Origin of the sequence: Lawsonibacter faecis (assembly GCF_014287675.1) — a bacterium.
Taxonomy (GTDB): domain Bacteria; phylum Bacillota; class Clostridia; order Oscillospirales; family Oscillospiraceae; genus Pseudoflavonifractor; species Pseudoflavonifractor faecis.
In genome coordinates, this window is the sequence record NZ_JACOPQ010000016.1 from 57672 (window position 1) to 105035 (window position 47364).

General features: G+C 63.5%; 30 protein-coding genes (1 of these 30 cut by a window edge). 11 read left to right on the plus strand and 19 right to left on the minus strand.

Features of this window, described 5'->3' with window-relative positions; all coding sequences use genetic code 11:
- Positions 1-241, plus strand: partial view of a helix-turn-helix domain-containing protein gene (locus H8S62_RS15990; protein ID WP_186920256.1) — the final stretch only. The gene continues 734 nt to the left of window position 1, outside the view; the window shows 241 of its 975 coding nt (coding positions 735-975); the start codon falls outside the window, past its left edge; its stop codon occupies positions 239-241.
- Between the two features lie 44 nt (positions 242-285).
- On the opposite strand, the gene H8S62_RS15995 is transcribed toward H8S62_RS15990, so the two are convergent.
- From H8S62_RS15995 to H8S62_RS16075, 17 genes are all read right to left on the minus strand, one after another.
- On the minus strand, positions 286-1920 hold the full coding sequence (locus H8S62_RS15995; RefSeq protein ID WP_186920257.1) for an AMP-binding protein: 1635 nt from the start codon (positions 1918-1920) through the stop codon (positions 286-288).
- 16 nt (positions 1921-1936) lie between these two features.
- A complete protein-coding gene (locus tag H8S62_RS16000; RefSeq protein WP_186920258.1) occupies positions 1937-2350 on the minus strand; it encodes an acyl-CoA thioesterase in 414 nt (137 codons plus the stop codon).
- Entirely contained in the window at positions 2340-3155 is an 816-nt protein-coding gene (locus H8S62_RS16005; protein ID WP_155146828.1) for an acetyl-CoA carboxylase carboxyltransferase subunit alpha, read from the minus strand. The genes H8S62_RS16000 and H8S62_RS16005 overlap by 11 nt, the downstream gene beginning before the upstream one ends.
- The gene (locus tag H8S62_RS16010; RefSeq protein WP_186920259.1) at positions 3152-4012 is read right to left on the minus strand and encodes an acetyl-CoA carboxylase carboxyltransferase subunit beta; all 861 of its coding nucleotides are present in this window, start codon (positions 4010-4012) and stop codon (positions 3152-3154) included. Before H8S62_RS16010 ends, H8S62_RS16005 begins: the two co-directional genes overlap by 4 nt.
- A gap of 11 nt (positions 4013-4023) precedes the next feature.
- Positions 4024-5331 (minus strand): acetyl-CoA carboxylase biotin carboxylase subunit, encoded by a 1308-nt coding sequence (locus H8S62_RS16015; RefSeq protein ID WP_186920260.1) that lies wholly within the window; start codon positions 5329-5331, stop codon positions 4024-4026.
- Between the two features lie 3 nt (positions 5332-5334).
- Entirely contained in the window at positions 5335-5751 is a 417-nt protein-coding gene (locus H8S62_RS16020) for a 3-hydroxyacyl-ACP dehydratase FabZ family protein (protein WP_155146832.1), read from the minus strand.
- Between the two features lie 604 nt (positions 5752-6355).
- Positions 6356-6787: an acetyl-CoA carboxylase biotin carboxyl carrier protein gene (gene accB / locus H8S62_RS16025; protein ID WP_186920261.1), complete on the minus strand. Its 432-nt coding sequence runs from the start codon at positions 6785-6787 to the stop codon at positions 6356-6358.
- Between the two features lie 2 nt (positions 6788-6789).
- Complete coding sequence (fabF, locus tag H8S62_RS16030; RefSeq protein WP_155146837.1) at positions 6790-8025, minus strand: beta-ketoacyl-ACP synthase II; 1236 nt, start codon at positions 8023-8025, stop codon at positions 6790-6792.
- Between the two features lie 145 nt (positions 8026-8170).
- On the minus strand, positions 8171-8908 hold the full coding sequence (gene fabG, locus H8S62_RS16035) for a 3-oxoacyl-[acyl-carrier-protein] reductase (protein ID WP_186920262.1): 738 nt from the start codon (positions 8906-8908) through the stop codon (positions 8171-8173).
- Positions 8905-9819 carry an ACP S-malonyltransferase gene (locus H8S62_RS16040; RefSeq protein WP_186920263.1) on the minus strand — a complete coding sequence of 305 codons (915 nt, stop codon included), beginning with the start codon at positions 9817-9819 and terminating at the stop codon, positions 8905-8907. The genes fabG and H8S62_RS16040 overlap by 4 nt, the downstream gene beginning before the upstream one ends.
- The gene (locus tag H8S62_RS16045) at positions 9807-10754 is read right to left on the minus strand and encodes a nitronate monooxygenase (protein WP_186920264.1); all 948 of its coding nucleotides are present in this window, start codon (positions 10752-10754) and stop codon (positions 9807-9809) included. The genes H8S62_RS16040 and H8S62_RS16045 overlap by 13 nt, the downstream gene beginning before the upstream one ends.
- The gene (locus H8S62_RS16050; RefSeq protein ID WP_155146845.1) at positions 10754-10978 is read right to left on the minus strand and encodes an acyl carrier protein; all 225 of its coding nucleotides are present in this window, start codon (positions 10976-10978) and stop codon (positions 10754-10756) included. The genes H8S62_RS16045 and H8S62_RS16050 overlap by 1 nt, the downstream gene beginning before the upstream one ends.
- 106 nt (positions 10979-11084) lie before the next feature.
- Positions 11085-11957, minus strand: a complete 873-nt coding sequence (locus tag H8S62_RS16055; RefSeq protein WP_186920265.1) for a DegV family protein — start codon at positions 11955-11957, stop codon at positions 11085-11087.
- A 136-nt stretch (positions 11958-12093) separates the two neighbouring features.
- Entirely contained in the window at positions 12094-12675 is a 582-nt protein-coding gene (locus H8S62_RS16060; protein ID WP_186920266.1) for a TetR/AcrR family transcriptional regulator, read from the minus strand.
- A gap of 138 nt (positions 12676-12813) precedes the next feature.
- Positions 12814-15906, minus strand: coding sequence for a glycoside hydrolase family 3 C-terminal domain-containing protein (locus H8S62_RS16065; protein ID WP_186920267.1), 3093 nt, complete (start codon positions 15904-15906; stop codon positions 12814-12816).
- A gap of 12 nt (positions 15907-15918) precedes the next feature.
- A complete protein-coding gene (locus H8S62_RS16070) occupies positions 15919-17265 on the minus strand; it encodes an ATP-binding protein (protein WP_186920268.1) in 1347 nt (448 codons plus the stop codon).
- Positions 17265-17975 (minus strand): LytR/AlgR family response regulator transcription factor, encoded by a 711-nt coding sequence (locus tag H8S62_RS16075; protein ID WP_155146857.1) that lies wholly within the window; start codon positions 17973-17975, stop codon positions 17265-17267. The genes H8S62_RS16070 and H8S62_RS16075 overlap by 1 nt, the downstream gene beginning before the upstream one ends.
- Before the next feature lie 258 nt (positions 17976-18233).
- Here H8S62_RS16075 and H8S62_RS16080 point away from each other — a divergent pair, with 258 nt between their 5' ends.
- Positions 18234-20732: a glycoside hydrolase family 3 N-terminal domain-containing protein gene (locus H8S62_RS16080; protein WP_186920269.1), complete on the plus strand. Its 2499-nt coding sequence runs from the start codon at positions 18234-18236 to the stop codon at positions 20730-20732.
- Between the two features lie 76 nt (positions 20733-20808).
- Positions 20809-23670 (plus strand): glycoside hydrolase family 3 C-terminal domain-containing protein, encoded by a 2862-nt coding sequence (locus tag H8S62_RS16085; RefSeq protein ID WP_186920270.1) that lies wholly within the window; start codon positions 20809-20811, stop codon positions 23668-23670.
- Positions 23671-23783: 113 nt separating this feature from the next.
- Here H8S62_RS16085 and H8S62_RS16090 read toward each other — a convergent pair whose 3' ends face one another.
- Positions 23784-24026, minus strand: coding sequence for a hypothetical protein (locus H8S62_RS16090; protein ID WP_186920271.1), 243 nt, complete (start codon positions 24024-24026; stop codon positions 23784-23786).
- A 348-nt stretch (positions 24027-24374) separates the two neighbouring features.
- Here H8S62_RS16090 and H8S62_RS16095 point away from each other — a divergent pair, with 348 nt between their 5' ends.
- Entirely contained in the window at positions 24375-26540 is a 2166-nt protein-coding gene (locus H8S62_RS16095) for a UvrD-helicase domain-containing protein (RefSeq protein WP_173023901.1), read from the plus strand.
- A 106-nt stretch (positions 26541-26646) separates the two neighbouring features.
- Here H8S62_RS16095 and H8S62_RS16100 read toward each other — a convergent pair whose 3' ends face one another.
- Positions 26647-27504, minus strand: a complete 858-nt coding sequence (locus H8S62_RS16100) for an SIS domain-containing protein (protein ID WP_173023900.1) — start codon at positions 27502-27504, stop codon at positions 26647-26649.
- 318 nt (positions 27505-27822) lie between these two features.
- On the opposite strand from H8S62_RS16100, the gene H8S62_RS16105 reads away from it, so the two are divergent.
- The 7 genes from H8S62_RS16105 to H8S62_RS16135 all read left to right on the plus strand — a co-directional run bounded on the left by H8S62_RS16105 (position 27823) and on the right by H8S62_RS16135 (position 47305).
- A complete protein-coding gene (locus tag H8S62_RS16105) occupies positions 27823-29196 on the plus strand; it encodes an FAD-dependent oxidoreductase (RefSeq protein WP_155146865.1) in 1374 nt (457 codons plus the stop codon).
- Between the two features lie 63 nt (positions 29197-29259).
- Positions 29260-30543 carry a citrate transporter gene (locus H8S62_RS16110; protein ID WP_155146867.1) on the plus strand — a complete coding sequence of 428 codons (1284 nt, stop codon included), beginning with the start codon at positions 29260-29262 and terminating at the stop codon, positions 30541-30543.
- Between the two features lie 90 nt (positions 30544-30633).
- Positions 30634-32772 carry a hydantoinase/oxoprolinase family protein gene (locus tag H8S62_RS16115; protein ID WP_155146869.1) on the plus strand — a complete coding sequence of 713 codons (2139 nt, stop codon included), beginning with the start codon at positions 30634-30636 and terminating at the stop codon, positions 32770-32772.
- Between the two features lie 22 nt (positions 32773-32794).
- Positions 32795-33427 (plus strand): hypothetical protein, encoded by a 633-nt coding sequence (locus H8S62_RS16120; protein ID WP_155146871.1) that lies wholly within the window; start codon positions 32795-32797, stop codon positions 33425-33427.
- Between the two features lie 63 nt (positions 33428-33490).
- Positions 33491-45532 carry a sialate O-acetylesterase gene (locus tag H8S62_RS16125; RefSeq protein ID WP_186920272.1) on the plus strand — a complete coding sequence of 4014 codons (12042 nt, stop codon included), beginning with the start codon at positions 33491-33493 and terminating at the stop codon, positions 45530-45532.
- A 124-nt stretch (positions 45533-45656) separates the two neighbouring features.
- A complete protein-coding gene (locus H8S62_RS16130) occupies positions 45657-46340 on the plus strand; it encodes a D-lyxose/D-mannose family sugar isomerase (RefSeq protein ID WP_155146875.1) in 684 nt (227 codons plus the stop codon).
- Positions 46341-46345: 5 nt separating this feature from the next.
- On the plus strand, positions 46346-47305 hold the full coding sequence (locus H8S62_RS16135) for a carbohydrate kinase family protein (protein ID WP_155146877.1): 960 nt from the start codon (positions 46346-46348) through the stop codon (positions 47303-47305).
- The last annotated feature ends 59 nt before the right edge of the window (positions 47306-47364 follow it).

The following is a 47364-nucleotide window of genomic DNA, read 5'->3' on the forward strand; positions in this document are numbered from 1 at the left end:
GCCGCAGATGCTGATGGCCGACATTCCCGAGGCCGAGTACCTCGTCTTTGAACACGGGCCCTTTGATTACGAGCAGGAAAACCGCAGTGTGGAGGAGAAAATTGAAAAGGCGATGGCCGACTTCGATTTTTCGGATACGGGCTGCTGCTTTGATACGTCCACCCCCGGCAGAATCATCTACCTCTACTACGATCCGGAGCGGTACTGTAAATATGTCAGACCCGTGCGGAGGGTCGAATGAAAAGCGGGTCCCCCGGGCCATTCAGCCAGGGGGACCCGCTTTTCTCAGGTTTCGCTCCTCAGCTCCACCTTGCGGATCTTTCCGCTGATGGTCTTGGGCAGCTCCTCCACAAATTCCAGTGTGCGAATCCATTTGTACTGGGCGAGCTGCTCGTTGGTATTATCCCGCAGCTCCCGCTTGAGCTCGGCGGCGGGCTCATAGGTGGGGGCGAGCACCACGAAGGCCTTGATGGCCTGGCCCCGCAGCTCATCGGGGACGCCCACCACGGAGCACTCCAGCACGGCGGGGTGCTCCATGAGCACGTCCTCAATCTCATAGGGGCCCACACGGAAGCCGCCGGTCTTGATGATGTCGTCGATGCGGCCGTTGTACCAGTAGTCGCCGTCCTCGTCCTTCCAGGCGGTGTCCCCGGTGTGGTACACGCCGCCCCGCCAGACGTAGCGGTAGAGGGCGTCGTTATCGCAGTAGCCCATGAAGATGCCGTGCTGTCCCCCATCCTCGGGGGGGACCACCACGATCTCGCCCACCTCGCCGGGCCCGGCGTAGCTGCCGTCGTCCTTCAAAAGCTCCACGTGGTAGAGGGGGGTGGGCCTGCCCATGGCTCCGGGCTTGGGGGTGCTGCCCGCCAGGTTGGCCAGTATCAGGGTGGACTCGGTCTGGCCGAAGCCCTCCATGAGGGGGATGCCGGTCTTGGCCTGGAACTGACGGAAGATTTCGGGTGAGAGGGCCTCGCCCGCCGTGGTGGCGTGGCGGAGGCTGGGCATCTCGGCGATGCCCTTCTTCACGAAGTAGCGGTAGACCGTGGGCGGCGCGCAGAAGGTGGTCACGGCGTACCTGTTGATGACGGCCATGAGCTGCCGGGGGTCGAAATTGTCGAAGTCGAAGACCATCACAGCGCTGCCGCAGAGCCACTGCCCGTAGAGCTTGCCCCAGGAGGCCTTCCCCCAGCCGGTCTCGGCCACGGTGAAGTGGAGTCCACCGTCCTGAACCTGCTGCCAGTATTTGGCGGTGAGGATGTGGGCCAGAGAGTAGGTGTGGTCGTGCATGACCGCCTTGGGGTACCCGGTGGTGCCGGAGGTGAAGTAGAGAATCATGGGCTCGGCGGCCAGGGTCTCCTGACGCTCCAGTGCGTCTGGGGCAGCGGACATCTCGCTCGTCAGGTTGTGGAAGCCCTCCCGGTCGGCCTGGGCCACCCAGAGGTGCTCAAGTCCGGGGCAGCGCGCGCGGACCTCCAGCAGGTTGTCGCACACCGGCCCCTCGGGGGTGCAGACGGCGGCCTTGATGTGGGCCAGGTCCACCCGGTAGGCCAGATCGTCGGCGGTGAGCATATGGGTCACGGGGACCAGCACCGCCCCCAGCTTGTGCAGGGCGATGGAGACGAACCAGTACTCGTAGTGCCGCTTGAGGACCACCATCACCTTGTCGCCCCGGCCGATGCCCTGGGCGCGGAAGACATTGGCCGCCTGGTTGCTGAGACGGCGGATGTCCTCAAAGGTGAAGGTGCGCTCCGGGCCGTCGGGGCTGCACCAGACCACCGCCCGCTTCTCCGGGTCCCGGGCGGCGATGGCGTCCACCACGTCGTAGCCAAAGTTATAGTTCTCGGCGCATTTGACGCGAAAGCCCGTCAGGCTGCCGTCCGGGCCGAAGGTCTCCTCGCAGAATTGCTGATAGAATTGCATTGTGATAACCAGTCCTTTATAGGGTCTCGACTGCCTGCATGACGGACGCGCAGAGCGCCGGGAAGCGTTTTTTCAGGTTGACGGGCACGCCGCCGCTGAGGAAGCAGTGGCGGCTCTCGCCGGTGGCGGAGAGGGCGGCGCCGTCGTACACCTCGTAGCGGAAGGCGAGGCGCACGCCGTTGAACGCGGTGAGGCGCACACGGATCTCCACAATGTCGTCGAAGTAGACCGACTGCCGGTACTCGCAGGAGACCCCGGTGACCGGGATAATAATCCCCTGGTCCTCCAATAGCTTGCAGTCGATGCCCAGCTTGCGCATATAGTCCATCCGGGCCTCCTCCAGCCAGCGGATATAGTTGGAGTGGTGAACGAAGCCCATGCGGTCGGTCTCGTAGTAGAACACCCGGCGGAAGTAGGGCTCAATAGGCATACTCAGAAGCCCCCTCCTGCCGTCCCGGCACGCCGATGGCGCGAAAGCGCCGGTACCGCCGGGCGGTGAGCTCCTCCGGGGGGAGGGCGCGCAGCTCGGAGAGCTGGGCGTAGAGGGCCTCCTCCAGCTCGGGCCAGAGGCGCTTCCAGTCCCCGCCGTACTCGGGAAAGACCCGCTCCACCACGCCCAGGGCATGGGCGTCGTCGGCGGTGAGGCGGAGGCACTCCGCGGCCTCGGCCGCTTTGGCGGAGTCCTTCCAGAGAATGCTGGCGCAGCCCTCGGGGGAGATGACGGAGTAGATGGCGTTTTCCAGCATCCACACCCGGTCGGCCACAGCCAGACCCAGGGCCCCGCCGCTGCCGCCCTCGCCGATGAGGATGGAAATGACGGGGGTTTTGAGGGTCATCATCTCCATCAGGTTCTCGGCGATGGCCTGGCCCTGGCCCCGCTCCTCGGCCCCGATGCCGCAGAACGCGCCGGAGGTGTCCACGAAGCAGATGACCGGGCGGTGAAACTTCTCCGCCTGCTTCATCAGCCGCAGGGCCTTGCGGTAGCCCTCGGGATTGGGCGCGCCGAAGTTGTGGGCCACCCGCTCCCGGGTGGTGGAGCCCTTCTCGATGGCGACCACCGTCACGGGTAAATTCCGGAGGCAGGCGAGGCCCGCCACCACCGCGCCGTCATCGGCGAAGCGGCGGTCTCCGTGGAGCTCCATAAAGTCGGTGAGCAGGTGGCGGATATACTGCACGCCGGTGGGACGGTCCTTGCCGCGGGCCTTCTGGACCCGCTCATAGGCGCTTGCGCTCATACCGCCTCACCTCCTCTGTGCATCCGAAGCAGCCACGAGAGCGTCTCCCGCTGGCGGATTCTGGGCACGATGGCATCCACGAAGCCGTGTTCCAACAGAAATTCGCTGGTCTGGAAGCCGGGGGGCAGCTTCTTGCGGACGGTGGACTCGATGACCCTGGCCCCGGCGAAGCCGATGGTGGCCTCCGGCTCGGCCAGGATCACGTCCCCCTCCATGGCGAAGCTGGCGGTGACGCCGCCTGTGGTGGGGTTGGTGAGGACGGCGGCGTAGAACCCGCCCGCGTCGCTGTGCCGCTTCACGGCCCCGCTGGTCTTGGCCATCTGCATGAGGGAAAGAATGCCCTCCTGCATCCGGGCTCCGCCGGAGACGGTGAAGCCCACCACGCTGAGGCGCTGGTCCGCGGCATACTCGAAGAGGCGGGTGATCTTCTCGCCCACCAGCATCCCCATGCTGCCCATCATGAAATAGGGGTCCATGATGAAGAGGGCGCATTTCTCGCCGCCGATGGCCGCGATGCCGCAGAGGACGGCGTCGCGCTCCCGGCAGGAGGCCTGGGTCTTCTCCAGCTTCTTCCGGTAGCCGGGGAAGTCCAGGGGATCGCTGGGGGAAAACTCTCCGAAGAGCTCGGTGAAGCTGCCGGGGTCGGCGAGAAAATCCAAGCGCTGGCGGGGGTTCATGCGGAAGTGGTATCCGCAGGGGCAGGTGTTGGCGTTCTCCCACAGGACGCTCAGGGGAAGACTCTTGTGGCAGTTGGGGCACTGCTTATTGAGCTCATTCTCCGCCGCGGCGGGAGGGGCGGTGCGGCCGCCCGCCTCCAGCTCGTTCTTGGGCTTGCGGGAAAATTGGATGAACGGCATGGGCCGTCACCTCATTTCTTGAAAAAATCCAGGTTATAGGAGCCGTCCATAAAGGACGGGGCGCTGACGATGTCGATCTGCTGCTCCACGTTGTTGGGCACGCCGTCGATGACCAGCTCGCACAGCGCCGCGTTGAGCTTGCGCAGGGTCTCCTCCCGGGTGGAGGCGAAGACCACCAGCTTGCCCAGCAGGGAGTCGTAGTAGGGCGGGACGGTCATTCCGTTCATGAGGAAGGTGTCGAACCGGACGAAGGGCCCGCCGGGGACGTGGAGGAAGGTCACCTTGCCGGGGGAGAGGGCGTTGATGCGGCACTCGATGGACACGCCCTTGAAAACCACGTCCTCCTGGGTGAAGCCCAGGGGCACCCCCGCCGCCACGCGGATCTGCCACTTCACCAGGTCGATGCCGGTGAGCTGCTCGGTGACAGTGTGCTCCACCTGGAGTCGGACGTTCATCTCCATGAAGTAGAAGCTCCCGGTTCTGGCGTCCAGCAGGAATTCCATTGTTCCGGCGTTCACGTACCCGATGGCCTTGGCCGCCGCGACGGAGATCTCCATGAGCTTTTCGCGGGTTTCCGGGGAAACGGCAGGGGAGGGAGTCTCCTCCACCAGCTTCTGGTTGCGATGCTGGATGGAGCAGTCCCGCTCTCCCAGGAAGACCACGCTGTGGGCCTCGTCGGCCAGGAGCTGGACCTCCACATGGCGGGCGGGGCTGATGAATTTCTCCATGTACACCGCGCCGTCGCCGAAGGCGGCCTCCCCCTCGGCCTGAGCGGCGAAGAAGGCGTTCTCCAGCTCGTCGGGGCGGCTCACCAGCCGGATGCCCCGGCCGCCGCCGCCCGAGCGGGCCTTGATCATCACCGGGTAGCCGATGGCATCGGCCCCCGACCTGGCGGCGTTCAGATCCTCCAGAATGCCTGTGCCGGGGATGACGGGCACGCCGGCGCCGGCCATCAGGTCCTTGATTTTAGCCTTGTCGCCCACCACGTCCATGAGCTCGGGGGGCGGGCCGATGAAGGTCACGCCGCTGCGCTGGCAGAGGCGGGCGAACTCGGCGTTCTCCGAGAGGAAGCCGTATCCGGGGTGGATGGCCTGGGCCCCGGTCACGATGGCCGCGCTGAGGATGCGCGGGGCATTGAGGTAGCTGTCGGCCGCGTCGGCCGCGCCGATGCAGATGCTCTGGTCGGCCAGGGCCACATGGAGGGCGTCGGCGTCGGCGGTGGAGTAGACCGCCACCGTGCTGATGCCCATCTCCTTGCAGGCCCGGATAATCCGCACCGCGATCTCGCCCCGGTTGGCAATCAGGATTTTGGAAAACATCTCCTACCCCTCAATCAGCGCGAAGGAAAATTCGGCCTTGACGGACAGCTTGCCGTCCACATAGCCCTCCCCCTCCGCGAAGTAGAAGGGCTTCTTCACCCTGGTGAGCTTACAGCGGCTCTCAAAGGTATCCCCCGGCTTGACCGGGGACTTGAAGCGCACATTGTTCATGCTGGTAAAATAGGGCGTGGCCCCCTGGGGCAGCTGCTCCCCCAGCAGGACGCAGGTGGCCTGGGCCATCATCTCACAGAGGACGACGCCGGGGACCACGCTGTTGCCGGGAAAGTGGCCCTGGAGGAACCACTCGTCCCCCCGGACATGGTAGCGCCCCACGGCGGTCTCGCCGTCCACCTGGGCCTCCTCCACCAGGAGCATATTGTCCCGGTGGGGCAGGAGCTTCTTGATCTCTTCTTGATTCATACGGACCTCCAATAAATAGAGAGGCTCACCCTGCCTCCCTTATGAAGGGAGGTGCCCCAGTGCGCACACTGGGGCGGAGGGTTCAAGGCTCGCCCCTTGGGGAGAGCTGTCGGCGAAGCCGACTGAGAGGGGGGCGCGCCCTTCGGGGACGGGGGAAACGCCCTCCGGGGGCCTACTTTCCAGCGAGGGAAAGTAGGCAAAGCTCGCCGGGGGCGGCTCACGGACATTTTCAATGTCCTACCCCGCCTCCCCCGGTCCCCCCAAAGGATGCGTCCATGGCGGCGGCACGGTTTTCGATAGGTCGCAAAACTTGGCAGCAGCTACTCGCCGAATCGACCGCAGTGTGTCGTTACTAACGGCGCGTCCCACGCGCCCGCCGAGCGAATGTTACCCGGCAGGACCTTGATAGTAGCTGCGTTTGAATTGGTGCTCAAAAGGCCGCCGTCGGTGCGGTGGGGGTCTGTCCTGGGGGGCTTGTGGTAACCCCTGCGCACGGCCCAATGAGGGCGTCGGGCCCACTTGGCCCCTTACTAAGGGGGCTCCCGCCGGAGGCGGTGGGGGATTCCACCGCGACCGCCGCACCCCGCAATCCGCTTCCCCCGTCTTACGCCCGGCGGAAGCGGAACAGGATGTGGTCGAAGTCCACAACCTGGTTATCGCCCACGCAGACCTCTTCGATAACGCCGTCGCACTCGGCGGTGATCTCGTTCATCAGCTTCATGGCCTCGATGATACAGAGCACGTCGCCCTTCCTCACAGCGTCCCCGGCCTTGACGAAGGGGGGCTCGTTGTCCTTGGGGCTGGAGTAAAAGACGCCTACCATGGGGGAGCGGATTTCCGTCACACTGTCATTTGAAACTGTGGCGGCGCTCTCCGCCTGAGGCGGACGGACGGGGCTGACGGGGGCCATAGCTGGCACCGCGGCGGCGAAGCTGCGCTCCAGGCGCAGGGTCGCGCCGTTCTCGGTGACCTCCAGGCCGGTTAGGTCCAGCTCCCGCATAAGGCCGGCGTATTTACGGATGTCGATGTCTTCCATACTCAATGCACCTTTCGGAACGCCAGGCAGGCGTTGTGCCCGCCGAAGCCCAGGGAGTTGGAGAGGGCCAAGTCCGCCTGGGCGGTCCGGGCGGTGAGGGGGACGCAGTCCAGGTCGCACGCGGGGTCGGGCTCCTTGAGGCCCACGGTGGGGGGGATGAGTCCCTCCTCCAGGGCCTTGATGCAGACGATGGCCTCCGCCGCGCCCGCCGCGCCCAGCATGTGGCCGGTCATGGACTTGGTGGAGCTCACCATGGCCCGCGCCGCCGCGTCGGCGCCCATGGCCTGCTTGATGGCGAGGGTCTCGGCCACGTCGTTGAGGGGGGTGCCGGTGCCGTGGGCGTTGATATAGACGCGCTCGCCGTCTTGCCAGCCCGCCTCGGCCATGGCGTCCGCCATGGCGCGCTTGCCGCCCTCGGCGTCGGGCCGGGGGGCGGTGATGTGGTAGGCGTCGCAGGTGGAGCCGTACCCGCACAGCTCCGCGTAGATGTGCGCGCCACGGGCCTTGGCGTGCTCGTACTCCTCCAGCACCAGCGCGCCCGCACCCTCGCCGATGACGAAGCCGGAGCGGCGGGAGTCGAAGGGCAGGGAGGCCGCGTCCGGGTCCTCGGCGGTGGAGAGGGCCTGCATGTTGATGAAGCCCGCCACGCCGCAGGGGTTCACGCTGGCCTCGGCCCCGCCGGTGATCATGGCGTCGGCGTAGCCGTGGCGGATACACCGCAGGGCCTCGCCGATGGCGTTGGCCCCCGAGGCGCAGGCGGTGACGGCGGGCAGGGCCGCGCCCTTGCAATTAAAGCGAATGGCGATCATGCCCGCGGCCATATTGGCGATGAGCATGGGGATAAAGTAGGGGGACACCCGGCGGGGGCCGCGCTCCATGAGCTTGGTGTGCTCCGCGGTGAAGGTGTCGATGCCGCCGATGCCGGTGCCAAAATAGACGCCCACACGCTCGGGGGCATAAGCGCCCAGGAAGCCGCTCTGCTCCACGGCCTGGCAGGCCGCGCCCATGGCGTACTGGGCGTAGAGGTCGCTGCGCAGGGTCTCGGCCTTCTCCATATAGGCGCGGGGATCGAAGTCCCTGACCTCGGCGGCCAGCTTGGCTTTATAGTCGGCGGTGTCGAACCGGGTGATGGGGCCGATGCCGTGGCGGCCGTGGGTCAGGGCGTCCCAAAAAGAATTGAGGTCGTTGCCCACCGGGCTCACGACGCCCATGCCGGTCACTACTACTCGTCTTGTCATGGTTTGATTCCTTTCTGTTCAGGAACGATAAAAACGGGGCGGAGTGGAGGCCGCAGCCTCACAGAGTTTCCGCCGGACGCGGAAATCAAATGGAAATCCGTGCGCAGAAGGACATGTTCCTTCGGAGCACACCGATGCCCCTGGACTACATGCACATGCCGCCGTCGATGCGGATGACTTCGCCGGTGATGTAGTCGGAGGCGGGAGAGGCCAGGAAGGCGGCCAGCTCGGCAACCTCCTCGGGCTGTCCGGCCCGGCCCAGGGGGATGGCGGAGAGGAGGGGGCTGCCCTCCAGGTCCCGGGTCATCTCGGTCTGAATAAGGCCGGGGGCGATGGCGTTGCAGCAGACGCCGCGGGAGGAGAGCTCCTTTGCCACGGATTTGGTGAGGCCGATGAGCCCCGCCTTGGAGGCGGAGTAGTTGGCCTGGCCGGAGTTACCTGAGAGGCCAACCACGGAGCTGATGTTGATAATCTTGCCCCGGCGCTGGCGCATGAAGATGGGGGTGCAGTGGCGGATGAGGTTGAATGCGCCCTTGAGGTTGGCGTCCAGCACCGCGTCAAACGCCTCCTCACCCATCATGGCGATGAGGCCGTCCCGGGTGATCCCGGCGTTGTTCACCAGAATGTCGATGGTCCCGAAGCCGGCCTTGACCGCACCCACCGTCTCCTTGACGGCGGCGAAGTCGGCCACGTCGCACTGGCAGGCCAGGGCTTTCACGCCCAGGCACTCCAGCTCGCCGCAGACGGCCTGGGCAGCGTCGGTGCGCCCCGCGTAGACGATGGCGACGTTGGCCCCCAGGGAGGCCAGCTTCAGGGCGATGGCCCGGCCAATGCCCCGGGAGCCGCCGGTGACGACGGCGGTCCTGCCGGTCAGTACGCTCATGCGCCCACCTCCTTCAGCGTCTCGGCCAGGGTGTCGGCGTCCTCCACCCGGAGGGTGCGCACGCCGGAGAGGGTCTTGCTGATGAGGCCGGTCAGGGTGCTGCCCGGCCCCAGCTCAATAAAGGTGTCCACGCCGTTTGCCGCCATGTGCTCCACGATGGACTGCCAGCGGACAGGGCTTACAATCTGCTTTTGCAGCAGCGCGGCGAAATCCCCTTCGTAGGGAAGTCCCGTGCAGTCGGAGTAGAGGGGGACCGCCGGGGAGGCAAATTCCACCGCAGTCAAATCGGCGGCGAAGCCCTCGGCGGCGGCGGCCATAAAGGGGGAGTGGAAGCCGCCCTTCACCCGCAGGGGGATGGCCCGGCCGCCCGCGGCCTTGACTGCGGCCTTGAAGGCGTCCATCTCGGCCTTGGCGCCGGAGACGGCGATCTGGCCGGGGCAGTTGTAGTTTACAGGGTAGACCTGCTGATAATTCCCGCAGAGGGCCTCCAGCGCGTCGGGCGCCATGCCCACCACGGCGGCCATGGCGCTCTCAGCGCGTTCGGCGGACTCCTGCATGAGGGCCCCCCGGCGGATGACCAGCCCCAGCCCCGCCTCAAAGGAGACAGCGCCGGACGCGGCCAGGGCCGCCAGCTCCCCCAGGGAAAAGCCCGCCATGGCGTCTGCGCTTATCCCCGCCTCCCGGAGGGCGGCGTAGGCGGCCATCTCCACGGTGTACATACAGGGCTGGGTATTGCGGGTCTCGGCCAGCGCCTCCGCCGTGCCGCTGAAGCACATATCGGCGGTGCCGGGGCGGATGGCGTCCGCCCGGCGGAAAACTTCCGCGGCGGCGGCGCTGCATTCACACAGGGTCCTGCCCATGCCGGGGTACTGTGCGCCCTGGCCCGCGAAGACAAAGGCTACCTGACCCATCTGCCCGCCCCTTTCAGCACGTCCTCCGCCTCGGTAAACATCTCTCGGATGATTTCGGCGGCGGGCTGTTCCCTGCGCACCATGCCGGCAATCTCACCCGCCAGGAAGCAGCCGTTCTGGAGGTCGCCTTCCACCACGGCCAGCCGCAGCGCCCCGGTGCCCATGGCCTCCAGCGCCTCGTCGGAGACGGAGGAGTCGTACTCGGCCTTGAAGTAGGCCCGGGCGAAGCTGGTCTTGAGGCTGCGCACCGGATGGCCCAGCCGCTTGCCGGTGGTCATGGTGGCGATGTCGTTGGCCTTGAGAATCTTCTCCTTATAGGTGGGGTGGATGGAGCACTCGTGGGCGGAGAGGAAGCGGGTCCCCACCTGGACGCCCGCGGCCCCCAGCATGAAAGAGGCCGCGACGCCCCGTCCGTCGGCAATGCCGCCCGCCGCCAGGACGGGCAGATCGGTGGCGTCACACACCTGAGGCACCAGCACCATGGTGGAGAGCTCGCCGATGTGGCCGCCGCTCTCGCCGCCCTCGGCGATGACGGCGCTGGCCCCGGCACGGGTGACCAGCTTGGTCATGGCCACGGAGGGGACCACGGGGATGACCTTGATACCAGCGCCCAGCCACTGTTCCATAAACCTGGAGGGGTTGCCCGCGCCGGTGGTGACTACCGCCACCTTCTCCTCGGTACAGACGGCGGCCACCTCGTCGGCGAAGGGGCTGAGCAGCATGATGTTCACGCCGAAGGGCTTTTTCGTGAGGGCGCGGACGACGGAGATCTGCTCCCGGACGAAGCTGCCGGGGGCGTTGCCCGCGCCGATGATACCCAGGCCGCCCCCCTCGGAGACGGCGGCGGCCAGAGCGCCGTCAGCCACCCAGGCCATGCCGCCCTGGAAGATGGGGTACTCGATCCCCAGCAGGTCGCAAAGAGGCGTCTTGACCATTATTTCTGCACCAGGGGCTCGACGAAGTCCACCAGCTCGCCCACGGTGCTGACCTTCGCCGTCAGCTCAATCTCGCAGTCCAGCTTATCCTCCAGCTTCATCACCAGCTCCACGGTGTCCAGGGAGTCCACGCCCATCTCGGCGAAGGTGGTGTCACGGGTGATCTCGGAAGCGTCGCAGTCGTTGTGCTCGGCCAGCAGCTCGGCAATTGCATCGAAAACCATAGTAAAGTCCTCCAAAATTTAAATTCAGTTTGTTTTATTTACACCGGCAGGGCCGGAGTAAAGCATATCGGGGCGTCCTACAGGACGGGGGCGCGGCGCCTCTGCGTCAGCGCTTCTCCCCCAGGAAGAAGAGCGCCAGGGTCCCGGGGCCGGAGTGAGCACCGATAACCGGTCCCACGGGGTTGACGGTCACGCGGCGGGGCCGCAGCCTTGCCCGGACCATATCGGCCAGCAGGCCGGCATCCCCGGGGCAGTCCCCGTGGCTGATGAAAACGGTCTGGCCGAAGGCGGGTGAGGCGGTGGCCTCCGCCTTGTCCACCAGGGCCCGCATGGCCGCCTTGCGGCCCCGGACCTTCTCGGCTCCCACCAGACAGCCGTACTCGTCCACCCGGAGAATGGGCTCCACGTGGAGCCGGGCCCCCACCGCGCTGTTGTCCGGCGCGGCGCGGCCGCCCCGCTTGAGGTAGCGGGGGTCGTCCACGGTGAACCAGTGGCAGATATGGCGGCTGCGCTCCTCGGCAAAGGCGGTCAGCTCGTCCAGGCTGGCCCCCTCGTCCCGCCGCTCGGCGGCCAGATAGGCCAGAAGCCCCTGCCCCAGAGAGGCGCAGCGGGTGTCCACGCAGCGGATGGCCCGCTCCGGGTACTGCTGGGCCAGCATGGACGCGGCGGCCAGGGAGTTTTGAAACGTGCCGCTGAGGGCGGAGGAGAAGCTCAGAAAAAGAATGTCCGCCCCGGCGGTCAGGATGGGCTCCATATAGGTGCGGAAGGTCTCCACATTGACGGCCGACGTATAGGCCGTCCGCCCCTGGCGGAGCAGTGCGTAGAAGTACTCGGTGCTGATCTCCCGCCCGTCCAGATAGTTGCGGTAGCTCTCGCCGCCCACGCTGAAGGTCAGCGGAATGACCTGGAGCTTCAGCTCCTCCGCCAAGTCAGCGGGCAAATCGCAGGACGAATCGGTCAGAATCACATAGCCGGCCAAGCCGTCACCTCCCAGATAATCAAAAAACCGGTATAGGTTATCACTGATAACCTATACCGGCATATTGTAATCGCGGCCCCCTGTTTTGTCAATCCTTTTCTTTCCAATTGATAACGCAGGGGGCATATTTTGGTCATTATGCCAAATCAAATTCCCGCTCAATGGCGTAGGCCACCAGGGCCATATTCTCGTCGTTATAGTCCAGCTCCCCGTTATCAAACATCAGGGCGGCGCCGTAGATGAGGGAGCGGACCACATAGGTTTTCAGCCGCCTGGTCTGCTCCGACATGCCCGTTGAGCGGCAGTAGTCCTGAATGAGGCCCTGGGTGAGATTGCTGACCTGGCCCCGGGAGCGGCCCCGCCGCAGATCAAATTCATCATCCTTACCCATGATGATGGAGCGGAAGTGGGGGTTCTCCACCAGAAAGCGGACGTACTCCAGGCTGACCTCCGCCAGCTGCCGCCGGGAGCCGGTGGGGTATTTCTTCAGCACCTTTTCCTTGCGCTCTTTCCAGAGGGAGTCGATATAGTCCACAATGGCGGCCAGAAAGGCCGGCTTGTCCTCAAAGTGCTTGTAGGGCGCGGCGCAGGACACGCCGCAGGCGTTGGCCACCCGGCGGACGGAAAAGTTCTGAATGCCGTTTTGATTGATATCGTCAATGCCCGCCAGCAAAAGCTGTTCGCGGATGCCGCGCCCTCCGTGCCGCGTCTCTTCCATTGAAAACCACACCTTTATTCCCTCATACTCAGTCTGAATCTCTTGTAAACGACTGCAAACAACCGCGGGGCGCTTGTTTGGCAGATATGATTATACATGTTTTTTGCGGGCAAGGAAAGGGGCAGTTGTATGGGTGCGCTACCTCCGGTAGCGATGGGGATTTTTGCGCTCGTCCCGGGCCCTGAGGACCAGCCAGGCGGACAGGGCGGCCGTCAGCACGGCCGCTGCGCCGTCGAACACGAGGAGGCCCACCGCCCAGGGTGACAACGCGTACTGGATGATGGAGCCGGGGGCGGCCCCCTGGGTCAGGTTGGAATTGACCGTCACATAGCAGATATTTTTGACGGCCTCCCGCAGAAGACCCTGCCCGGTGGGGGACTCGGCATCTTGTACGGTCGCCCTGGCCCCGTTGGGGGTGGACATGAGGGCGTCGCAGCCGGCGCGGAGCATCATATCGATGCGGCCGGCATTGCTGTTCAGATTCATGTCGGAGATGACCGCCCCCTGGAAGCCCCACTCCTCCCGGAGCACCTGGGTCAGCAGCTCGTAGCTGGCGGACGTCCAGCAGGCGCCCACGGCGCAGTCCGCCGTCATCACGAAGTCACCGGCCCGCATGGTCCTGGTCCGGGAGGTCCCCGCCTCGTCGGCAATATAGCGGATGGTCTTCCGCGCAGTGGTGAGGGCGATCTCGAAGGGCTTTAAATAGACCTCCCGCAGGGCCTGCTCGGTGAGCCACACCGCCGTGTGCGGGTTGCGGTGGCCCTCCGTGTCCATCAGGACCAGGTGCTTCACCGCACAGTAGACCCCCGCGTCCCCCGCGCCGGAGATGATTTGGGCGCCCAGATAGCCGGAGAGGACAGCGTCCTCGCTGAGATACTCGGCGGCCCGTCCGCCGAAGGGGGAGCGGTGCAGGTTGAGGCCGGGGGCATACCAGCCGTTGACCTCCGCCACCAGCGCCTCCTGGCCCACCATATAGCCCAGCTCGTACATGAGCGGCTTACTCCAGGTGGCTGCCATGACGGGGGCGGAGGGGTAGGCGCAGGTGCCGCTGAGCCAGTTGCGGCCAGCCTGGTCGGCCAGGGTGAGGCCCTGGGGGCCGTCCCGCTCCAGGGTCTCGGGCTTGCCGATGGCTTTCACGGCCCCGGTGTGGTAGGCGTCCTCAAAAAGACAGCGGCGCAGCTCCTCGGCGTCGGAGAAGGTGAGCTGGTTGAGCAGCAGGTCCCACATGGGATCGTAGTAGCTCTTGCCCCGCAGATCGGCCAGTACCATGCCGTTCTCCTCCCCAGTGAGGGGCGCTTCCGCCCGGTAGACCAGACTGCCCGGATTGTTGCCCAGGCGGCTGTCTGAGGCGTAGTCGTATTTGGCGGTGTCGTACGCCGCAATCCACTGCACCACTGTGTCCGAGGCGTTCCGGTCCTGGTCGGTGGGGGCGGTGGGCTGGGTCCCCGCCCAGTCCTTGCGGGAGAGGACGGTGACGCTGCTGACCGCCGGGTCGGCCATATAGGCGCTGAGCAGGCTAAACCGGTTGACGGCCGCCTGATAGGCCGCGCCGCTCCTGGCCGGGTAGCTGAGCACGCCGCCGTTCTGATCCAGAGGGGACTGGGCGCTGATCTCCGCCTGACGGGGATGGTCGTTGTCGTACCAGACGGTGGCCGGAGCATGGGCGGTCCGCTGGTCCAGCACGGTGTGGGAGTCGCTGCGCACGGAGAGAATATAGTCCCCCTCCTCCAGAACGTAGCACCCGGCGGTGCCGTCGCCGTTTCTGCGGGTGGAGCAGTAGGAGGCCATCGCCTCCCAGGGGACGGTGATCTCCACGTCCTCGTACTCCCCGGGGGCGATAGGTCCGGTCTTTTCAAACTGGAGGAGCACGACAGTGGGCTTTTCAATGTCGTAGTCCCGGTCAAACTGGGTGTAGGGCGTGGTGCAGTAGAGCTGCACCACGTCCTTTCCCGTATACCGGCGCCCCGTGTTGGTGACCCGCACCGTGACTGCAATCGACCCGCCGCTCTGGGAGAAGGAGAGAATCCGCTGGGAGAAGGAGGTATAGGAGAGCCCGTATCCGAAGGGGTATACGACGCCGTCCGTCCGGTTGTAGTAGTCTTGCAGAAAGCCCAGGTCGTACGCCGTCTCGTAGTACCGGTAGCCCAGGTAGACGCCCTCCTCATACTCGTGGAAGGGGGTGTTGGCGTTCTCCAGCACGTCGTAATTGCCCACCAGGGTGGTGTAGGCGTTGGCGTAGACAAAGCGGTCCGACCCGTCGTCGAAATTGGCGAAGGTAGGGTCACGGGTAAAGTCCGAGGGGTAGCAGTCCGGCAGCCGGCCGGAGGGGACCACCTCGCCCGCCAGGATGTCCCCCAGGCTCTCATAGCCGCCGCTGCCCGCCCCGCCGACCCAGAGGATGGCGTTTACGCCGCCGTCGTCCTCCAGCGCGGCAATCTGCATGGGTGCGGAGCTCTCCAGCACCACCACCACGCCGGCGCAGTGGGCCTTGGCAAAGTCCACCGCCGCCCGCTCCGCCGCCGTGAGGGCCAGCATATGGGGCGTGCCGTCGCTGTACGCGCCGGCGTGGGCGTCGGCGGACTCGCCGGTCCGGCGGCCCACGAAGACCACCCCCACCGTGCCCGCGCAGGCGGATTCCATGCCCCGGTAGAGGGCGCTGTCGAACTCGTAGATGACGCCCTCGCCGCCGTCCAGGGGGACGGCGGCGGTGACGCCGGGATTGCCGGCCGGGTCGGTCCCGGGCTCATACGCCTGGAGCAGCTTCTCCTCCAGAGCGGCGTTGATGCGCCCGAAGGCCCGGTGCAGACCCTCCTGAGCCGTGACCACATAGTCCGCGCCGGGGTCGATGGCGGAGGAGCCGGCGCCGCCGTAGTAGGGGTCCACATACCGCAGGCCGAAGGGGGAGATCTCCGCCGACGGGGAGAGGGGGAGCAGCCCGTCGTTCTTCAGCAGGACAATGCCCTCGTCGCTGACCGTCCTGGAGAGGGCGGCCGCGGCGGCCCTGGACTCTCTGGCGTTGGCATAGAGCCGGGGGTAATAGGTCCTGTCCCACCCGCCGGAGCCCTCCACCACGGTGATGGTCCGCGCTCCCCGGCCGAAATAGTCGTCCAGCGCCGCCGAGTTGGCCCACATCCCCGCCGATACGGTGAGGGTGAGGGCCAGCAGGAGCGCCATGGCGGGCGCCAGTCCCCGCCGCAGCGTTTTGGTGCTGATTTTCAAGCTCTTTTCCATGGGCGCGCCCCCTCAGGAGGTCCTGGGCGACTGCGCGGCCAGCCCCAGGGGGAAGAGAATGTTCAGGTTGAAGACGTGGTCCTTGGCGTCGAAGGAGATGCTGCCGCCGTACTTCTCCACGATCATCACCATGCTCTTCACGCCGAAGCCGTGGTAGTCGGTATCGGCGTTTGTGGTGACGGGCAGGCCGTCCTCCATCTGGACCTCGCCGCTGTAGTAGTTGTGGGAGTTGATGCTCAGAAGCTCCCCCTCGGCCTTAATGGTGATGCCGATGACCCGCATGTCCCGGTCCAGCTTGAGGACGGTCTGGATGGCGTTGTCGAGGAGGTTCCCGAAGAGGGAGTAGACGTCGGTGTCGCTCATAAAGCCCAGCTTTTCCCCGTCCACCATGTAGCTGATAAAAATATCGTTCTTGCCGCAGTAGAGGCTCTTCTCCGCGATAATGATATCCAGGGCCTGGTTGCCCGTCTTGACGATGGAGTCGTAGATGCTGATGGTGCTCTCAATTTCCCGCAGCGTCTCCTGGTCGATGGCCCCCTTCTTGCTGATGGAGTGTATCTGGTGCTTCATGTCGTGACACTTCATGTTGATGAGGTCGATGGTCTCCTTGGTGATGAGGAACTGCTTCTGCTCCTGGTGCCACATCTGGTAGACGATGCCCAGCTCGTTCTCCAGGGTCTTGCGCAGCAGCAGCTCAAACTGCATCACCAGCACCGAGACGCTGCAGATCACGTTGGTGATGGACGCGGCCATGTAGTAGGCCATATCGAGGCTCTCGTACTTGCGGTAGATGACGAAGGCGTTGAGCACAATCTCCACCAGCACCACCAGGACCAGCAGCGCCAGGAGGGAGGGACTCTTAATGGTGAGATCTTCGTTGCGCTTGATTCTGCGGCCCAGCAGGTGGTACATGCACCAGTACACCAGGGCGTAGACCTCCGCCAGAATGAGCATGTTCAGGGGCTTGATGGTGCTGGCCGCGGCGTCGGAGTACATCTGGGCGGCGTTGTCGAAGAGGCCCACGGTGATGACGATGTCGTAGAGCACGCTCGCGAGGTGCTGCACGCTGTACCCCGCCACGGTGCAGAAAATGCAGCTGCGCCAGTTGATGTCGTAGCAGGTTTTGGTGGTCAGGATGGTCAGCACGAAGAAGGTGAAGAACATGAAGGAGCTGTAGAGCGCATTATAGGCCAAAATGGGGAAGAAGAAGACGAACACAAAGCTGAACGCGGTACAGAGCGTGATGCGCACGCCGTAGCGGGGCTTTTTGTTCAGCCGGAAGAGGAACATGGTCTGGGCCGCGATCAGGTTGACCATGAACATGAGCTTGTACAAAAACAGGCTTGATACCTGGAGCATCAGATGCCACCCCCCAGATAGTCGTTGACCGCCTGGACAAAGGCCTTCTTTCTGGGGCGGCTGATCTGCAGCTCGTCTCCGTCCACCACCACGGTGTACCCGCGGATGGCGTAGACGTAGTTCAGGTTGACCAGGTAGCAGCTGTTGCAGCGGACGAACATCTTGCCGCTGAGGACCGACTCCACCTCCTTCAGGTTCCCGTAGGCCTTGATGGTGCCGTCGGTGGTGTGGTAGACCATCCTGTGGCCGGAGATCTCAATGTACTTGATCTGGGAGGACGCGATGCGGTAGAGCCCGTCGGCCATGGAGACCAGGACCTCCGTATCCCTGCGGGTACCCAGCTTGTTCAGCGCCCGCTGGAGCTTGAGGGCGAAGTTGGAGTAGCTCACCGGCTTCACCACGAAGTCGAAGGCGTCCACCTCATAGCCCCGGACGGCAAACTGGGCCATATTGGTCACAAAGATAATGGTGGTGGTCCTGTCCAGCTCCCGCAGGCGGACGGCGGCCTCCATGCCGTTGATCTTCGGCAGGGCGATGTCCATCAGGACCAGGTCATAGACGGGGCGGTACTTCTCCAAAAAAGGCTCCGCGCTCTCAAAATGGGTGATTTTAAAGTCCACGCCCTTCTCCGCGCCGAACCGGGAGAAGTACTCCTTCAGCGTGTCGGCCTCGGCGGGCGTATCCTCTACGATGGCGACCGTTCTAATCATGCTGCTCCACCTCTCCTGTTCCTCTTATCCTTAACACAGCATTATAACGAAAAACGGGCGGCTTGTCACGGCGCGGATGTGCAATTTGTGTATGGAAAACGACAGACTATGTTTTGCTATAGATTCTCCACTTTTTGCGTGGTATGCTACGGGCACAGACAGAGAAACACGCACCGGACGGAACAATTCGGCACGGGATACCGTTCCGCGGGCGGCGGGTTTCCGCGGCAAAGCAAAATTTGGAAGGGAGAATGAGAAATGAAGAAGCAGACAAAGCAGACCCTGGCGGCCCTCCTGGCCGGCGTGATGCTGATGGGGACCATCAGCGGCTGTACGCCCAGCGCCGACAATCCCTCCCCCAGCGGCAGCGGCCAGCCCGGGCCATCCGCCAGCGCGGGCGTCCCGTCCGGCCAGGTGGAGGAGCTGGGCTCCGGCACCGTGAAGTGGTCCGAGGAGAAGACAGCCGACGGCTGGATGAAGGTGACCAACGAGGGGGGCGCCACCCTGGGCTACTCCCCCGACTCCGGTGTGAAGCTTATTCAGGTGGACGGCTACGCCTTCAAGGATTTGAACCGAAACGGCGAGCTGGATGGCTATGAGGACTGGCGGCGTGGAGACGAGGAGCGGGCCGTGGATCTGGCTGGGAGGCTGTCTGCCGAAGAAATTGCCCCCATGCTGACGCAGGGCGGTTGGAGCTCCTTCGGCGGCACCATTGAGGGCAGCGACCTGGAGTACATCCAGGGCGGCGGGCGTGCCGGCACCAGCCGCAGCGCCGCAATGCCGGGCAACACCGCCAACGTGGCTGAGTGGGTGAACGCGCTCCAGGCCCTGTGCGAGGCCACCGGCGATTACGGCGTACCCGCCACCGTCAGCACCGACCCCACTACCATCTCCGGCATCGTGGGTCAGAATGCTCTGGCTGCCACCTTTGACACCGAGCTGGTCCACGAGATGGCTGTCAAGGCCTCCGAGCAGTACCGCGCCGTGGGTGTGACGATGCTCCTGGGACCTCAGATTGACCTGGCCTCCAACGCCATCTGGTTCCGTACCAGCGGTACCTACAGTGAGGACCCCGCCCTGAACCGCGATCTGGCTGCCGCCTACATCGACGGGATGCAGTCCACCTTTGACGAGAGCGGCAACGATCTTGGTTGGGGCGAGGACAGCGTGGTGACCATCGTCAAGCACTTTGTGGCTACCGGCGCTTCTGAGGGCGGTCGTGATGACCACTCCCAGTTGGGCAAGTACATGATATTCCCGGGCGATAACCTGGAAGCGCATATGATTCCCTTCTTTGACGGCGCGTTCAACCTGCCCGGCAAGACCGAAACAGCCACCGGCCTGATGCCCAGCTATGGTATTCTCTACGATGAATACAAAACCTACGGCGAGTTCGTGGGCAACGCCTTTAATGAGTTTACCTTGAATCTGCTCCGTGATAACGGCTTTGACGGCTTTATCGTCACCGACTGGGGAATCACTGGCGATGGCCGCTCCTTTGGTGTGGACGATATGACCGTGGCCGAGCGGTTTGCCGCACTGTACAAAGTGGGGAACGATCAGATCGGCGGCACCACCGATTTGGAGAATGCTGTTGAGGGTGCCAAACTGCTGCTGGAGGATATGGGCGAAGAGGAGGGCATCGCCCACCTGAGGGAGTCCGCACGCCGCTTCTTCACCATCCAAATGCATGTGGGCCTGTTTGACAACCCCTATGTCAGCAAGGAAAAGGCTGTCGCCACCGCGTACACTGACGAGGCCTATGACTTTGGCCGACAGACCCAGGAGGCCTCCATTGTGATGCTGAAGAACTCTGATGACACCATTCACGAATACGATCCCGCCGCTGAGAAAGCAACTGTCTACATCCCTTACGTCTACCAGAAGAGCGGCAGCAAACGCCTGGGCTATACCTTCAGCTGCAAGCCCTCGATGGATCTCGACTTGGCTGCCCAGTATTACAATGTGGTGACCGATACTCTTGGTGATCCCACCGGCACAGACAAGGACGGCAAGGCCGTCCATGTGGCGGAGGACATCATCCGAGCCAGTGCCGCCGACATCGCCGCGTGCGATTACGCCATCGTCAGTATGCGGGCACCCTTTGTCCAGTCAACCTATGATGAGGATAGCGGCCTGTGGCTGCCCGCCTCACTCCAGTATGAGCAGTACACCGCAAACGGCCCATCCGTGAAGCAGGAGACCGTGGCGGGCGACATGGTGAAGCAGGAAATTGACACCGGTGACTACGGCATGGTGACCCAGGACGTGAAGGAGAACCGCTCCTACTATGGCAATACGGCTGCCGTGGCCGATTCGTACAATGATTACGAGACCCTCCAGTACGTGCACAGTACGGTTTCCAACGAGTGCAAGGTCATCGTGGTGATGGACACCCTGATTCCTCTGGTCTGGTCCGAGGTAGAGCCCATGGCCGACGCCATTCTTCTCTGGTTCAATGGCTACGAGGGAGCAGTATTTGACCCCAATTGGTTCCAGCCTGAGGCTTTGATGAATATTATCACCGGCCAGGTGGAGCCCAGTGCCCTGTTGCCCTATCAAATGCCCAAGGACATGGACGATGCTGAGGGCCAGCTGGAGGACGTGCCCCGCGATATGGAGTGCTACACCGACTCCAAGGACAACACCTATGACTTCGGCTTTGGCATGAACTGGTCTGGCGTAATTTCCGACGAGCGTACCGCCAAATATTCCGCACCTGCCCTGACTGAGGTCGAGGCCGATATTCAGTATTAAGACCTGACCCAAAAACAGCAGAGGGCGGGAAATCCGCCCTCTGCTGTTTTTTCAATCGTGAGAAAGGTTGCTGAACATGGAAGAGAAGCATAAGAAATCCAAAATGAGCAACAAAAAATTCCTCTCCATCTGGATACCCGTCCTGGCGGTGGTGCTGATTCTGGCCGTCGGGCTGAACATCGCGAGCAGCATTTTCAGCGGCTATATGGACTTGTTCCTGGGCGGGGGAGAGGCCATCATCACCAGGACCGAGGGAAGCGAGGACTGGGACAGCGAGTATTACCCCCTGGATTATCAGGGCAAAAAGGAGGTCCAGGCCGCCGCCAACGCCCTGGTGGAGGAGCTTGAGGGCGAGGGCGTCGTGCTGCTGAAGAACAACGGCGCGCTCCCCCTGGCCCCTAAGTCCAAAATCACCCTTCTGGGCCGCTCCGCCGCCGACCCCGTCTACGGCGGCTCCGGCTCCGGCGCGGTCAAGCTGGACACGGTGGTCAACCTGAGGTCCGGCCTGGAGAACGCCGGGTTCCAGATCAACGGCGCGGTCTACGACCTCCTGGCCAAATTCGCCCCCACCAAGCCCAAGGGCGTCATCGCCATGGATAAGCCCGCCGACTCCTCCTACTATATCGGCGAGATGCCCGTCTCGGGCTACACCGCCGACGCCCGCTCCTCCTTCGCTTCCTACGGCGACGCGGCCGTCGTGGTCGTGGGCCGGGGCGGCGGCGAGGGCGGCGACCTGACCCGGGACATGAAGGGCTGGGACGACAATTATACCGACGGCCAGCACCAGCTTGAGCTGACGAAGGACGAAAAGGATATGCTCGCCCTGGCCAAGGAGCACTTCGACAAGGTCGTGGTCCTCATCAACGCCTCCTCCGCCATGGAGCTGGGCGTCCTGGAGGAGGACGCGGATATCGACGCCATCCTCTGGGTGGGCTCCCCCGGCCAGACCGGCTTCAACGCCGTGGGCGCGGTCCTCTGTGGGGACGTGAACCCCTCCGGCCGCACCGTGGACATCTATCCCGCCGACTTCACCAGGGACCCCGCCTTCGTCAACTTCGGCGACTACAAGTACTCCAATATCAGCAGGCAGAACGCCTCGGGCGACGGCTGCTTCGTCCAGTACGAGGAGGGCATCTACGTCGGCTACCGCTACTATGAGACCGCCGCCGCCGAGGGCTTCATCGACTACGGCGAGGCCGTGGTCTACCCCTTCGGCTACGGCCTCTCCTACACCGACTTCTCCTGGGAGGTGGCGGGCAGCCGCCTGGGCGGCGTGGACGGCAGCCTGGAGGTAGATGTGACCGTCACCAACACCGGCGCCGCGGCCGGTAAGGACGTGGTTCAGCTCTACTATACCGCGCCCTACACCAAGGGCGGCATCGAGAAGGCGGAGGTGGTCCTGGGCGACTTCGCCAAGACCGCCCTTCTGGAGCCCGGCGCGTCCGAGACGCTCACCCTCGCCATCCCCGTGGAGGACATGGCCTCCTACGACTACCTGGGCGAAAAGGCCTACGTCCTGGAGGCCGGGGACTACATTCTCTCCCTGCGCAGCGACTCCCACACCGTGAAGGCGGGCTGTGAAAACATCACCTACAACGTGGGCAGGACCGTGGTATACGGCGGCGGCGACCATCGCGCCAGCGACAAGGGTCCCGTTACCAACCAGTTTGACGACGTGACCGCGGGCGTCGCCGTGAACCTGTCCCGCGCCGACTTCGCCGGCACCTTCCCCACCGCCCCCACCGGGGAAGACTTTGAGGCCGGCGAGGCCGTCGCCGCGGGCTTCCAGGTCTACAGGGCCGCCGACCATGAGGACCCGGACGCCGTCATGCCCGCCACCGGCGATGAGAACGGCCTGAGCCTCATCGATATGCGCGGCCTTCCCTACGACGACAAGTCCTGGGGCCTGCTGCTGGACCAGCTCACCGTCAAGGACATGGCCAAGCTGATCCTCAACGGTATGTACGCCACCGTGGACCTGCGCTCCGTCGGCAAGCCCGCCACCGTGGACTTCGACGGCCCCGCGGGGATCAGCTCCTACATGACGAGCCTCAGCTCCACCGCTTATCCCTCCGAGGTGGTCATCGCCTCCACCTTTAACACCGGGCTGGTGTACCGCATGGGCGTGATGGTGGGCAACGAGGGCATCGCCAACAAGGTCACCGGCTGGTACGCCCCCGCCATGAACATCCACCGCTCGCCCTTCGGGGGGCGCAACTTCGAGTACTACTCCGAGGACCCCCTTCTCTCCGGCAGGATGGGCGCCGCCTGCGTGTCCGGTGCGTCCAGCAAGGGCATGTACTGCACCATCAAGCACTTCGCCGTCAACGACCAGGAGACCAACCGCATTAACAACGGCGTCGCCGTATGGGTCAACGAGCAGGCCATGCGGGAGATCTACCTCAAGCCCTTTGAGTATACTGTGAAGAACGCGGTCCAGACCATCAGGGTTATCACCGACGACCAGGGCACCGTATCCGAGGTGGATATGCCCGGCTGCACCGCCGTCATGAGCTCCTTCAACCGGATCGGGGCCACCTGGGCCGGAGGCTCCGTACCTTTGATGGACAACGTCCTGCGGGGCGAGTGGGGCTTCCGGGGCCTCGCCATCACCGACTTCGACCTCTACGACTATATGTACCCCGACCAGTCCATCGCCGCCGGCACCGACCTCATTCTCTCCACGGACGCCATGAAGAGCCTGGAGGACACGAAGAGCGCCACCGCCGTCTCCAACATGCGCGAGGCCTGCCACAACATCCTTTACACCGTGGCGCACTCCAACGCCATGAACGGCGTCGCCCCCGGCACCATCATCACCTACACCGACGCCCCCTGGGTCACCTACCGGCTGGTTATCGACGCGGCCGTGGGGGTCCTCTGGGCCGCCGCCCTGGCGTGGGTCGTGGTCCGGGTCAGGAAAAACAGGGCGCAGTAGACGCGCTTTGCACAAAAAGGCGGCATGAATTGCAAAAGACAAAAAAGAGGTCAGCCGGACGTTCAATCGTCCGGCTGACCTCTTTTTTGGGCCAGAAACACAGGAGCTATGTATTACGGCAGCAGTGCGAGAACGGCGCTCTTAAGCCTGTCCGGCGGGAGCTCGCAGATATTGAACATCTCCACCATCTTTGAAACCAGCGGTTCTTCGCAGGAGACATCCCCGAGATGAACCTGTACGCCGTTGGAGTTATGATAGTCGATTCCGTACGCGGTATACAGGATATTATCTTCACTGCGGCACTCTTCCCTTACCAGAGTGTAGAACTGAGCGTTCCCCTTCTCCACAATCGTCATCTTCCTTCAAACAGATTTTTATGTGTCATGACGGATATTTAGTATACACGCTTTGGATGAAAATGGAAACGGCAGACTTTCACAAAATTTTGACGATAGATTTGTATATAATCCCAAATTTGAGATATTATGTATAAATTTTGTGTCGAACTATGTTGAAACGTCGGATTTTTGATGGCGAAGGCAAAGCCGGGGGAGGTCGCCGGGCATCTTATAGAGGGCGGCGTTTTCGTGCACTTGATTTCTCCCTGAAATCAAGTACAATAAAGCCAGAGCGTTTTGCCGCGCGGTGCGCTGAGGGAGGCGCCGGACGTACCTGTGGACGGACGAGAGGAGGGAGGCGGCTAAGTGGAAGAGATACTGCTGAACCTGAACGGGGCCCAGCGGGAGGCCGTCACCTCCACGGAGGGCTTCGTCCGGGTCATCGCCGGCGCCGGGTCGGGCAAAACCCGGGCCCTCTCCCGGCGGTTTGCCTACCTGGTGAATGAGCTGGGCATTCTGCCCGGCAACATCCTGTGCGTCACCTTTACCAACAAGTCCGCCAATGAGATGCGCCAGCGCATCCACAACCTGACCGGCGACAACGACACCGGCTATATCAACACCTTCCACGGCTTCTGCGTGTCCATCCTCCAGGAGGACAGCCATGCGGTGCAGTACCCCAAGAGCTTTCTGGTGCTGGACAACTCAGACGTGGACGCCATGCTGAAAATCATTTATGAGGAGCGGGGATTGACCCTGCGGGACATGACGTTCAGCAAGGCCAGGGACATGATTGAAATCCGCAAGACCCAGAAGAACCCGGACTACTATCTGGACATGATTACCATGTCTCTGGACACGCTGCGCCGGAAGTACGAGGAGGCGGACAACGCCGGCGACATCATCTTCTACGGCTATCTTTACCAGGAGAAGAAATGCTTCGGGCTGGACTACAACGACCTTATCAAATTCTCGCTTTATATCTTTGCGCAGAACGAGGCCATCCGCCTGAAGTGGCAGAAGCGGCTGGAGTACATCATGATCGACGAGTTTCAGGACATCGACGCGCTCCAGTACAGGCTGATGGAGGTGCTGTGCGGCTACCACGGGAATCTGTTTATCGTGGGGGACCCGGATCAGACCATCTATACCTGGCGGGGGGCCGACGTGCGGTATCTGCTGGAGTTTGAGAGGGCGTTTCCGAAGGTGAAGACCATCATGATGATGGAAAACTACCGCTCCACGCCGCAGATTCTCGCGGCGGTCAACTCCCTCATCGGCAAGAACAAAAACCGCATCGATAAGGACCTGCTGCCGACCCTGCCGTCCGGCGCTCCGGTGGTCTGCCACCACGCGGCAACCTCCGAGGCCGAGGCGGCGTGGATGGCCGGGCAGATCCAGGCGCTGAGGGCGGCTGGCGCGGAGTACCGGGACATCACCGTCCTCTACCGCGCGCACTACATTACCCGGGCTGTCGAGGAGGTGTTCCTCCGGGCGGAAATCCCCTATACCATCTACAGCGGCGTGCAGTTTTTCGGCCGCATGGAGATTAAGGACGCCCTCAGCTACCTGCGGATGATCGCCTACAAGGACGACCTCTCCTTTCTGCGTGTGGCAAATGTGCCAAGGCGCAATCTGGGCGAGCGGCGCATGAAGTTTCTGCGGGAGTACGCGGCCGAGAGGCGGTGCTCCCTCTACGAGGCGCTGCGCCGCAGTCTTGAAGACGAGATATTCAAGGGGACGAAGGCGGCGCAGTTTGCCGCGCTGGTGGAGTCCTTCTCCGCCGACTACGCCCAGCGGCCCATCTCAGAAGTGCTCTCCGCCGTTCTCAACGAGAGCGGATATGAGAAGATGCTCCGCACCGAGGGGAGCCAGGAACGGCTGGACAACCTGGCGGAGCTGAAGCAGTCCGTCTACGAGTACGAGACCTCCTGCGGGGAGGAGAGCACCCTGGAGCACTATCTGGCCCATGTGGCCCTCTTCACCAACAGCGACGCGGAGGACGCCCGCGACAAGGTGAAGCTGATGACCGTCCACACCGCCAAGGGCCTGGAATTCCCCTATGTGTTTCTGTGCGCCATGAACGAGGGGATTTTCCCCTCCAGGAAGACGGGCACCCTCCAGGCCATGGAGGAGGAGCGCCGGCTGGCTTTCGTGGCCATGACCAGGGCGGAAAAGGGCCTCTTTCTCTCCGAGGCGGAGGGCCGGAACTTCGACGGCTCGCCCCGCTACCCCTCGCGCTTCCTGCTGGACATCGACCCGGGGCTTCTGGCCTATACCGAAAAGCCCCGGGACGGGCTGATCGCCGAGGCCCGTGACTACATCGCCATGAGCGGACGCTGTCTGGGTGAGGACGCCGCCCGGCCGCTCTTTTCCCCCGGACAGCGGGTAAAGCACAGCATTTTCGGCCTTGGCACGGTGGTGGACGCAGACCGGTCCAAGGGGGCGCATATCGTCCAGTTTGACGACATGCCCACGCCCCGCGCCATCTCCTTCCGGGCGAGGCTGGAGGAGGCGCAGGGAGCACGATAAAAGTCCGGCACGGCATGAGGGACGGCGTGCCGGATTGCGGCAGAAAAAACGGGAGCCCCCCGGGACAGCTTCAAGCTGTCCCGGGGGGCTCCCGTTTTTTCGTCAGTTAAAATTCAAAAAAGTAATTGTCGGCGGTCTGCTGGCTGTTGAGGATTGCGTCGCTGCTCAGCCGCTTGCGCTTGAGAGCCTTGTCGCTCTCCAGCAGCACGCAGTAGAGCACGTCGGTCACATAGAGGAACATGAGGTTATTGGAGATGGAAACCGAGTTCTGTGTGGTGATCTTGTCGCTGATGATGAACTTGTAGTCCACCAGACTGGCCAGCTTGGGGGAGTCGTAGCTGGTGATGGAGAGAACTTCCGCACCCTTGTCCTTACAGGCGGCCAGCGCATGGTAGAGGTCCCGCACCAGAATGGTAGGGGCGATGACGATCACCAGATCCTCCGGCCCCACGTTGCCCGCGCAGACCCGGATGTCGCTGATGTCGGTAAGGGCCTTGACAAACAGGCCCACCATACTCAGCTTGAACTCCAGCTCCCGGGCGACGAACGCCGTATAGGCCAGGCCGAAAATGTAGACGTGCCGGGCTTGGCGGATGGCGGCGGCGGCCTGGACCACGCTGTCCTCGTCCAGCATGGCGGTGGTGTTTACCAGCATATGCCGGTAGTCCCTGCTCACAGTGGCCACAAAGCCCTCCTGGGCGCCGCTGTCGGACTGATCCTTCATGGAATTATAGAAATTTTCCTGTGCCAGAGCAATCTTAAAGCTATTGAAGCCCTTGAAACCAATCTTTTTACAGAAACGGTTGATGCTGGCCTCGGAGGTATTGGTGGTTTTGGCGATTGCGGTGATGGTGCTGGAGACCACCGTTTCCGCGTTGTTGATGACATACTGGGCGATTTCGTTCTCGCTCACCGTCAGGCTCTGCTGCATGGAGATAATTTTAGCGACGACTGCGGAGACCACGGGCGTCCCTCCTTTTCGGGCCGTTAAGCTAGTGTTTAAAATATACCACACAATGGTAGAAAAAGCAATGAAAGCGGCGGGGAATGGCAGATTTTGTGCAATGTCAATAAATCAAAAACTTTCAAATTGTATAAAAATTATTTTCAAATAGGTTGACTGTTTATGAAAATGATGTTATTATTCACAATAGAAAACACCGGAATACAAAAGAAATTTGTGCTGAAATGACAGCGGTAGTGAAAAATATTTTCAGAGATAAAGAATTAAGTGAAAACTAAACCAATTCTTTCGGAAATTTTGAAAGAGGGAGGCGCGGAGATGGGAACTGTGCTCTATGACGAAACCTACGGCGTAATCGTGGCGGGAGGGGGCGTGTCAGGCTGTGCCGCCGCACTGGCCGCCGCAAGGAACGGAGCGTCGGTCCTGGTGGTGGAGCGGGACGGCTATCTGGGCGGCACGCTGACCGGCTGCGGCGTGGGCCCCATGATGACCTTCCACGCGGGGGAGAAGCAGGTCATTCGGGGCATTATGGAGGAGCTGGTACAGGAACTGGTCCGACGGGGGTACTCCACCGGCCATGTGCCCGACACCAAGCAGTACACCAGCACCATCACACCCTTCGACGCGGAGGGTCTCAAGCTGGTCCTGGACGAGAAGCTGCGCTCTGCGGGGGTGAAGGTCCTGTTCCACACCTTCCTCGGCGCGGTGGAAACGGCGGACGGCGAGATCAGGAGCCTGACGCTCTGCAACAAGGACGGGCTGAACAGGGTGTCCGCCAAGGTGTACATAGACGCCACCGGCGACGGTGACGTGGCCGCATGGGCCGGGGCCCCCATGACCAAGGGCCGCCCGGAGGACGGCGCGGCCCAGCCCATGACCATGAAGATGAAATACTGCGGCGTGGACACGGCCAGGCTGAAGGCCTACGTCCTCTCTCACCCGGAGCGGTTTGGGAAGCTGGCACCGCACTTTGCGCTTTTCGAGCGGGACATCCCCTTCGATCTGGAGGGCTTCGACGAGGAGTTCCGGCGCTCGAAGGAGGAGGGAAAGCTCTCCATCCGGCGGGAAAATGTGCTGATGTTCGGCACGGGACGGCCCGGCGAGTACATCCTCAACACCACCCGCATCGTGGGCTGCGACGCCACCGACGCCTGGAGCCTGAGCGACGCGGAGCTGGAGGGCCGCCGACAGTGCGCCGAGCTGGACGCATTCCTGAGAGAACATGTGCCCGGCTTTGAAGCTGCCATGGTGGAGTTCACCGGTCCCACGGTGGGCGTCCGGGGCTCACGGCAGCTCGTGGGGAGGCACGTCCTCACGGCGGAGGACATCCTGACGCGCAGGACCTTCCCCGATACCATCGCCCACTCGGGCTACCCCATCGACATCCACAACCCCAGCGGCGAGGGTACGGCCAGCACCTTCATGAGCGAGCCGGGCACCTACTACTCCATCCCCTACTCCGTCATGGTGTGCGACGCTCTGCGCAACCTCCTGGTGACGGGGCGCTGCGTCTCCGCCACCTTCGAGGCACAGGCCGCCATCCGCACCACTCCCACCGTGGGGGCCCTGGGCCAGGCGGCGGGCACGGCGGCGGCCATGGCCGCCGGAGGGGACGGCGACGTGCGGACGGTGGATATCCCCACCCTGCGCGCTGCCCTCTCACGGCAGGGCGCCTGGCTGGAAGAGGCGTAAATCCGGTCCTTCGGCGGCGCGGCCGCCTGGGAATAGAAGAAAGAAAATGAGGAGGATTCAGTTATGCAAATCGCACAGGCAATCGGCATATTTCTAATCTTCGCAATCTGCGTTGTCCTGATGATGACACGCAAGCTCCCCACCATCCTGGCACTCCCCATCATGGCCATCGGCATCTCTCTGGTGGCCGGCATCCCGTTCATCTCCTCCACCGCGGACTTCACCATCGCAAACGACGTCCTGGAAGCGGGCGCCATGCGGATGAGCACCGCCATCGCGGGACTTATCTTCGGCGGCTGGTTCGGCAAAATCCTGACCAAGGTCGGCGTCACCCGCACCATCATCCGCAAGGCCGCCGAGCTGGCCGGCGACAAGCCCCTGCCCATCGCGCTGGCCTTCCTGGTGGTCTGCTCTCTCATCTTCGCGGCCTCCAACGGCCTGGGCATGGTCATCCTGGTCGGCACCATCATCATTCCCATCATGATCTCCGCCGGTGTGGACCCCATCACCGCCGGCTCCGTGCTCCTCTTCTCCAACGGCATCGGCGTCACCTTCAGCGTGGGCACCCTGGGCGTGTACATCGACACCCTGGGCCTCCCCCTGGAGACCGTCACATCTTACTCCTGGCTGTGCGGCATCCCCCTGATGGTGGTGGCCGTGGCCTGGATTGTGTTCTCCATCAAGCGCGGCTCCAGAGTGCGTAAGGCCTGGGCCATGCCCGCAGCCGAGACCGGCAGCGAGAAGAACGTCCGCGCAATCGCCCTCATCAGCCCCATTATCCCCGTGGTCCTCGTCTTCGCCCTGAAGATGCCCCTGGTGCCCTCCATCCTCATCGGCATCGTGGTCACTCTCATCCTCTCCACCCCGAAGAACGCCGTCCAGGTCGTGACCGGCGCCTTCGTGGAGGGCATTCAGGATACCGCCGGCGCGGCGGCCCTGATGATCGGCATCGGCATGACCCTGAAGGCCGTTATGGCGCCCCAGGTGGCCGAGGTGCTCCAGCCCGTCATCTCCGTCATCATCCCCCAGAACCAGATTATGTTCATCCTGGTCTTCGGCCTGCTGAGCGTGCTGGCCATCTACCGCGGGCCTCTGAACGTCTGGGGCCTGGGCAGCGGCATCGTGGCCCTGCTGGCCGCCTCCGGCATGAACCCCATCGCCGCCATGGTGGCCCTGCGGCTGGATTCCAACGTACAGGCCGTCTGCGACCCCACCAACTCCCACAACGTCTGGGTGAGCGATTTCACCAAGGTGGACGTGAACGAGTACCTGAAGAAGACCATCCTCTGGATTATGGTCTCCACCTTCGTGGGACTCATCGTCGCCAGCTTTATGGTTTCCATCTGATATCGAGCATATCTGCCGGCCCCTTGCCCGGTCCCGCTCCGGGCCGGGCGGGGGCCGTTTTTTAAAACAACCTGGAGGTAAAGTAAGACCATGAGTAAAAAGGTACGGATCGGCATCGACGTTGGAGGAACCTTCACCGATGCAGTTGTCATCGATGCCGACACCTATGAGGTGCTGGCCAAGAAAAAGATTCCCACCACCCACGAGGAGGGCGTGGCCCACGGTGTGGTGCGGATCATCTCCGAACTGATGGAGGAGCAGCACATCGCCCCCGGCGACGTGTCCTTCATCGCCCACGGCACCACCCAGGCCACCAACGCCCTGCTGGAGGGCGACGTGGCCAGCGTGGGCATACTGGGCATGGCCACCGGCATGGACGCCCGGGGCGCGAAGGGCGAGACCGCCGTAGGCGATATTGAGCTGGCCCCCCACAAGTACCTCAAGAGCTACCACACCTTCCTCGACAGCAAGATTCTTAGCGAGGATACCGCGGCCGAGGCCATCCGGAGCCTGCGCAATCAGGGCGCCCAGGTCATTGTGGCCAGCGAGGCGTTCAGCGTGGACGACCCGGCCAACGAGCAGAAGATCATCGCCAAGGCGGAGGAGATGGGGCTCTACTGCACCGGCGGCCATGAGATCAGCCAGCTCTACGGCCTCAAGATGCGCACCCGTACCGCCGTGGTCAACGCCAGCCTCATCCCCAAGATGATGGAGACCGCCAACATGACCGAGCAGGCGGTCCGGGACACCAAGATTGAGTCCGACCTGATGATCATGCGCTGCGACGGCGGGGTCATGAGCATCGAGGAGGTGCGCAAGCGGCCCATCCTTACCATGCTCTCCGGCCTGGCCGCCGGCGTGGCGGGCGCCCTTATGTACGAGAAGGTGTCCGACGGCATCTTCTTCGAGGCGGGCGGCACCAGTGTGGACATCAGCGTCATCAAAAACGGCAAGGTCATGATCAAATACGCCCAGGTGGGCGGCCACAAGACCTATCTCCAGAGCCTGGATGTGCGGACCCTCGGCGTGGCCGGCGGCAGCATGATCCGCGTACGGGACAAAAAAATCGTGGATGTGGGCCCCCGCAGCGCCCACATCGCGGGCAAGGAGTACGAGTGCTTCGCGCCCGACGGAGCCATTGCATCCGCAAAGGTGCAGATGGTGAGTCCCCGGGCCGACGACCCCTGCGAGTATGCCACCGTGCTGGCCCAGGATGGACGGGAGTACTCCCTCACCCTGGCCGGAGCGGCCAACCTGCTGGGCTACGTGCCCGACGGGGACTATGCCCGGGGCCATGACGCCCCCAACCGCGCTGCCTGGGAGGCCCTGGGCGCTTACGCGGGCGTCTCCGCCGAGGAGGCCGCCCGGCAGGTGATGGACCTGGCCATGGGCAAGCTGGCCGTGGTGGTGGAGGACCTCATCGCCGAGTATGAGCTGGACCGCAGTTTCATCTCCCTGGTGGGCGGCGGCGGCAGCGGTGCGGTCATCGTCAACGCCCTGGCGGAAAAGATGAAGGTCCGCTGCCAGATGGCGAAGAACGCCCCCTACATCTCCACCATCGGCGTGGCCCTGGCCATGGTCCGGGAGCAGCTGGAGCGCACCATCGCCAATCCTACCGACGAGGACATCAAACACATCCGTGCCGACATCATCGAGCGGATTGTCCGCTCGGGCGCCAAGGAGGACACGGTGGACGTGTCCATTGAGATCGACGCGCAGAAAAACATCCTCCGGGCCATCGCCACCGGCGCCACCGAGCTGCGCCAGAAGGACCTGGGCGCGGGGGAGCTGAGCCGCGAGGAACTGGGCAAAATCGCCGCCGACTCCCTGGGAGCCAGGGCGGAACAGACTCAGTACGTCTGCGGCACCGGCCGCTGGAACCTTTTCGAGGGCGATATGCAGAAGAAGGCCCTGGGCGGCCTTATCAAGCTCAAACGCAAGGGCGTGGCCGTGGTGGACCGGGAGGGCGTGGTGCGCCTGCGCCGGGAGAAGGCCGCTTATATCACCTTCCCCAAGTGCCGCAGGCAGGACGCGTTCAACCACTTCCTGGACGACCACACCACCTACTCCGACGCCAACGCCACCATCCCAAAGGTATTTGTTTTTTATAAGGAGAAGATGCTGGACCTGACCGGAATGCAGACGGCGGAGCAGCTCTACTCCATCCTGGACGTGGAGACGGAAATGATGGCCCCCGACGAGGAAATCCTGGCGGTGGCCTACCAATAAAGAGAAAAGAGGGACTTCGGCCATGGACGAACGGGTACTGGCGCTGTGCGAGCTCTCCAACGATATGCTCTTCCATAAAATCCCACGGGAACAGCTGCCGTTCTATGTGGACGAGTCCCTGAAGGCCGGGCGGGAGACCGCCCGGACCCTGGCGGGGCGGGACGTACTGGAGCTCTACCGCGAGAGCGGCATCGCCATCCGGGAGGGGGGCTCCGGCAAACGCAGCTACGGGCTGATTCTCCGGGGACAGGCCACCATGGGGAAGGAGGGCTGCTCGGTGGAAATTTACCGGGACTCCATCGAGGCCCTCTCCCTGCACAGCGGCGGGGACGGGGAGGCGGCGCTCACCTACGACGAGGCCCTGCGGGTCCATCTGGCCCACGAGTACTTCCACTTCTGGGAGTATCAAAACGATTGCTCCGTCGTGGAGCGGCTGCCCGCCGTCACAACCCTGTCCGTCCTGGGCCTGCACCGAAAGGCCCGGATCAACCGCTGCGGAGAGGTGGCCGCCCACGCCTTCGCAAAGGAACTGCTGAATCTGCCCGACCTGCCCAATCTGTACGACTACCGCTATCTCATCGACACCGGAGCCATGGAGCGCGCCGCGTTTGACCGGCTCTGCGCGGAGATGGCGGCGCTGCTCCCGGCGGAATGACCCCTGCCCTCCGGCACGGCGAATCGGTCCGGAGAGGAGTAAAAGAAAATAAAGGAGGATACTATGAAAAAAGTTTGTTCCCTGCTTCTGGCATTTGCAATGCTCCTCAGCTTCATCCCCTCCAACGTGCGGGCAACGGGTACGGAGGAGACGGCATGGGACATTCTAGATGCCGACACCGTGGACTATACCCAGGCATTCAAGCTCTCTGAGGCTGGTACCGCGAGCAGCGGGGTGCTGACGCAGATGGAGGGCTATGTCAATATCCTCAAGGGCGACGACAAGCCCAACAACGTCACTTCCGGCGCATACACCTGGCTGGTGCCTAAGGATGGCGTCACCTTCCCCGAGGGGGTGTTCACGGTGGAGGTCTCCGCCCGGGCGGCGGGACCCGTGGACGGCAGGGCCAATGAGATCTCCGCCCGCGTGGACATGGTGCTCTATCCCATCTTTCTTCGCTACGGCGGAGAGGGCGAGGGCTGTATCTCCTCCCAACATGACTACTCTGAGGAGGACTCCTATGTACTGGACACCACCATATGGCATAATTATGGCCTGGTGGTGGACCGCGACAGTGAGACCTACGACGTCTACGTGGACGGAGAGTTAGTTCTGGAGGGCAAGCCCGGCTGGGCCAACAACAAGACTGGCGACCTGCTGCGAATGGGTGTTGACAACAACTCCCGGGGCGACCTGGACATCCAGTCCGTCAGAGTGGGGAGCGGGGACGCCAGCGGGGCGCTGAGCGCCTATGACGGCCCCGCCTACGAGCAGATAAAGCTTCTGGGCGTGGAACTCTCCTCCTATCGGCAAATGGAGGGAGCCGCGGCAACGGTGACCGCCGCCGTGACAGGCAGGAACTGTCCCGACGGGACCGAGGTCACGCTGACTCTGCTGGACAGGGACCATGCGCCTGTAGAGGGCGTGACTGCATACGGTGCACTGACCGGAAACGCGGCAGAGCTCACCCTCGAGATTCCTGATACTCTTGGGCCGGGCGCCTATTACGTGCAGGCCGAGGCGGAGTGCGGCAGCGTCCGCTCCGACGTTTACACGGTGGATGCGGACCGGGAGGACCCGGACTTCCCATCGTTTGCTGCGGTGGGCTATACCATCGAGAGGGCGGATTATCAGTACGACCCCACCGAGGAATTCAACTTCCCCTGTGTGGTGGACACTCGGGACCATCCGGTAGAGAACGCTTTCGGCAGTTACCGCTACTACCTCTTCTATGCGCCCCACAACGCTCCTGCGGGTCTGTGCGTGGCGGGGTCCGACTCTCTGAACGGCTCCTGGACCGAGTATGGTGGCAACCCCGTCATCAGCAACGACTGGAAGCCGAACTACAGCGTGAACCATGTCTCTTCCCCCCACGTTATCTGGAACGATACCGAGGGCCTCTGGTTCATGTATTTCCATGGCGAGAACGCCGTCACCCGTTACGCCACGTCCGACGACCTCATCAATTGGACCTACGGCGGCGTGTGTGTCAAAGCCACCGACTTCTCTCCCGCGGGCACGGACTGCAGCTATGCCCGGGTCTTCGAGTATGAGGTGCCCGGCCTTGGCAATAAGTACATCATGACCACGATGCTCCATGAGACGGTAAACCGCATCTTCTGGGCCTATTCCAACGACGGAAGGACCTGGGAGCCGGTCGAGACTCCTCTAGTGGATCCCACCGGAACGAGCGAGTACAAGGGCAACCTCTCCGGCGCATGGTTCATGCGCTGGGAGGACCGCAACTTTATCATCTGCCATGCCACCTCCGGCAATATGTACGCGTTCGAGGTGGGGGACACCCTCGACGAGTGCGTCCCCTGGGGGGTGTTCTATGAATCTCAGGGCACCCGCGATGTGGACGAACTCAACCCCGCGGCGTACCCGGACTTCGGCCGGGCGGGCGCACCCTGCTTAGTGCAGGACGACAATGGGCGCTGGCATATGTTCTACGAGGGCGGCAAACGCCTCCACGCCAACATCGTCCACGCAGTGGAGGTGCAGGCGGGGGAGGAGGACCAGCTCGCCCGCGCGGGTCTGGAACTGGCGGAGAAGGAAGCCGTCCTCACCGCAGGCGGGACCGCGGCGCCAGTGCTCCACCTGTTTGACAAGAAGAACAGCCAACTCGCCACCGATGCGGAGGGCCTGACTCTGAAGTTTCGTGTCAGCAACCCCGAGGTTATCCGCTTTGAGGACGGGACGATCACCGCCTTGGGGGCGGGAACCGCCACGGCCTGGGTGGAGGCGGAGCTGGACGGCGTTAGCGCCGTCAGCTCCAAGGTAGAGGTGACCGTGGTGGCAGCGGAGTCCGACTGGGATCTGCTCGACGCCTCGATGGGGGATTATACTGCGTCTTATACAGTCAGTAAGAGCGGCAACTCCGCCGGTACCGTCACCCAGGAGGACGGCCATATCCATATTACGAACACGGCGGCGAACTATTGCTATTTGGTCCCCCAGAGCATGTCCGCCCTGTCGGGCAGGGGTGTTATCACTGCCGAGGCCGCCATTCGGCTCCCGGTTGCCGTGGACGGCGTCCGGGCCAATGAGTTCGCGCTCCGCCTCAATTCCGTTAAGACGGGCTTCCCCATCTTTCTCAAGTACGGTACAAAGGAAGACGGCGGCGGCGTGACTTACGACAGCACCTACGGCGACCCCGCCTCCTTCTATGCAGTGGACACCACCCAGTGGCACAATTACGGACTGGTCATCGATCCGTCCAAGATTAAGGTGGAAGGTTCCAAGTCCAAGGTGTACTACGCCATCTACGTGGACGGCGAGAAGGTCCTAGAGACCTACTCCGGCTGGGTAGAGGACAAGAGCGACCTCATCCGGGTAGGCAGCGCCACAGGGTTCACCTGCAGCATGGATGTGGAGTCCATTCGCGTGGGATCCGGCGATCTGGCGGACCAGCTGGGCAAGTATCCCCTGCCGGAGAATGCGGCCCCGGACTTCCCCAAGTTTGCAGCCGTGGGCTATACCATCGATATGACGGACTACCAGTATAATCCCACACAGGAGTTTAATTTCCCTACCATCGTGGACACCAAGGGCCACAAGGTGGATAATGCGCTGACTAAGAAGTATGGGAAAGACTTCCGCTACTATCTCTTCTACGCCCCCCACGATGCACCGGCGGGCAACTGTGTCGCGGCCTCCGACTCCTTGGACGGCCCTTGGGTGGAGTACGAAAAGAACCCTGTGGTTGCCAATGTTTGGCCCAAGGATGATGGCAGCGGGGAAAATTGGTATAAGGTCTCTCACGTCTCCTCCCCCCAAGTGGTGTGGGTGGACGAGCAGGACTGCTATGTAATGTATTACCACGGTGAGAACAGCACCACCCGCTATGCTACCTCCGACGATTTGCTGAACTGGACCTACGGCGGCGTGTGCGTCGAGGCCAAGGATTTCAATACGAGTGACATGACCTATCATCAGGCAAGCTATGCCAAGGTTTTCCCCCATGAGGGACAGGTGCAGGGCGAGTCCTATCAATACATTATGCTGATGATGGTCACGCATAATATCTCATCCGGCAGCTATCACAGCAATATCGGCTGGGCCCACTCCAGCGACGGCATCAACTGGACGGCGGTCAAAACGCCGCTGGTGAACCCAGACCTGGACCCCGATGTCTATGGCACCAACCTTTCCGGTCCCTGGTTCATGGAGCTTGACGGACGCTATTTCGTCATCTGCCACGCATCCTCCGGCGAAATATACGCCTTCGAGGTGGGGAAAAACCTGGACGAGTGCATCGAGTGGGGCGTCTTCTACAGCTCCCAGGGCATTCGCAACGTGGACGACGCCAACCCCGAGTGCTACCCCGACTACGGCCGCGCCGGCGCGGCCAGCTTCATCCGGGACGACGACGGCCGCTGGCATATGTTCTATGAGGCGGGCAAGCGGCTGAACACCAACTCCGTCCACGCCGTAGAGGTGCAGCCCGGCGAGGAGCACGGGCTGGCCCGGATTGGGCTGGAGCTGGAGGAGACGGCTCTCACGGTGGGCGGCGCAGCTTCCCCCGTACTCCGGCTGTTTGATAAGAGCAATGAGAAGATGTCCGCCGAGGGCGTCAACCTGACCTGTCACGTGAGCGACGAGAGCGTCATCCGCTATGCAGACGGCACGATCACCGCACTGAAGGCCGGGACCGCCACCGCCTGGGTGGAGGCGGCGCTGGACGGCGTGACCGTCCTCAGCCCCAAGGTGCGCGTGCAGGTCACCGAGGCGGGGGGCTGGGGCCTGCTGAACGAGACGGCGGAGGACTACACCAAGGGCTTCCGCTCCATCGGTGGAAACACCCCCGCCAGCGGTACCCTGCTCCAGAAGGTCGGCTACGTCAATATCCTCAAGGGCGACGACAAGGGTTACGGCGATGGAAGCTACAACTGGCTGGCCTCCCCCGATAAGCTGGACCTGCCGTCTGGGACCTTTTCCATTGAGGCGTCCATCCGGCTGGCCGGGCCGGTGAGCGGAGAGCGCGCCAACGAATTCTCCGCCAGGACCGGCGGCATGCTCTACCACCTCTACCTCAAATACGGTAAAGAGGACGGCGGCGTGGCCATCAAGACCAACTTCGCCGATCTCTATCAGGTGGACACGACCACCTGGCACAACTACGGACTGGTGGTGGACCCGGCAAGCAAAACCTACACCGTCTATGTGGACGGCAGGGAGGTCATGAAGCATACATCCACCTGGACCCTCTCGGGGGCGGACATCATCCGGCTGGGCGCGGACAGCAAGGGCCGCTGCAATATGGACGTGCAGTCCGTCCGCGCCGGGACGGGCGACCTCCACGAGCTCATGGGTCCCTACACCGGCTCTGTGGGCGAGGGTCCGGAGCTGACGAAGGTGTCCCTCTCCGCCTCCGGCCAGAAGGAGGACGAGGCCAAGACAGTGACTGTGACTGTAGCCGGTGAGAACTTTGACGACAACACCGCCGTGACGGTGAAGCTGGTGGATGTGGACAATAACCCGGTGGAGAACGTGACCGCCGCCGGAACATTCACGGACAACGCCGCATCCATTGCGCTGCCCATCCCCGCCGGCCTGACCGTGGGGACGTACTATGTGACGGCCCAGGCAGGGGAGAGCACCCTCCGCTCGGAGGCCTATAAGGTCACGACCGCTCAGGATGCCCCCGTGTTCCCCACCTTCGCCGCCACGGGCTACACTGTGGACATGGCGGACTACAAGTACAACCCCACCCAGGAGTTCAATTTCCCCACCATCGTGGATACGAAGGCCCACCCCGTGAAGAATGCTCTCGGCGATAACGCCTACCGCTACTATCTCTTCTACGCCCCCCACAACAATCCGGGCGGCAACTGCGTGGCGGTGTCCAACTCCCTGGAGGGCCCCTGGACCGAGTATGGGAACAATCCCGTGGTGAAGAACGAGTGGGAGCCGAACTATAAGGTGGGCCACATCTCCTCCCCCCATGTCATGTGGCACGAGGAGAGCGGGAAGTACATTATGTACTATCACGGCGAGAACCCCACCACCCGTTACGCCCTGTCCGACGACCTCATCAACTGGGAATACGGCGGTGTGTGCGTGACCGCCAACCAGTTCTCCACCACCGGCAGCGGCTTCAGCGAGGCCAGCTACGCCAGGATCTACGAGCATACCGTCCCCGGCCTGGACAACAAGTACATCATGCTGCTGATGATTACCGGCAGCGGCAACAATATGCACCGCAACATCTACTGGGCCCACTCCAAGGACGGCATCGAATGGACGCCGGTCCAGGAGCCCCTGCTCAATCCCGACATCAACCCCGTGTACAAGAGCAATTTCTCCGGCCCGTTCTTCATGCCCTGGGAGGTGGACGGCGAGCTGCGCTACTTCGTCATCTGCCACGCCTCCTCCGGCGAGATGTACGCCTTCGAGGTCGGGGAGAAGCTGGACCAGTGCATCGAGTGGGGCGAGGTCTATAACTCCCAGGGCGTGCGGAATGTGGACGACGCTAACCCCGAGTGCTACCCCGACTACGGCCGCTCCGGCGCGCCCTTCTTCATCCAGGACGACGAGGGCCGCTGGCATATGTTCTATGAGGCGGGCAAGCGGCTGAACACCAACATTGTCCACGCGGTGGAGGTGAAGGACGGCGAGGAGAGCGAGCTGGCCCGGGCGGGCCTGGAGCTGGAGAACACCACGCTCCTGGCGGATGGAACCGCCCGGCCCGTGCTGCACCTCTTTGATAAGAGCAACGGCGTGGTGCCGGCGAATACCGAGGGCCTGAACCTTACCTATCACGTGAGCGATGAGAGCGTCATTCAATACGAAAACGGCGTAATTACCGCCCTGAAAGAGGGGAAAGCCACCGCCTGGGTTGTCGCCAAGCTGGGTGATGTGGAGGTTGCAAGCTCCAAGGCGGCGGTCACCGTGGCGGCCCCATCCAAGGAGGTCATCATCACCAATGCCGACACGCCCAATAAGACGGCCCTGAATCTGGAGCTGCCTGCCGTTTTTAAGGCGGAGGGCGTTCTGGATAAGCCTATCGATAATTACTATCTCTACTTCAGCTATACCGACGAGGCGGGCGGTACGAAGAGCATTGCGCTGGCCACCGCGCCCGCGCCCGAGGGTCCCTGGACGGTATACCAAAACGGCACGCCCGTCATGACCAAGGAGAGCCTGGGCGTATCGGGAACCGTCAACGCCCCCTGGCCCATCTGGGACAAAGAAAACGGCAGGATGCTGATGTACTACAGCATGGGTACCGGCGCCATCGGGGTGGCCGAGTCCACCGACGGCGTCACCTTCACCAATCCGAAAACGGTATTTGAGGCGAAGAACGCCCCCGCGGGCAATCAGGCCTACCAGCAGAGCGTCTATGAGTACACCATTCCCGGTAAGAACAACAAGTATCTCATGCTCTATACCGGCAACGGATTCAAGGAGACGGACGTCACCACCAACGGCAAACAGATCTTCTGCGCATGGTCCGTAGACGGCCTGACGTGGACGCCGGATGACAAGGTGCTGGTTTATCCCGACTCAGGCGACAAGGGGAACATTGCCTCCCCGCGGCTCCTCGTCAAGGACGGTGAGCCCTATGTGGTGTACCACAACTCCAACGGCAACATCGGCTGGTCCAAGCTCAGCGCCGACTTCTCCACCTTTACCCGGGCGGGGAGATACTACAATTCCATTGACAACGGCGAGCCGGACCGGGGCCGCGCGGCCGACGCCGCGTTCCTGGAGGAGGGCGGGGTGCTCTATATGTACTATACTGCCCGCTCCAATAAGGCAAAGAATGCGGCGGACGCATCGGTGCTCGTCTGCCGCAGCATGGGCGACGCGCAGGGCGTTCTCTTCCGGGACGACTTCAACGACGGCAGCGCCGACGGCTGGGAGCCCGTCTCCGGCGAATGGTCCGTTGTGGACGGAGCCTATGTTCAGAGCAAGCTCGATATGAACGGCTATCAGACCTTTGCGGGCGATATGTCCTGGACCGATTATGAGCTGGAGGTCAAGGTGACGCCGCTTGCGGTCCACCAAAAGCTGTCGGTCATGCTGAATGGCCGCGCCACGGATGTCAACAACCGTTACATCGGGTCCTATAACAACGGTACCCTGTCTATCAGCTGCCGTATTAACGGCAAAGACAAGGACGGGAAGGCCTTGGTCAGTGCGCCGTACACAATGGAGGCCGGGAAGACCTATACCATGAAGATGGTCTTCCGGGGCGCTCAGATCGAGCTGTGGATCAACGGCGTGAAGGAGCTGGAAGCCACGGACGACACCTACTCTGCCGGCCGGATCGGCCTTGTGACCTATACCACGACGGCCAAATTCGACGATGTGGTGGTCCGCACCGTCTCCGGCGAGCCCCAGCCCGCAGGCCCCATCGCGGTGAAGGACTTCGGCGATCACCAGATTATCCAGCGCGACGTCGAGACCGGGAGCGCCGTCGTGGCCGTCAGCGGTACGGTGGGCGTGGACGCCGCCAAGGTGGAGGTCTGCGTCACCGAATTTGAGGGCGGCGAGGTCGTGAAGGACTGGACCACAGTGGCGGAAAACGCCGCCGCCGGCGCGGCCTGGTCCGGCAGCATCACCCTGCCTCAGGGCGGCTGGTACAGGCTCAGGGCCCGGGCCCTGGACGGCGAGGGCAAGGTGCTCGGCGAGGCCGAGGGCGCCCACAAGTGGGGCGTCGGCATCAACATCCTGTGCATCGGCCAGTCCAACATGGTCGGCCAGGCGCCTGAGCGGCCCTGCACCGCGGCCGACGACCTGGTGGCCAACTATACCCGCTCGTGCAATTGGACCCACCTGACAGACCCCTATGACGGCGCGGGCGGTTCCCTGGTTCCCTCCATGGGCAACGCCCTGGTGGCGGAGCTGGGCATCCCCGTGGGCTTCATCCCCGCGGCCGACTCCGGCTCCGGGCTTCATGCGCCAAACCCCTACACCAATCCTCCCCACGGCCCCACCCGCTACTGGATGTACTACACCACGCCCGACGACACCGCCACGCTCTACGGCAAGGCCGTCACCCGCGCCAAGGCGGCGGGCGGCGTGGAGCTGGCGGTCTGGAACCAGGGCGAGACCGACGGCGCCATCTCGGTGGCCAAGGAGACCTATGAGAGCGATATGAAGACCCTCCTCAGCCGTCTGCGCAAGGACCTGGACAACCCGGAGCTGCCCATCTTCCTCTGCCAGATCGGCACCCACAATCCGAACATCTCCGATGACGCGGCCTATACCGCCATCCGCAGCGCTCAGCACGACCTGGACGACGGAGAGAACTTCTTCCTGGCCGCCACGGAGATGGAGTTTGCCCGGAAGGACACCGCCCACTACCGGAAGGCCGGCATGGACGAGATCGGCAGGCGGGTGGCCAACAGCGTGCTCTTCTACTACGGCGAGAGCGACTACTACCGCGGCCCCTATATCTCCGGCGCGTCGTATGCCGACGATTCCCGCAAGGTCATCGACGTGAGGATCACCCACCGCGGCGGCACAGACATTACCCCCGCCGCCGGCAATATTCCCGGCTTCTCCGTGCTGGACAATGCCAATGAGGTGGCGGTTGCCTCCGCGGTCCGGCTGAACGCGACCACCGTGCGCCTCACACTGGAGAGCGCCGTGGCCGGCAGCGGCCAGGTGCGCTACCTCTACGGCCTCAATCCGTATCCCGATACCGATGTGTCCGGCAACCCCAAAACGAGCGATCTGCAGAAGGACGCCATTGTGGTCAAGGACAACACCGCCCTGGCCCTTCCGCTGGAGAACACCACCGATCCGGTCCTGGTTGACGGCGACAAGCCGCCGGTGGTCGACCCGCCGGAGGAGGAGCGCTGGGACCTGATGGACCACGCAATGGGCCCCGACTGGAAGGCCGACGGCTGGAGATCTTCCTCCAAGACAGGGTCCTTCAACCAGAATGCGGACTACGTGAACATCCAAAAGCCCAACGGGAGCGGCATCGGCAGTGAAAAGCTCTACCACTGGGCCTGCTCCCCGGCCACGCTGCGCCTGCCCCGGGACGGCTTTACCCTCCAGGTAAGGGCCAGGGCCGCCGGCGAGGTGGACAATGCGGCCAATGAGATCGGCGTGCGCATGGGCCTTAATTCGGAGGATACAAACGGCCAGCTCGCCTCCATCTTCCTGGGCTATGGGAAGGACGGCTTTGTCAGCAGCTCCGCCACCGGCACGGGCCGGTATGTCATGAAGCTGGACACCACGGTCTGGCACGACTACTCCCTCGTGGTCCGGCAGGAGAACGGCGCCTACTTCTTCGACCTCTATGTGGACGACGCTCTTGCCTTTGAGAACGCGCCCCTGGCCACCTATAAGGGCGGCGATCTCATCCGGCTGGGCGCCGACAACGGCGGCCGCTGCAACCTGGATGTGCAGACCGTCCGCCTGGGCTCCGGCGAGGTCCTGCCCGAGGGGGTGTCCCCCGCCCGGGTGACCGGCGTGTCCCTCTCCGCCCAGAGCCAGAAGGAGAACGAGGTCAAATCCGTGACTGTGACCGTCACCGGCCGGGACTTTGCGGACGGCGCGCAGGTGGAGATCACCCTGGTGGACCGGAACGACAACACGGTTGCCGGCGTGAGCGCCGGGGCGGTCTTTACCGACAACACCGCCGCCGCCGCCCTGTCCATCCCTGCGGGCCTCTCCGCCACCACCTACTATGTGAAGGCGCAGGCCAACGGCCGGGTGCGCTACTCCGCCGCCTATACGGTGGAAGCCGACCGCCCCGCCCCCAGCTTCCCCCAGTTTACGCCCGACGGGTACACCATTGAGCTGGAGGATTATAAGTACAATCCCACCCAGGAGTTCAACTTCCCCACCATTGTGGACACCAAGGACCACCCGGTGGAGAACGCCCTGGGAGACTACCGCTACTACCTGTTCTACGCACCCCACGACGCCCCCGCAGGCAACTGCGTGGCGGTCTCCAATTCCCTGGACGGCCCCTGGGTGGAGTATGGCAGCAACCCTGTGGTCTCCAAGGAGTGGGATGAAAACTACAGCGTCTCCCACGTCTCCTCCCCCTTCGTCATGTGGAACGACGTGTACGACTGCTACTTCATGTATTTCCACGGTGAGAACAACATTACCCGCTACGCCACCTCCGACGATCTGCTGAGCTGGACCTACGGCGGCGTGTGCGTCACGGCCAACGATTTCTCCCCCACCGGCGGCGGCCTGAACGAGGCCAGCTACGCCAAGGTCTTCGAGCACGAGGTGCCGGGCCTGGGCAACAAGTACATTATGCTGCTGATGGTCACCGGCACCGCTACGGGCGGACACCGCAATATCTACTGGGCCCACTCGGAGGACGGCAAGACCTGGACGGCTGTCCAGAACGCCCTGCTGGACCCCACCATGGACAGCGAGTACAAGGGCAACTTCTCCGGCCCGTGGTTCATGCCCAGAGAGGTGGACGGGGAGCTGCGGTACTTCGTCATCTGCCACGCCTCCTCCGGCAATATGTACGCCTTTGAGGTGGGCGAGCGCCTGGACGAGTGCATCCCCTGGGGCGTGGTCTACGACTCCGTCGACTCCCCCGACCCGGACGACCCCGACCACGACGGCGCCTGGCCGGACTACGGCCGCGCGGGCGCGCCCAGCTTCATTCAGGACGACGACGGCGGATGGCACATGTTCTACGAGGGCGGCAAGCGCCTCCACGCCAACATTGTCCACGCCACCGCCCCGGCGGACAGCGTGTATGTCCCGCCCGCGTCCTCCGTCACCACCAAGAGCGAGACCCTGCCCGACGGAACGAAGGTCACCACCAGGACCGACCGGGCCACCGGCACCGTCACCGTGACCACTCTCTCGCCCGACGGGACAAAGACCGTGGCCGTCACCAGGAAGAACGGCAGCGGCACCGAGATCCTGACCCGGCCCGACGGCGTGCGTGCCGACAGCAAAATTGACAGGGACGGCGGCGTGACCGCCTCCGTCACCCTGCCGGACGCGGTGGAGCGCACCACCGTTGAGATTCCCGCCGGGAGCGGCAACGTGGTAATCCTGGTGAACGAGGACGGCACCGAGCGGGCGCTCACCCTCTTCACCGTGGAGAACGGCCGGGCCAGAGTCCTTCTGGACGGTTCCGCCCGGCTGCGCGTCGAGGAGCGCAAGGCCGGCTTTACCGACACCGAGGGCGCCGTGGCGGAGGCCGCCGCGGCCCTGGCAGCCCGGGGCGTGTTCCAGGGTACCGGCGCAGATACCTTCTCCCCCGCGCTGAGCGTGGACCGGGCGACCATCGTCACCCTCCTCCACCGCATCGACGGCGGCACTCCGGCTGAGTCCGCTCCGGGCTTTGCGGATGTGCCGGAGAACGCCTGGTATGCCGCGGGCGTGGCCTGGGCAGGCGAGTCCGGCGTGACCCTGGGCGTGGGCGGCGGAAACTTCGCCCCCGGCATGGTCCTCACCTGGCAGCAGGTGTCCGTCATGCTCTACCGGTACGCGGCGCTTACCGGCGCCGCCGAGACCGTGGAGGGCGGCGAGATCGAGGCGGCCCTCGCCTGGTGCGCCGAACACGGCGTCGGCGCAGGCGCCGAGGCGGGCGAGGCCGTCTCCCGAGGGGAACTGGCGCTCACGCTGTATCAGTACATCAAAGCCCTGGTGGGCTGATAACCACAGGGACTGCGGCGGGGCTTTGCCCCGCCGCAGTCTGCCGAAGACGACGGGAACCGGCAGGGGGACTTGCCCCGCCGCCGGTTCCCGTATATACTGATTGGAAAAGGAGTGCATAGACATGAAACGCTCTGAAATCAACGCCATCCTGCGCGACGCGGCGGACTTCTGCCGGCGCATGAACTTCTGCCTGCCGCCCTGGGCCTACTGGACTGCGGAGGACTGGGCCAAGGCGGGCCATGAGTACGACGAGATTCGGGACAATATGCTGGGCTGGGACATCACCGACTACGGCCACGGAAAATTCAGGGAGATCGGCCTGGCCCTCTTCACCATCCGCAACGGCAGCCTGAAAAACCCAAAGTACGCCAAGCCCTACGCGGAGAAGCTCCTCATCTCCCGGGAGGACCAGCTCTCCCCCAACCATTTCCACTGGAGCAAGATGGAGGACATCATCAACCGCGGCGGCGGCAACCTGATGGTCCAGGTGTGGAACGCCACGCCCGGCGAGGAACTGGCCGACACTCCGGTCACCGTCCACCTGGACGGTGTGGAGCAGACCGTCCCCGCCGGGACCGTCCTGCGCCTCACCCCGGGCATGAGCATCACCCTGCCCCAGCGGCAGTACCACGCCTTCTGGGCTGAGCGGGGCCACGGCAGTGTTCTGATCGGCGAGGTTTCCATGGTCAACGACGACAATACGGACAACCGCTTCTACGAGACCCAGGGCCGCTTCCCCACCATCGAGGAGGACGAGCCGCCGCTCTATCTGCTGTGTAACGAATATCCCGCCGCCAAGGAGTGAGCGCCATGGAAAAACGCTTTGATGTGACCGCGCTGGGAGAGGCCCTCATCGACTTTACCGAGTGCGGCCGGTCTCCCGCCGGGGCGCGGCTCTTCGAGCAGAATCCCGGCGGCGCGCCGGCCAATGTGCTCTGCGCCGTATCCCGCCTGGGCGGCCGCGCCGCCTTTATCGGAAAGGTGGGGGAGGACATGCACGGCGGCTTCCTCCGGGACACCCTGGCGGGGGAGGGGGTGGACGTGTCCGGCATGGTTTCGGACGGCGGCGTGTTCACCACCCTGGCCTTTGTGGCCCTGGGGCGGAGCGGGGAGCGGAGCTTCAGCTTTGCCCGCAGGCCGGGGGCGGACACCTGCCTGCGTCCCGACGAGGTGCCGGAGGCCCTCCTGGGGGAGAGCCGGGTGTTCCATGTGGGCTCCCTCTCCCTGACCGACGAGCCCGCCCGCTCCGCCACCCTCCGCGCGGTGGAGGCCGCCCGGCGGCTGGGCGCGGCGGTGTCCTACGACCCCAATTACCGCGCGTCCCTATGGCCGGACGCGGAGAGCGCCCGGGCGCAGATGCGCAGCCTCATCCCCCGCTGCGACGTGATGAAGCTCTCCGACGAGGAGACTGTGCTCCTCACCGGTGAGGGGGACCCGGTAAGGGCGGCGGAGAGCCTGCTCCGCGCCGGTCCCGCCTGTGTGGCGGTGACCCTGGGCGGTGAGGGCGCGTTGGTCGCCACCCGCCAGGGCGTGCGTGCGGTGCCCGCTTTCCCCGTGGAGGCGGTGGATACCACCGGCGCGGGAGACGCCTTCTGGGGCGCATTCCTCTACCGCCTCACCCGGAGCGGGAAACGTCCTGAGGCGCTGAGCCTGGACGAGGCGGCGGACTTCGCCCGCTTCGCCAACGCCGCGGCCTCCCTCTGCGTGGGACGCCGGGGCGGTATCCCCGCCATGCCGGGGCTGAAGGAAGTGGAGCAGGCGGCAAACTGAATGAATGGGGAAGGGGAAAAATCCCAAATAATGACGGATAGTCCTTTGATTGCGTCGTC

What these genes read in the sequence shown, in the direction of transcription:
- H8S62_RS16110 (WP_155146867.1), top strand. Translation starts at nt 29,260, where the DNA reads ATGCAAATCGCACAGGCAATCGGCATATTTCTAATCTTCGCAATCTGC.
- fabF (WP_155146837.1), bottom strand. Translation starts at nt 8,025, where the DNA reads ATGACAAGACGAGTAGTAGTGACCGGCATGGGCGTCGTGAGCCCGGTG.
- H8S62_RS15995 (WP_186920257.1), bottom strand. Translation starts at nt 1,920, where the DNA reads ATGCAATTCTATCAGCAATTCTGCGAGGAGACCTTCGGCCCGGACGGC.
- H8S62_RS16000 (WP_186920258.1), bottom strand. Translation starts at nt 2,350, where the DNA reads ATGCCTATTGAGCCCTACTTCCGCCGGGTGTTCTACTACGAGACCGAC.
- H8S62_RS16085 (WP_186920270.1), top strand. Translation starts at nt 20,809, where the DNA reads ATGGAAGAGAAGCATAAGAAATCCAAAATGAGCAACAAAAAATTCCTC.
- H8S62_RS16135 (WP_155146877.1), top strand. Translation starts at nt 46,346, where the DNA reads ATGGAAAAACGCTTTGATGTGACCGCGCTGGGAGAGGCCCTCATCGAC.
- H8S62_RS16115 (WP_155146869.1), top strand. Translation starts at nt 30,634, where the DNA reads ATGAGTAAAAAGGTACGGATCGGCATCGACGTTGGAGGAACCTTCACC.
- H8S62_RS16050 (WP_155146845.1), bottom strand. Translation starts at nt 10,978, where the DNA reads ATGGTTTTCGATGCAATTGCCGAGCTGCTGGCCGAGCACAACGACTGC.
- H8S62_RS16060 (WP_186920266.1), bottom strand. Translation starts at nt 12,675, where the DNA reads ATGGAAGAGACGCGGCACGGAGGGCGCGGCATCCGCGAACAGCTTTTG.
- H8S62_RS16020 (WP_155146832.1), bottom strand. Translation starts at nt 5,751, where the DNA reads ATGAATCAAGAAGAGATCAAGAAGCTCCTGCCCCACCGGGACAATATG.
- H8S62_RS16070 (WP_186920268.1), bottom strand. Translation starts at nt 17,265, where the DNA reads ATGCTCCAGGTATCAAGCCTGTTTTTGTACAAGCTCATGTTCATGGTC.
- H8S62_RS16120 (WP_155146871.1), top strand. Translation starts at nt 32,795, where the DNA reads ATGGACGAACGGGTACTGGCGCTGTGCGAGCTCTCCAACGATATGCTC.
- H8S62_RS16130 (WP_155146875.1), top strand. Translation starts at nt 45,657, where the DNA reads ATGAAACGCTCTGAAATCAACGCCATCCTGCGCGACGCGGCGGACTTC.
- H8S62_RS16080 (WP_186920269.1), top strand. Translation starts at nt 18,234, where the DNA reads ATGAAGAAGCAGACAAAGCAGACCCTGGCGGCCCTCCTGGCCGGCGTG.
- H8S62_RS16015 (WP_186920260.1), bottom strand. Translation starts at nt 5,331, where the DNA reads ATGTTTTCCAAAATCCTGATTGCCAACCGGGGCGAGATCGCGGTGCGG.
- H8S62_RS16045 (WP_186920264.1), bottom strand. Translation starts at nt 10,754, where the DNA reads ATGGTCAAGACGCCTCTTTGCGACCTGCTGGGGATCGAGTACCCCATC.
- H8S62_RS16005 (WP_155146828.1), bottom strand. Translation starts at nt 3,155, where the DNA reads ATGAGCGCAAGCGCCTATGAGCGGGTCCAGAAGGCCCGCGGCAAGGAC.
- fabG (WP_186920262.1), bottom strand. Translation starts at nt 8,908, where the DNA reads ATGAGCGTACTGACCGGCAGGACCGCCGTCGTCACCGGCGGCTCCCGG.
- H8S62_RS16065 (WP_186920267.1), bottom strand. Translation starts at nt 15,906, where the DNA reads ATGGAAAAGAGCTTGAAAATCAGCACCAAAACGCTGCGGCGGGGACTG.
- H8S62_RS16010 (WP_186920259.1), bottom strand. Translation starts at nt 4,012, where the DNA reads ATGCCGTTCATCCAATTTTCCCGCAAGCCCAAGAACGAGCTGGAGGCG.
- H8S62_RS16125 (WP_186920272.1), top strand. Translation starts at nt 33,491, where the DNA reads ATGAAAAAAGTTTGTTCCCTGCTTCTGGCATTTGCAATGCTCCTCAGC.
- H8S62_RS16040 (WP_186920263.1), bottom strand. Translation starts at nt 9,819, where the DNA reads ATGGGTCAGGTAGCCTTTGTCTTCGCGGGCCAGGGCGCACAGTACCCC.
- H8S62_RS16105 (WP_155146865.1), top strand. Translation starts at nt 27,823, where the DNA reads ATGGGAACTGTGCTCTATGACGAAACCTACGGCGTAATCGTGGCGGGA.
- H8S62_RS16090 (WP_186920271.1), bottom strand. Translation starts at nt 24,026, where the DNA reads ATGACGATTGTGGAGAAGGGGAACGCTCAGTTCTACACTCTGGTAAGG.
- accB (WP_186920261.1), bottom strand. Translation starts at nt 6,787, where the DNA reads ATGGAAGACATCGACATCCGTAAATACGCCGGCCTTATGCGGGAGCTG.
- H8S62_RS16075 (WP_155146857.1), bottom strand. Translation starts at nt 17,975, where the DNA reads ATGATTAGAACGGTCGCCATCGTAGAGGATACGCCCGCCGAGGCCGAC.